This is a genomic window from Paenochrobactrum sp. BZR 201-1 (genome assembly GCF_044987585.2).
Classification (GTDB): domain Bacteria; phylum Pseudomonadota; class Alphaproteobacteria; order Rhizobiales; family Rhizobiaceae; genus Paenochrobactrum; species Paenochrobactrum pullorum.
The window spans coordinates 1-57671 of the sequence record NZ_JBJDRZ020000014.1; the positions used below are offsets into that span (position 1 = coordinate 1).

Sequence of the window (57671 nt, forward strand, 5' to 3'; positions counted from 1 at the left end):
TCAGAACACGAAAAAGAAATCGAAGCCATTAGATTTGAGTTAGATGACTTGGTAAATCGTATTAATTCAATTCTTCCGCATTAATGCATAATGCGAAAAGGCAGCCTTTAAGCTGCCTCTCTCATATCTTGCCTAAGGTCTTATTCTTTCATCATCACTCAGCCAGTGCAAGACCGTTATCATACAATCAAATTTTATAAACTGGCTTAAGCCCCATAAAAAGCTTCGTGATAAAAGACTGTGCCGTGTCTTGGTTCATTAGTGAAATCCAAGCACTGGAAGTATTCAACAGGTGCACCCCGGAAAACCAAAGCCGGGTCGCACTTAAAGTTAAATCTTGCGTAATACTGCGGATCACCCAGAACCACACATCCTGAAGCAGACAGTGCCTTCAACTTTGCCAGACCAGCTTCAATAAGCTTAGTGCCAATGCCTGTTTTCTGGTAATCAGGATGTACAGCAACTGGCCCAAGGCCATACCACCCTGCCCCAGCCCCTTCGATTGCCACCGGCGAGAACGCAACGTGTCCTACAATCCGATCAGCTTGAACAACTACAAGTGAAATTGTTAATGCGCCAGCTTCTCTCAGGCCGTCAACAATAAATGCTTCTGTCCTGTCGCTATGTGGGGCATCTTCAAAAGCCGAAGTGACTAAATCACGAATATTTTGTATATCTTCAGGGGTTTCTGGACATATAATCATAAAAACTACATAGCAATCCAATTCTTATGTCGTCAAATATATTTATAATTGAAATGTCACAGTACTAAACAAAAAGCAGCTGTTAAGCTGCCTTTCAAATCGGATTACCCAGTGTTATGTAGAGTGACATTAAATCATGTTCCCGTCAAGTTCTTTAATGAGTCACGCTATGTTCTTTTTTAAATTCCGTAAAGCTTTATTAGCGATGTCAGCCCGCACTTGAGATAAGCCACCATATGAGGCAGATGCATACCGTCTGCCTCATCCAATACACAGACCTTTTTCGTGGTTGATGTGATTGGTTTACCTGAATGATCAGCTTTGCAGATTGCACACACAGATTTAACGGGCGCACAAAGGGTTACTGCCACGGATGCAGCGCGGCCTGCAAAGCGCCCCCGTGATTACTCTACCCAGTCAAAAGCCATGAAAATGGCATGAGAAGGCATTCGTAAGTGGATGGCGTACTCAGGCAAGCCAATGACTGCCAACCATCGCGGTAAATTCATTTCAAGAGCCTTTGCACAAATTCTTATGGCTAAACGTGAGCAAAGCTCCGGCTACATCACGCCAGAAGAAGCACAATTCATTGGCTCTGACTGCCTTATGAAAATACGGGAGGTCGGTAATGGCTTGTATCGATTTTGACGCTATCGACTACATAGATGAAATATCCACGACGCAGCTTGTCCACGAGCTAGAAAGCCGCCGAAACGGTGGCGACAACGAAGCTTACACAGACCGCTCATGGCGTGAGTGGGTGCTTCTAGCGGATTTTATAGCAGAAGGCAGAAAGGGCGAAGCTCTTGATCTTCTCTCAAGAATTGCCCCGTCGAAATCAATCCGGCAACGACGATCAGTTGTGTGCAGATGAGAATGGCGGTTTGCGCAGTAACAAAAACTTCTGTTTCTGTTGTAGTGACGGTTTGTGCAGTTGCAAAAGACATCAGGGCGGCAGTTGCGAAAGTTGCAATAAGAATACGGCGCATGTTCATTCTCCATCTTGTCGATCATTGTTATGACGTACATAAAGTAAATGCTTCTGCACCTGGATCGTTTCATCAAGTCTTTGATATATTAGAATTATTTTGTGAATTGAATTTTGAATTTATTTTATCCGGAACCAATAAGCTTTGCCCGCCGTTACCTTTACAGAGCGTTTGTCATTCAACTTAGATATAGGAGAAGACAATGGAACGCAGTGACAAGTCCAAATATACGGACAAGCAAAAACGCAAAGCAGAACATATAGCCGAAGGATATGAAAAAGACGGCACTCCGGAAAAAGAAGCCGAAAGGATTGCATGGGCAACCGTCAACAAACAAGATGGCGGGGGTAAAAAACCAGGTGGCTCCGGACGTGCCAAACATAAAAAATCAGCGGAGAAAAAATAACTCATCCTGACCTTTAAGTTTTAAAAAGGAGGAGAAAATGACATCAGTCAGATTTCAGATTGCGGCCGCATTAAGCGTGATGGTTAGTGCCGTTCTTTTTGGTATCGGAGCAGTAATCGTCTTGTCGGTGCCGGAACTTTCAGAAGAAGCAAAATATTTGTTACCGGCAGTCATTATCTTAAGTTTTCTGATTACCCCGTTCATTTCGTGGATTATAGCACCACGCCTGCGCAACCGTTACTGGCAGAGACGCAAAATCATGCAAGAAAAATAAAAATCGCCCAAGCCTGTAGTCCGGCTTGGGTGATCACTGCAGTTCTTTGCTTAACATTTAGGATGAAAATCCATCATCCCTTGGGTAATTAATATTCAAGATGGTTATTAAGACAGACCTTGAATTTCATTCTCTGCATTCAAGCCGATATGTTCAGCAGCTGGCACACGCGGAAGCCCCGGCATCGTCATGATGCTTCCGCAAATGACCACAATAAATCCTGCACCAGCTGATAATTTTACTTCCCTGACAGGAATTATATGTCCGGAAGGTGCGCCTAATAAGGTGGGATCCGCTGAAAAACTATATTGCGTCTTGGCCATGCAAACCGGCAAGTTGCCAAAACCCGCATTCTGCCACAGCTCCAATTGCTTCAGCACAGAAGCATCCGCACTGACATCAGCTGCGCCATAAATTTCACGGGCCACTACTTGGATTTTTTCCCATAAAGGCAAATGATCTTCGTATAGTAAATTTAATGTGTCGTGATTATTATCGGCCAATTGGGCAACTTCATGCGCCAAAACTTCCGCACCTGCCCCACCTTCAGAAAAATGACGGCACAAGATAGCTTTGACACCCAAATCGTCACAAATTTCATTCAAAAGTGCAGTTTCTGCATCCGTGTCTGTTGCAAAATGGTTGATAGCCACCACAACCGGTAAACCGAATTTTTGCACATTTTGAACATGCCGGACAAGATTAACACTGCCGTTTTTCAATGCTTGCGTATCCTCGACACCAAGCTCACTCTTGGCCATGCCGCCATTCATTTTCAGGGCACGGATTGTAGCAACCACTACAACAACATCAGGACTCAAACCTGCTTTCCGGCATTTGATATTGAAGAATTTCTCTGCCCCAAGATCAGCGCCGAAGCCTGCTTCCGTAACGACATAATCGCCCAGCGCCAACGCAGCTTTGGTTGCAATCACACTATTGCAACCATGCGCAATATTGGCAAATGGTCCGCCGTGGATCAATACCGGATTATTCTCAATTGTCTGCACCAGATTTGGTTGCAAAGCATCTTTCAGCAATGACGTCATTGCACCATCTGCTTTAAGGTCGGCGGCGGTAATCGGCTGTTTATCCAAGTTGTAACCAACAATGATACGTGCCAAGCGCGCTTTTAAATCCGCCAAATCTTCGGCAAGACAAAGAATGGCCATCACTTCAGAGGCCACAGAAATATCAAAACCGGTTTCGCGCGGATATCCATTGGCAGGGCCGCCTAATGCAACCGTGATATCACGCAAAGCGCGATCGTTCATGTCAACCACACGACGCCATGTGACACGGCGCGTATCAAATTTTAGATCATTTCCCCAATGGATATGATTATCGATCATCGCTGCGAGCAAATTATTGGCGCTACTGATCGCATGAAAATCACCGGTGAAATGCAGGTTGATATCTTCCATCGGAATAACTTGCGAATAGCCGCCACCCGCAGCACCACCTTTCATGCCGAAGTTAGGCCCCAAGCTTGGTTCACGCAGACAAATGACAGCCTTTTTGCCCATTCTGTTTAGTGCATCGCCCAACCCGACAGATGTCGTCGTTTTGCCTTCACCCGCAGGTGTCGGGTTAATGGATGTTACCAAAACAAGTTTGCCGCGCGGCTTGCTTTTTAATCGGTTGACTACATCATGCGTCAGCTTTGCTTTATCATGACCATAAGGCAAAAAATCATCTGTCACGAGATCAAGCTTCGCAGCAATCTCGGTGATGGGTAATTTATGAGCAGCGCGAGCGATTTCGATATCAGACTTCATTGAACACTCCAGTAGCAAAACAGGGTTGACTACTCATAGCCAATCGCAATTGGTTTTCACAATGTCATTGTGAAACATTTGATGGTCATCCAATGTTTTCCAAATAAACAATACCGCTCTTCAAAATTAAAGTTTCTCGGCCAACAGAATAAAACGATTGTAAACACGTGTGCGCAAGTTATTACGCAAACCGCATGTGCGTCTCTGTGCACGGGCAATCGGCTCATGAGACAACTGACACTTGATATGAAATCCGGCAGCCTCAAGCAGCGGAATAAGACGTTCTGCGGTCAAGCCGTCACCAAAGGGCAACCGATCCATAATTGTAGCGTGTCGCTTACTGATGGCACCATCATAATAATCATCGGGTGACAAACGATCCCAGATTCCCAACAGCCACGCAGCCCAGCGACCAGACGGCTTCGGCTTTGCCCAATCACCATCATAAATCAATAATTTGCCACCTGAACGCAAAATCCGGAACCAGTCAGCAAAAGCAACTTCCGGTTCCACCAGTGTCCAGACCAGATGCCGGCATAAAATAACATCATAGCTATCTGCCGGTTCCATTGTTTGACCGGCATCGGCCAGAAGAAAGCGCAAGTTTTCTTTGCCTGCATGTTTGGCACGAGCAACGGCCAGCATATCTTCAGAAAAATCAATCGCCGTCACATCATGACCAAGGCCATGAACAAGCTTCGTCACCTCACCGGTTCCGCAGGCAAGTTCCAAAACCCGTAAAGGCGGTTCGCCTAAATGATCACGGATAGGCTGTGCCCAAGCACCAGCCTCCAAACCATCTGCAATCTTATGGCCAAATGCCAGATCGAATGTTTTTGAACGACGTGACCAGTAATCGCGAATATCTTCGATCAGGTCATAATTACTGCTCATTAGGAGCGGTTCCCGGCAATAATCTTTTCAAACCGCTCACGCGCACGCTTGGGCATATCGTCCGCCAAAACAGGAGCCGGCGCATTTTCACCCACTTCAATCAGCATCACCATGCCCATGCCGTAATGCGGTGAACATTTAATCGCATAGCTACCTTCGACAGGCAGGCTGATGGTAAAATTTTCTTCATTGATTTTTGACTTAAACGGCTCTGCACCTTCGGGAATCATACCGTCAATGGTTGCCGCATTATGGCCCGGGTGTGACTTGACGAATTTGACAGAGTCACCGGGTGCAATTTTCAAATATTCCGGCTCATAAATCATCGAACCATGCTCATTGCGGTTATACATTTTCACTTCCCATGTTTCGGCGAGTGCAGGTGTTACAACCAGTCCCATCAACAAAGCGGCAATGAATTTCATCAGTTCTGTTCCTCTAAATGGTGGAAACGAAAAATCATACTGTCATCGGTACAATCATGGAGCGGACGGGCACCAACACGAAAAATGCCTGAGATACGTTCAGGCGTCAGCACTTCTGCCGGCGCACCACATGCAATCATGCGGCCTTTATCCATGACCGCCAAACGGTCACATTGCATTGCCTGATTAAGGTCATGCAGCGCCATCACCACAGTGACCGGCAAAGAACTAACCAAGCGCAAGAGGGCTAATTGATGATGAATGTCCAGATGGTTTGTCGGCTCATCAAGAATGAGAAGACGCGGGCGCTGCGCCAGCGCACGCGCAATATGGACACGCTGTCTCTCCCCGCCGGAAAGTGTTGCCCAATCCTGGTCAACCATGTGGCACATATCAACCGCTGCAAGTGCCTCGTTAACGATTACGCGATCTTGCGTGCCGAAAGGGGCAAGTGCCGAAAGCCAAGGTGTGCGCCCAAGTTCAACGACATCACGCACCAGCAGTGCTTCCGTGGTTTCGGCAATTTGTTCAACGACGGCAATATGCTGTGCTATTTCACGCCTTGAAAGCCGCTGAATAGATTGCCCGTCTAGTATCACCTTGCCTTGCGCGCGTGGTACCAAGCCAGCCAGCAATCGCAACAGGGTCGATTTACCGGAGCCATTTGGCCCAATCAGACCAAAACTTTCTCCCGGTTGAATATCAATAGAGACATCCGCAACAATCGTTTTGCCCTTGGTCGTCCAACCGAGATTTTCAGCGCTTAATCTCATGTCCGCCTCCGGTTACTGATTAAAATCAGCGCAAAACCGGGTGCACCGACAAGCGCGGTCACAACCCCGATCGGTACCACCTGTCCTGATATCAGGGTGCGCGAGGCAATATCGGCTGCAATCAAGAAAACCGCACCCGCCAAAGCAGAAGCCGGAACCAGTCTTCCATGACGGGGGCCGACTACAAAACGCATGGCATGAGGAATAACCAGCCCGACAAAGCCAATGGAACCAACCAAGCTCACCATAGTTGCCGTCATAATCGTCGTCGCACCAATCAGCATGATCTGCACACGTCTCACGGCAATACCTAAAGAGGCAGCAGAGGATGCGCCGAAAGTGAAGGCGTCCATGGCACGTATAAACCACAGGCAAACCAAAAAACCGAAAAAAGCAGCGGGCACAGCCAAAGTTACATCCGGCCAACGCACTCCCGATAAGTTGCCAAGCAGCCAAAACATGATGCCGCGTGCTTGTTCAGCATTTGCCGATTTTGCAATAAAAAAAGACGTCAGTGCATTAAAAAGCTGCGATCCGGCAATCCCTGCCAAAACAAGCTGCACCGATCCGCCACCAGCCGCTTTCGCCAGTGCTACCACCAGTAAAAAAGCCAAAGCTGCACCACTGAAAGCACCAACGGAAATACCAATCATGCCGCCGCCGATACCAAGTACCGTTACGGCAACGGCACCGGTGGATGCGCCTGCCGAAACCCCTAAAAGATAGGGATCGGCCAAAGCATTACGTACCAAAGATTGCAGCACAACACCGGAAAGCGCCAAACCTGCACCGCAAGCCGCTGCCACCAGTGTGCGTGGCAAGCGATAAGACCAAATAATACCCTGATCGATCCGGTCAACCTCATGGGTGGCGCCCCACAGATTATTGGCAAACACCGCTGTCACTGTATCCAGCGGCAATGGCGTTTCACCAATGACCACACCGATGAGGATGGCCAGCATCAAAGCGCCAGCCCCCAGCACAGTCCAAAGAAAGATTTTCCACACCATTGCAGTGCGGCCAAAGGTGCCGGAGGCTGTCGTTACAATCATTTCAGGTCAAATCCGGCCAGTTTTTCTGCCAAAAATTCAACAGCTGCCACATTACGGATGGAAGGATCCATCGCATGACCGTTCAAAACAATAATATGACCATTCTTGACCGCATCCATCTGGCTGGCAACCGGATCATTCTTCAAGAATTCCAGTTTCTTTTCAACATCATCGGCCGGGAAACGACGGCGTGACATTTCAGCGATGACAATCACCGTCGGATTAGCACGGGCAATGGTCTCCCAGCTGACAGTCGGCCATTCTTCGTCACTTTCAATGACATTACGAAGATTAAGCTTTTCCATCATATAGGCAGGTGCACCTTTGCTACCAGCGACATATGGATCAACATCCATTTCTGCCGAAGAGAACCAGAACAATGCAGACGCATCGGCAAGGCCTAAGGATTTTGCTTTTTCTGCCGCTGCTGCTTCACGCGCTTTCAGGCTTGCAACCAGCTCTTCGCCTTTTTCCGGCACGTTGAAAATCTGCGAAAGCTCGTTAATGCTCGCATAGACATTGTCAATTTTGAACATATCGGAACGGGTACCATCCGAACCAACACTATTGTCTTTATTCATACAATCGGTTGCCAGAATATAGGTTGGAATACCGATATCATTGAAATGTTCGCGGGTGGCAATAATACCCTGCGGGCCGATATGCCACTCATATTGAACCGTTACCATTTCAGGTTTTTTGGCAACAATTGCTTCAAAACTCGGATCATTGTCGGCAAGGCGCTCAATGCCGTCATTGAGCGATTTATATTCAGGCAAAACATCGGTGAACCAGACGCCGGTTCCAAGAACCTTATCACCAAGACCCAGAGAATAAAGAATTTCTGTTGCTGCCTGACCGATACTGACGGTGCTTTTCGGCGCTGCTTCAAAGCGCAGGTCAACGCCGCAATTGTTGAGGCTCAGCGGATAGCTGGTTTCGGCCTTGGCCGGCAATGTAAAACAGACAGCTGTCAGTGCTGCTGCAATCAGTCTCTTGTGAAACATGTACGTCTCCGGTTGGTGAGGCGACCGGAAAACAGGGAGGGAATGCCGGTGCAATAGCATAGGTAAAAAGCAGCCTTGTCGACTGTTATCTCTAAGCTGGCTATGGCGGACGCACTATTGCGTCTTGTGGCAAAAATCATACGACACCCCCCCGGACACCCCGTCCGGGCCGCGTTACAGTTTTTTGCCGGCAGGTCTCCTGACTGGCGGATCGTCACGTGCAACGTCTTCCCATGATTTTCATCACAGTGACTTGTTGCTGCACGCTCATCGCCTACAGTTGCGGGGGCAGTTCCGTTTCATCATTTTGCGATGTCGGATTCCCTTTTGATTCCCAATGGAAACCGGCAAACAAGGTCTAATCGAACCCATTTAATCCTGCAAGTCACCAATGATCAATCAAGGCTTTGTATCTCCAACAAAAAGCCTCGATAAGATTGATCAAAGACAAGAGTTAAATCAGCGCGGCTATTATTATTCATTTCAACAACCGGTTTAGTTTTTTCGATCAGCATCGAATAAACACAAACCGACATGTTTTTTTACTTGCGACTAAAGCAGCGACTGCTTAATCAATTTAGCAAATTATGATAAATGCAGATTTTAGAGGTTTCAATGTCAGATCAGTCTCAACCCGCTCGCGGAAAAGGGCGCAAAGCGCTTCTGTGGACCACTGTAGCAATCATCGTTGTGGCTGGTGCCGGTGTAACCGGTTACAAATATAATTTACAAAATAATATTCGTCAGCAGATTGAAAAACGTGGTGGTAAAGCGGAAACGGTTTCCGCTGATTTTTTCGGCAATATTCATCTTAAAAATGTAACCTTGCCGCTCAAAAACGACCAGACCATTAATATTGCGACATTCGACGGCCGCCCGCAATTTTTATTCTTGACCGGAAAAGCAGATGCCACCGGCATTACGACTGAAACCGCTCAGTTCAAAATCACTATTCCCCAGCTTCAAATTGATGATGCCAATTTCAACAAACAAGTCTTATCCGAACTTTTTGGTGGCAGCAGCAAACTGACACCGGCAGAAAGAGTAGAGCGCTTTTCAGCTAAAAAAATTCATGTCTCCGAAATACAGTTCGAGCAAAATTTCCTCGATACAAAGCAAAAGACTTTATATAAAAATCTCACATTGAATGATGTGAAAAACGGCCAGATAGCCTCCATGCAACTTGAAGCGGCTCAAGTGGATATGACCGTTTCAGTGCCTAAAGATGACGGCTCCGTCAACAAAGAGCCAATGTCTGTTCTTATTGGTACAACGGATGGCAAAGATATTGATGCCGCCTTCATGACCCGTTTTTATACTGAAAAGGCTGGCCCAGCCAACAATGAGCTCAAGCCTATTCAAGGGACCTATTCAACCAAAAATATTTCGTTCAAACTGCCGGAAGCAACAGCGACAATCAACGAAATTAAAAGTGCCGGTTTCTCCATGCGTCTGCCGGAAGTTCCGTTCTGGCAAATTATGCAAGACATGGGCTCGGTTGAAAATATCGACGATCTAAGTGATGATGAGCGCCGCGAACTATTCCGTAATATTATTAAAATTTACGAGATTATGGGCAAAGGTGATGTCGAACTCATTGATATCAACATCACACCAATTGATGAAACCAAGCCTTCCGCTACCATTGCCAATGTCACGATGAATTTCGACAAACAGGCCTTTGATATGGCGCTCAAAGGTTTGAAAATCGGCACCGAAACCGATTATTTCCGCATGGACGGATTCACATGGGATGGTTTCGACTATGCTGCCACACTTGAAGCCGGTAAAAAGCTTATTGATGTCCCAACCGACGAAATCGATAAATTTCCATTTACGACGCTGATGCCGACCATTGGCACCTTCCGTTTAAGTGGCTTGGATATTGATCTGCCAAATACAGAATCCGACCAGATGGATGAAGGCGAAACGATCGATGAGGAAGATTTAGAAGGTATCGAGGATACACCTGATACTGCCATCACACCTGATGAGGGCAATGATCAAGATGATGCGGATGAAATAATCAAGCCTAACTCCGAAGATCAAGCCGGAAATGAAGAAGTCACGCAACAGGATGATGAAGACGATGGCGAAAATGTCATTGAAGAAATGACTGATGAGCCGGAAGTCGATACAGCCTTATCTGCCGCACCGACACGCGTTAAATTTAAAATGAAAAACGCGATCTTTTCCTTCCTCAAACCAGTCAATGGCATACCGACAGATATTCAAATCGGCTATGACGGTGTGAATATTCCGTTACAGGAGATTCAGGATAACTTCGCACTCAAACTGCGCGAACTCGGTCTGGACAATGTGAACATTTCATCCAACACCCATATTGTCTGGGATGAGCCAAGTGAATCGCTACTCATCAAAGACATTTCCTACAAGGGTGAAAATCTTGGATCATTTGCGCTGTCAGGTGTGATGGGCAACATGTCACGCGAGTTTTTCTCCGGTGACAAGGTTATGATGCAAGTTGCAGCTCTTGGATTGAAGGCTAAAGAAATCAACCTTCGTATCCATGATGAGGGCATGATTAACAAAGCGTTTAAATTAGCCGCACTTGAAAATGGTTCAACCGAAGAAGAAGCACGCCAGCTGACGACTCTGATGATTGCCATGTTTGCAGCTGAATTTGCTGGTAAAAATCAGCAAATTCAAGAGGTTGTAGAAACATTGAACCGTTTCATCGCCAATCCGAATATTTTCACACTCTCGATCAAGTCGAAAAATGAAAAAGGTATTGGCGCATTTGAAGCGTTCGCAGCAACACAAAACCCGCTGAGCTTGCTGGAAAAGGTGACAATCAAAGCAACAACTGAGTGAAAACGATCATTCATTTCCAGTGATAGAAACCTGTTGAAATAAGCAAAAGCCCCCGTTTAATAACGGGGGCTTTTCATTTTAGCCTATTAAAGCGTGATATTGCCAACCACTTTAACGCGGACGCGACGGGCATCACCCGGCAAATAAGCAATAGGAATATCTTCGGTATCCAGCAGATCAATGCTGTCTGGTGCGGCACCTGCTTCAATCGCACGCTCACGCGCCAGTTTTTCAGCGGCTGCCAGTGCTTCTTCACGGCTAAGTCCTGAGAAAACCTGATCCACTTCGCCAGAAACCTGCGCCATAGCAGCACCAAGTGCATTGGCAATGCCGGCATGTTCAACACTTAACACTTCGCTCACGCCCTTGATCTTTTCAGGGATCAGGAAGGCACCGCCACCAACGGCAATCACATTGACGTTTTCAGCCGAGGTTTTCATGCGGTCGACATTGTCTTCAACCATCGTGTTGATACGCTTCAAGATCGTCTGCACAAAGGTCTGATCGAGATGCTTGACACGATCACGGTCGCCAATTTCCACGAGACCCGCAGCCACAGCAATATCAGTGGCCGTCAGCACATCACCACCAAAAACCAGTGCTTTTTCGGTAATACGATAGCCGACACTGCGCGGGCCAACCTGACCGGTTTCCGTATTGATGATCGTGCCGCCGCCCAAAGCAAATGGCAGCAAATCCGGCATACGGAAAAGTGTGCGGACGCCGCCAACTTCCACCACATTATTGGCCTCACGCGGGAAGCCGTTAATCAGACAGCCAACGTCAGAAGTGGTGCCGCCAACGTCAATCACCATGGCTTCTTTCAAGCCGGTGAGGAAAGCCGCACCGCGCATGGAATTGGTCGGGCCGGAGGCAAAACTATAAACCGGATTGGCGGCTGCCACCTCTGCCAATACAACAGTACCGTCATTTTGGGTCAGATAGAAAGGAGCGCTAATCCCAGCTTCCACCAGTGCTTTACCGAATGAGTCGATGGTGCGTTGACCAAGACCTTGCAGGGCAGCATTCAGCAATGTGACGTTTTCACGTTCCAGCAGACCAATGCGGCCAAGCGTGTTGGAGCAGGTAACGCGCACATCCGGAATGATCGAGTGCACGATTTCGGCAGCCTCATCTTCACATTCAGTAGTAAGCGGGGAGAAAAGTGCTGTAATTCCAACCGATGTAATACCGGCATCACGGATTTTTTTTGCAGCTTCACGGATGGCATTTTTATCCAGCGGTACGAGCGGACGACCATCATATTCATGACCGCCTTCCACCATAAAAGATAAAGGATTAACCTCGTCACGCAACTCTTCCGGCCAGTCGACCATCGGCGGCAAAGATGCCCCTGCCGGCATGGCAATACGAATGGCAGCCACGCGCTCCAAACGGCTACGTTCAACAACAGCATTGGTAAAATGCGTGGTGCCTATCATCACCGCATCAACCGGCGTTGCATCTGCCGGTTGGTCTGCCATCACTTTATTGATCGCATTGACCACGCCATGCATAACATCAGCGGTGGTTGGAAATTTGATGGTGGAGATAACTGTATCACCATCGATGAGTACGGCATCCGTATTGGTGCCGCCAACGTCAATACCTATGCGTTTCATGATCCAAATACCGATTTAAAGTCAATGTCATAACCAAATGCACGCGGGCCTACATGTTCCAAGCCTTTAGGCGTGCACAAAACATCCGGCGCAGGCAGTGCAATGGCTGTAACGCGCTGGCCGTAGCGAACGGTTTCTGTACCAATTGCTTCGCCTGAAACAGTGTCCAGCAAGCAAATTAGATCGGGTGTCATGGCAATCGGCTGATTGTCACGGAATGCAACCGCCCATTCGTTCTGAAAGCTCAGTTCAAATATGGAATCTTTATCATTGTCCAACCCTTCGATTTTGGCTGAACCACGTAAGAAACCGCCTGTTGTGGTGCGGTCCACGTCGCAGACCTTGCCTTTGAACAGCAGTTTGCCGCCTTCATGCGCCAAAACGGCAGCTACCGGATCTTCGTGTTTGCTACGCGCCTCAGCAACAACGCGTCCCAAAGCGACAGCCTTGGTAACCGTGTTGAGCACACCCCAGTCTTTCACTTCACGGCCGGTACGCGGAGCTTTACAGGTCGCGGATGTGGAACCCACTTCGGTACAAATTTTACGCGAAATACGTTCCATCCACTTCCAGGAAGCAGCCTTCGCAACAATGGCTTCATTGTCACGGCAATCGACCAATGTCAGCGGATACATCGACAAATCGCCGATCGCAAAACTAGTCATCTGCGCTTCCGGATAGGCGCGCCCCATCGCATCGGCATCCACCACCGGAATATCGAGATGGGCTGCCGCCAGGAAAGGTGACAAAGCATTACCGCCACCAATTTCAACGCTCATTACAGCGCGGAATTTACGGCCGGTATAATCTTCCATCAAACGCATGGCACGCGCCAGATGCGCCGGATCAACCAGACGCTCCTGACCAACCAAAGGTGCGCCCATTTTGGACACAACCGCCACGGCGTCATTATCATCAAGCGCTGCCGGATCGATAAGCTTGCAGCGCTTACCCTCTTTATACAGTTTTTTGAGGTTCAACTGTGCTAAATAAGGGCTGCCGCCGCCACCAGTTCCCAAGATCCACGCGCCGGTTGCCAGCGGATCAATTTCTGTTTCGTCAAAATCACGGATCATGCTTCCCTCCGAAAAATATATTTAACACTAGCCTTCGAAGTTAATGCGTGCCTATAGGGAACCACCCCTATAAGAGTGTAGAATTGCGCGAGAATCAGAGAATATCCGTGATACAATCGGGAGTTTGAGGAGAATATCTGGTGCCATCCGTTAAAAACGGCTCCAAAGAACAGTCGGAAAAAATGCTTCGTCGCATCATGTTTGTCACTGTCGGCCAATCGCCGCGCCACGACCTGATCGAAGAAATGATGCAAAACCTTGATGTACCATTGGAAACACTGGAAATCGGGGCGCTCGACAATCTGTCAGCGGCAGAAATTGAAGCATTTGCTGTTAAAGGCGATGAAGCGAGCATAGTCACCCGACTTGCCGATGGCTCTAATATTGTGCTCTCTAAATCTGCTATCAGCGAAAGAATGGCCAAAATCGTCGCTGAATTCCGCCCCGGAGAATATGATCTGGTCGCCATTTTATCGACCGGCCTTTTCCGCGATTTTGAAAGTAATTGCCCGACCGTCAACTCCCAACGCGCCATTGAATCGGCGATTATTTCGCTGGCTGCACAAGGTTCGACCGTCGGCATCATCATGCCATTGGAGCGCCAATTGCAGGAGTTCGATATTCCGGCTCTTGTCGATTATAAAATCGTGGCAAGCCATGCGCGCGACAATGATCGCGGCCAATTGGCTGCAGCTCTGATTGATCTGGCAGACACAGATATTATTGTTTTAAATTCAGTGGCTTACACTGAGGCTGATCGTGCAGTCGTTGCTCGTGCCAGCGGCAAACCAGTGATTTTGGCACGCCGTATTGTATCAAGCGCAATCAGACTGCTACTTTATCAAACACAAACGATTGTTTTACCGGGGGTCACACAAGAATTTTCAGAAAAACTTGCCCGTCTTACCCCGCGTGAACGACAGGTAATGTCTTTGGTTGCCGAAGGTCTTTCCAACAAAGCGATTGCCCGACAGCTGGATATCAGCCCGAAGACCGTGGAAATTCACCGTTCTAATGTTTTAAGCAAGATGGAAGTCTCCTCTTCCAATGCGCTTATCCGCTTGGTGATCACATCCGGCCACGCTTAAAAATGTGATATTTCCTATGATTTTCAATCAGTGTGCCATCACACTGATTCTTTTTCACCGAGCGCGTAGCGCAATTTCCTGCATAAAAAACTCCATATAGGGGAATAACCCTATAGAGAAACAGCCTTCACGCGCATTACTCTTGCTTATTCAGGGATGGGTAGTGAATGGTGAGGAAATCATGGTGAAGTCTTTTCGCATTGCTTTTGTAACAATCGGGCAGACGCCGCGTATTGATATTGTGCCGGAAATGATGGCCGACATTACCGCCGGATTAAATGGCGTTGAGGTAACATGCCAGGAATTCGGCGTATTGGATGGTTTAAATGACGCGGAACTCAACGCACTTCATGCGCAAGAGGGTGAGCATTCTTTTGCAACACGTCTCAAAAGCGGCGTCGAGATTGTCACATCCAAAAAACTGACCGAAGAACGGCTTAATCTGATCCTGCAAACAATCGACAATCAGGGTTTCAATCTGATTGTACTGCTTTGCACCGGTACGCATATAGTACCTTTGAAAAAAACCCTCGTTGTCGAGGCACAGCGCATTGTTGATGCAACTGTTGCGGCACTCACCGATGACGGCACTTTGGGTGTCATCCTGCCGCTTGAGCGTCAGATCAATGATTTCCACGAGCGCCATGTTTTTTCAGGCAAAACCAAATTGGTTGCCGCGTCACCCTATGCCGGTGGCGACATCGAAAAGAAGGCTGCCGAGCTTAGTGATTGCAGCCTCATTATCATGCATTGCATGGGCTATTCGGGTGCAATGCTTGAGCGCGCCCGCTCGTCTTGCAAAGCGCCAGTGCTTTTGTCCCGCCGCATTGTCTCCAGCACTATCCGCCAGATGATCTAAGCGCTGCCTGTTCCGTTATTTTTTAAAACCATGGATAAAAGGGGAATTCTGATGTTAGAAAAACTGATCCGATACACGGTTTTTGCGGGGCTTTTGGCCTCTACCGCCATGCTGACACCAGCAAATGCTTTTGAGCGCACCGAAGATGGCAACATCATCGTCTTTGCCGGTCGTCAGGCTATTCCGGTGCTTGATCCGCATGTGCGCTATGACTGGTCAACACGTATGGTGCAGCAAGGTTTCTATGATGCATTGCTGAAATATGAAGGCGATCCGGCAGAAATCAAGCCGTGGCTGGCCAAAAGCTGGGATGTGAGCGAAGACGGCAAAACATGGACATTCCATCTTGCAGACAATGCAAAATTCCACAATGGCGATCCGGTTGATGCGGAAGCCGTGCGTTATTCATTCGAGCGCGGGTTAAAGCTCAACAAAGGCATCGCATGGATGCTGAAAGATTTCCTCAAGCCGGAGGGCATCACTGTTGTTGACGCGCATACGGTCAAATTTGAACTCGATGCACCTTATGCGCCGTTCATCTCCTTCCTGCCTTGGTGGTATATTGTCAATCCAAATCAGGTGAAAGCCAATGAAGTGGATGGCGATTACGGCCAGAAATGGCTGACTGATAATGAAGCAGGCTCCGGCCCCTTCACGATGGATCGCTGGGAGCCGAATGTTCTTTATTCCATGAAGGCGAATGCGGATTATTGGCGTGGCTGGCCGCAAGGTGAAAATCGCCCTGCCGGTGTGATCTACAAAATCATCCGTGAACCTGCCGCACAAAAAGCCGCCTTGCAGCGTGGTGAAGTGGATATTGCCGAAGGTCTGACCTCCGACGATTATGTGCAGGTGGCACGTATTCCGAATATCACTATTCAGAATCACAAAGGCATGACCACTTTTGGCATCAAACTCAACACGCAGAAAGGCCCGACTGCCGACATCAACTTACGTAAAGCCATTGCCTATGCTATGGATTATGATGCGCTGGTGCAGATTTATAATGGTGATGCATCGCTTGAAACCAGCCCGTTGCCGGATGCTATGAAAGGCCATATTGCAGTGGAAGGCATGCCGCGACGTGATATGGTAAAGGCCAAAGAATATCTGGCCAAATCTGCCTATCCGGATGGTGGTATCACCCTGCCCTATGTGCATGTGGCCGGCCTTGAAGAAGCCCGCCGTATTGGCCTTGTATTGATGGAGAACCTTAAAGAGCTCAACATCAATGTCGAAATCCAGCCAGAGCAATGGCCGAACATGGTGGCCAATGGGGCAAAGGTAGAAACAGCGCCCGCAATGACCTCTGTTTACACAACACCAATTTCAACCGACCCGGATGCTGTTGCCTATCAGTATCATCCAAACAGCTGGGGTCAGTATTACGCGATGTCATTCTATGACAATCCGGAAGTGGCCAAGAAAATTGATCAGGCCCGCGCCAGCACCAGCTGGGATGAACGCGCCAAGCTTTATGCAGACATACAAACCCAGATCGTTGCCGATCAGCCGGAAGTATTCGGCATGCTGCAAAATCGACGCTGGGCACATCAGGACTATTTGCAGGATTTCAAGTTTAGCCCTGTGCATTTCACCGGTGAAGTTGACCTTTATCCTTTATGGATCAAAGAACAATAACACTGGTCAAAGCTGATGCATCAAGATTGTGACCGTCCCCATCGGTTATAGTTGCATCGGATTATTTCATGGTGAAGCAAACTGAAGGCTTCACCATGAAAATAATAAAAACAATGTGTTAAGTAAAAGGTCGTGTGTAAAATTTCTGCATACGCTCAACGGTACCGACAGTTTGCTGTTTGTTGCCGGTCAACCGGGAAATGCCATGTTATCATTTACCTTACGAAAAATAATGACGCTGATATTCACGATGATAGGGGTAGCGGCGCTCACTTTTGTCATTACGAATATTGCCCCCGGTGATCCTGCACGTCTGGTTGCCGGCCCTAATGCCACGGAAGATATGGTTGAAACCATCCGAGTGGAATACGGGCTCGACAAACCGGTGACCGAACAATTTGTCGTCTATATGGGCGGTTTGATTAAGGGCGATCTTGGTCAGTCCATCGTCACTACCCGTCCGGTTATGGATGAATTGCTGCGCTATGCGCCCGCGACACTGGAACTGGTGCTTGTCGCCATGATGTTTGGTGTGCTGATCGGTGTGCCATTTGGTATTCTATCAGCCGTCTATAAGGACGGACCGCTTGATCATACCACCCGTATTTTTTCCATTTCCGGTGTGGCGCTGCCTGCCTTTTGGTTTGGTATTTTATTGCAGCTTTTCTTTGCGGTCGATCTTGGCTGGTTGCCGGTTTCCGGTCAATTACCGCTTGTTACCCGCCCGCCTGAAACAGTCACTGGTATGCTGCTGGTCGATAGTTTGATCGCCGGACAATTTTCAACATTTGTTGTGGCACTCAAACATATTTTGCTGCCTGCCTTTGTTCTCTCCTTTCCGTGTCTTGCCTCGATCCTGCGCGTCAACCGCGCGGAAATGGTGGAAGTGCTGCAATCCGATTATATTGTTGCCGCCCGTGCGCATGGCATTTCGTCAAAACGTATCATTGCCATTTACGCGCTTAAAAACGCGCTGCTGCCAACGCTTGCCATGATTGGTTTACGCTTTGGCTGGATGCTGGGTTCAACTGTTCTGGTTGAAACCGTTTTCGACTGGCCGGGCATTGGTCTTTATGCGGTTTCTTCCGCTCTCGCATCCGATTTCAAGCCGGTTGTCGGTGTCACCCTGATTATCGCTTTCTTCTTCGTAGTAGCGAACACTTTAGTTGATCTGGCATATGCATGGATTGATCCACGTTTGAGGAAAGCATGATGAATACGCCTTCTGTAAACACCTCACCTCAGGCGCAAAACAAATTGAGTTTTCGCGAGAAACACGCAAGCCAGATCCGCCAATGGCGTCTCTATGCGCATATGTTCCGCTCCAGCTTTTCCTCCATGCTTGGCTTGGCTTTAGTACTGCTATTTTTGTTTTTAGCAGCATTTGGCCAATGGCTGGTGCCTTATCCGGAAGATGCAGCCGGTGCAGTGCATATGAGCCAACGCCTGCTGCCGCCAAGTGCTGAACACTGGTTCGGCACAGATGAAATGGGGGCAGATATTTTCTCCCGCGTCATCATCGGCGCGCGAACGAGTCTCTGGATCGGTATTGTCATCACCGGTCTTGGCGCGCTGATCGGCATTCCGCTCGGCATTATCGCCGGCTATAAAGGTGGCTGGGTGCGCGCTGTCATCATGCGTGTGACAGAGCTTTTCCTTGCTGTTCCGGGTCTCGCACTCGCATTGGCCATTGTGGCCGCCCTTGGCGCAAGCCTTACCAATTGCCTCATCGCTTTGGCGATTGTCTGGTGGCCTGGTTATGTGCGTTTGGTGGAAGCAAAAACGCTTTCCGTGAAAGAAGAATTGTTTGTGGAATCCGCTCGTTCCATCGGTGCGAAAACACCGTGGATTTTATGGCACCATATTCTGCCCAATTGCCTTTCACCGATCATTGTCAAAATGAGCATGGATATGGGCATGGCAATTTTGTCTGCGGCCGGTTTGGGTTTTATCGGCCTTGGCGCACGCCCGCCTTCACCGGAATGGGGCGCGATGATTTCAATTGCCCGCAGCTATATGCCGGATTGGTGGTGGTATTCCTTCTTCCCTGGCGCCGCTATTTTCCTGACCGTACTAGGCTTTAATCTGCTGGGCGATGGCCTGCGTGATATTCTCGACCCGCGGAGCCGCGAAAGATGAGTGAATTATTATTGAAAATTCAGGATTTCAGCCTGAATATCGGAACATTTGACGGCTCGTTGCCAATCCTCAAAAACATCAATCTGGATGTTTATCGCGGCGATACGCTTGGTATTGTCGGCGAAAGCGGCTCGGGCAAAACCGTGCTGATGCGGACAGTTTTAGGTATCGGGCCGAAACGCTCTGAAGTCAAAAATGGTTCAATGCGTTTCGATAATATCGACCTCATCGGTCTGGATAATAGAGGCTGGCGCAAAATTCGCGGCACTCGTATTTCCATGATCTTCCAAGATCCAATGACCTATCTCAATCCGCTTTTCACCGTTGGTCAACAAATCGGCGATGTGATGCGAGCGCATGAAAAAGCGGCAGGCGGCACACAGTCCAGCAAGCAGCAACGCAAAGACACAACGCTTGAATTGCTCGCGCAAGTCGGCATTCCGGAACCGGAACGCGTCTTTAACAGCTATCCGCATCAATTGTCCGGCGGCATGCGTCAACGGATTCTGATTGCGATGGCACTATGCGGCAAGCCGGATCTGCTCATTGCCGATGAGCCGACCACAGCGCTCGATGTGACCGTTCAGGCTCAAGTGCTTGATCTGGTTAATGAACTGGTTAAAAAGCTCAATCTTACTGTCATCATGATCAGCCATGATATGGGGGCTATCGCCACCGTCGCCAAGCGCTGTGCGGTGATGTATAAGGGTGAAATTGTTGAGCAGGGTTTGACGAATGACATCCTGACCAATCCGCAAGATGATTATACCAAGCGCTTGCTGGCAGCGATGCCGGATATCAATAATCCGATTACGACAACTGTAACCACTGCGGAAACGGATGCAAAACCGCTTTTGCAGGTAAGCAATCTTAAGAAGATCTATAAGCTGAAAGATGGCGGTGAATTTGCTGCTGTTGGTGGTGTGAGCATTCACGCCAATAAAGGCGAAATCGTCGGCATTGTCGGTGAATCCGGTTCTGGCAAATCGACCCTTGCCCGTCTCATCCTGCGCCTTGTTGAACCCACATCGGGCGATGTGTTTTTTGACGACAAAAACATCTGTCAATTAGGCCAAGAAGATATGCGTCTGATGCGTCGTCATATGCAGCTTGTGTTCCAGAATCCGCATTCAGCACTCAATGGCCGTCACAATATTGCCGATGCGATTGGTGAGCCATTGCGCCTGCAATCGAAATTGAAGCGGCATGAGATTGAAACTCAAGTCGACAGGCTTTTGGATATTGTGCAATTGCCACGCAATTTCAAATATCGCTATCCGCATGAATTATCGGGCGGACAGAAGCAGCGAATTTGTATTGCCCGTGCTGTTGCCCTTAATCCGAAACTCTTGATCCTCGATGAGCCGACATCGGCACTTGACGTTTCAGTACAGGCACAGGTGCTGGAGTTTTTACAGGAACTGCGCCGCGAGCTTGACCTGACTTATCTCTTTATTTCGCATGATCTGGCGGTGATTAAAGAGATCTGCAACCGCGTCATCGTCATGCGCCGCGGCAAAATCGTCGAACAGGGAACAGTTGAAAATATTTTCAGCAATCCGCAGCAGCAATATACCCGTGATCTGATTGAAAGCGGACGCAAAACATCCCGTGCAGCATTGGGAATGTGAAATTTAAGGGCACTTTCAAAGTACCCTTAAAACTATCAACCAATCAGTGCGCGACAAATACCCGCCGAAATAATGCCGATTATCACTGTCGGCAGCATCGAAAAACGGGTTGCTGCAAAAATAGTGATAGCCAATGCCAGTAAATCCGCCGGATTATTAGAAACAAAATCCGGCGCAATAACTGAAATCAGCACACAACCCGGTGCGGCTTCCATCACCGCCATTGCGCGTTTGCTTAAAACACGATTGCGAAGCAACACATAGCCACCAATACGGGTGAGATAAGTAACACCTGCCATCAGAAAAATGGTAACGGCAACAATCGGATCAATCATTCTTTTTCTGCCAAAAAATAAGCGGCCAACAAGCCGGAGACGGCACCTGCTGCGACATACCAAGCGCCGGGTAATGTCAAATAAACACCTGCCGCCACGACAAGGCTCACAAGCCAAGGCCGTGCTGCGGCAAAACCTTTCCACATACCGGCAAGAAGCACCAGAAACACCGCCGGAAATGCCATATCAAGGCCATAAACACGTAGGTCACCCATCATTGGGCCAAAACCTGCCCCAAGCAAAGTAAACAGCACCCACATAATATAAAGCGGCAGTGCCACACCTAAATAAAACGGCATACTGAAAGGCGTCATAAAACCTTGTGACTTGCGCTTTCGTGCGTCGTCAAGACCCAGTGCCCAGCTTTCATCACACATCAAAAACAACGCAGCCAGTGCTTTTCGCTTCGGCAAGTGCTTGATAAATGGAGCCAAAGCTGCGCCCATCAACAAGTGACGGCTATTGACCAAAAAAGTAATGGCGACAATCAGCAAAATATGTGGTGGCGATGTCCAGAGCTGAATAGCCGCAAACTCCGAACCGCCGGCAAAGTTAAGCCCTGTCATCAAGGGCACTTCTGCAACGGTCAGACCTTTTTGAGCAGCTTGCGCACCCAGCACCAAAGCATAAGGCACAACGCCCAGCAACACCGGTATGCCGGTTGTCATACCGCGCCAGAATTCCGATCGCCAAACTGCTTTACTGTCCGGCGCTACAAAGCTATGCGAAATATCCATAATATTCTGACTGAATGAGTGATCTTTAATAGCAAGATAATCCATTATCAAAGCAATTTCATAGCTATTATGGACTTGTAAAAGATATTTATAGCAGTAAATATCAATTATCATTTTAAAATTGGAACTTTACGCCAATGCGACTAGATGAGACCGACAAGAAGATTCTGCGTGTATTGCAAAGAGACGGACGCATCGCCAATAATGATTTAGCGCGCGAGGTTGGCTTGTCACCTTCGCCTTGTTTACGCCGCGTCAAATTATTGGAAGAGGCCGGTGTGATTGACCGCTATGTAGCCGTGCTCAATCCGGCTAAGGTCAATAAAGGATTGACCTTTTTTACCCGCATCAAACTCGATAAACAAGATGAGAAAAGCCTGAAGCACTTCGCAGACGAGATTAAAAAATTGCCACAAGTGCTTGAATGCTATTTCATGCTTGGCGATTATGACGTCATTATTCGGGTCGTTGCCGCTGATCTTGAAGATTACCGACGTTTCCAGTCAGAATCTTTAAGCCAGATTGAAGGCGTGCAAAATCTAAAAACCGACGTCTTGAGCCAAACGGTTAAACAAAGCTTCGTTGTGCCTGTATAATAAATAATAACGGATAGACATGACCGCACCGGCTGGGCTATTTCAAATGCTTGATTTCCCATGTTATAGCTACAGCCATCAGTCGTAACTGGCAGCCTTTGGTCTGCATTGCATTTTAATAAATTTCAGGTGAATTTACGTGAATATTCTCAATGACCTGACTGTGCATCAGTTTGTCACCCGTCTTCTCATGATGCTCGTCGTCACTGCCTTTTATGGCGCTTGGATATCCGTACTTGCCAAATGGCTAGATGATAAACGTCCACAAAACGAAGGTCATTTATCACTTAATCCGGCCGTCAATATTTCCTATGGCGGTTTGGCCATGGCGGTTTTATTCAGCCATGGCTGGATCCGACCGATCCGTCTGTCAACAGCCAAAAAAGCTTCTCAAATGCTGCGCATTTTGCTCATTATCCTGATCGGAAGTGCGGTAGCGATTATTACTATTCCGCTGCTTGATATTCTGCGTCCTTACATTCACCAAGCATTGTCACGGACCAGCGGTTATTATGTGCTTTACAGTGTGCAGGTAATTCAAGAGCAAATGCTGGGGCTGGTATTATTAAGCCTCATTCCGCTTCCAGGCTTTTTAGCCGGCAATCTATGGCGCATAATCCTGCCAAAAAGTGAAACAAAACTCATTAAATTTGAGCCGTTTTGTTTAAGCTTTATGATCATTATTCTCATCCTTGGCTGGTTTCCGGATACCAGTAATTTACTCAAAACGCTGCGGCTTATATAAGAAAAAACAGCCCCGATAAGGGCTGTTTTTTATTGTCATAAAAGAAAGTTTAGTGGTTAGTGGCTGTCTCCAGCCACGCCTTCATAGCCATATTTTTCCATGATTTTTGCAATCGTACCATCGGCAGCCAAAGCATCGATCGCCTGATCAATTTCTGTTCTTAAGAAACTGTCACGCGCATCCACCAGAGCGCCAACCTTGGTGTGAGTGATTGGTAATGGTTTTAAATCAACCGGATGCAATTCTTTGGCTTCCGGATTGTTTTTTTTCAATTGCGCATAGGTAGGCTGCCAAAGCAAAATACCGGCCAAACGTTCATCATTCAAACGCTTTACCATCAAATCCATGTCGGCATAAGGCAAGCGCACCCAGCGTTTTGCTTCCGGTTGTTGTTGCGCCCATGTGATATAGACCATCTCGCCCATGCTCTGCATGGCAGTGCCTAGCATCCGATCAAAAGGAATGTCCGAAAGACTCTTCCACTCTTTATTATTAACTGCCATCACATAAGGCAGTGAAACATAGGGACGGGTCATTGCTGCCCAATCAGGAAAAGCGGATTCTTCCTGCACTGACAATCCCATCATCACATCGCAATCATTGGTCATTGCAATTTGTAATTCTTGCAAAAATCCGTCACCGCTAAGCGGAAAACCGCCAAAGCCTTCTTTAAAATCAGCTTTCAAAAACAATGCATCAGCAATCGCCTGTGCAACATCGCGATCAAAATCGCGTAGCCGACTATTGGCATCATTGCAAAAAACAAGACTGTCGCCTTTCTGGCGGCGGCTGTTATTCAGCAGCTCTTCAGGAATGCCAGAGGTTTGAGCTAAAACCGGTATCGTCATCGTAGTTACGAGCATAAGACTACAAATGCTGCTGCGTAATGATTTGATCAACTGGCGCATAATTTTTATCCTGATTTGACGTCAAAACAAGAAAAGGGCCGAAGCCCTTTTCTCTTTTTTAAGATCGTTTTCGATTACTTGGCTGCTGGCAGCTTGTAAACGAAGATCGAGTTACCGGCACCGGATGGCAGCGGAGTTTCTGGGAATGCTGAAGAAATCGAGCTTGCAGCATTCGAGTAACCGGTTGGAACAACCAGATACTGCTCACCATCGATTTCATAAGTGACTGGTGAACCACCGATTGGTGCGTTCAGGCGCTGTTCCCAAACAACATCACCGGTTACCTGATCCCATGCCTTGACGAAGCGAGCTGCGTCACCACCAAATACCAGACCACCGCCGGTTGCCAGAACCGAAGAAGTCATTGATGGACGGCTGCGGAACTGCCACTTGGATTCACCCTGTGTAGGGTTGATATCCAGAGCCTGCATCAAACCAGCTTCCTTGATACCTTCCGGCAGAACACGTGGGCCGAATTTAACCGAACCAACAGCGTTACCAGCTGTAAACTCGGATTGGGTCGGAGTTACCGTGTTACATGCTTCGGTCAATGGAACGAAGAATGACTTGGTCAGCGGGCTGTAAGCACCTGCCTGCCACAATTTACCACCGGAAACGGAAGAGCAAATCATTGCACCTTCGCCAACAGCACTTGGGATCAGGCTTTCGTCCAGATGAACTGTACCGTCTTTGTCGATTGACTTGACGACGTTCTGAACGATGGTTTCTTTCGACCAGAGGTATTTACCGGTGTCGCGATCAAGAGCGAAAGCAATACCGTTCTTGCCTGGTACGGAAACCAGCATATGATGCATTTTGCCGTCGATTTCCTGATCAACCAGAACGCGTTCAAACGGGCTGTCCAAATCCCAGTTGTCGCGTGGCAGATGCTGGAAGTACCACTTCAGCTCACCAGTATCAACATCAAGAGCAACGGTGGAGTTGGTGTAAAGCACAGAGCCATCACCAGAACCACGGATCAACTCGGCATATGGGCCAGGCATACCAACGCCCCAGAATGTCATATTGGTACGTGGGTCATAAGAACCGGTTGCCCAAGGTGTACCACCCCAGCGGTTTTCTGGTGGAACAACGCCCCAGCTCTTCTGCTGTTCTGGGTTGTTCGGATCATCAATGGTGTTGAAACGCCACAGTTCTTCACCGGTGTTCAGGTCGTGAGCCATGATGTAGCAACCACCTGCAGTACCGGCAATCGAGCAACCGGAAATCGCGCTGATGATCTTGTCTTTAACGATCAAAGGTCCGACGGTGTAGGAATAACCCTTCATCACGTCCAGAACTTCTTTTTCCCATACAACTTTACCATCTGCTGCGTTCAGCACAACGATTTTTGCATCAGGAGTGGTCAAAACGACCTTGTCACCGGTCAGTGCAATCGAGTTTTTCTGACGGCGAGCCTGGTTAGCCTGATAGCTCCATGCCTGCGGCAGTTCTGTTGCAACATGGCGGTACTGCCAGATCAGATCACCGGTTTTAGCATCCAATGCTTCAACAACAGCATTGCTGGTCTGCAAAAACATGATGCCGTCATGAATGAGCGGAACAGTTTCCTGAATACCGGCTTCAGCCATTGGCCATGCCCAAGCAAGCTGCAGGTCTTTGACAGTGTCTTTATTGATTTTATCAAGCGGGCTGTAACCGTGATTGTCATAGGTACCGCGCCACTGCAGCCATTCAGCAGCTGGCGGGTTGAGCAACATTTCATCGGTAACCGGCTTATAAGGACGTGCGTCCTGTGCAATTGCTGCGCCAGTGATTGCCATCAAAATGGTACCGGCAGCAAGAAGCGAGGTTCTCAGATTGATTTTCAAAGGAATTCTCCTATCAGGATAAATTACGGTAGAGGAAGCTTACGACCAAAATATCAATTAGCGGGTCGGAAGCTCCTTGCCCCATGTAAATGCTTGCGGCACTGATGAACCGGCAGGTTCTTTTTTAGCAACCGGCTCAGGACCACCTGGAAGCTGTGTGCCCCAAGTAAATGCCTGCGGAACATTTGTATCAGCAGCCGGACCGGCATCTGCAACAGAACCACCGCCGATGGAACCAGCAGCAGTTTCAGCAACAAGGCTGATCGCTTCAAGCTTCTCTTCATCATTTACCATTGGCTCGTCGCCTGGTTCTGCGCCATTATAGGACATGATGTAAGCAATGATGTTCAGGTAAGCTTCATCGCCAAGCTTGCCCGGTGCCACCGGTGGCATCGCAACAGAGATGAAGTCAAAAAGGCCGCCAGCGGTATCCCAGTTAGCCATAATGTCCTGTCCAGCCAGACCAGGAGCATCAGGGCCTTCCAGTTTAAAACCATGGCACTGCGCACAGTTTGCGTCATAAGCCTTTTTGCCAGCGATTGCTTGCTCTTCCGTAAAACCGGCTGCGGCAGCCGGTGCTATGGCGGCAAGGCCAAAACCAACAGCTAATGCTGCGGTCATGCCGACTATTTTTTGTCTTATCAAAATACCCTCCCGCACCTAGGTGCATTCAGTGATATATCTCTTGAACAACAGGTGTTATCCGCCACTCAACTTTAATATCCGGCATTCAGGCAAATTGCCTTCACACCTGATAGATCTCTTCCATTTGAGAAAACTTTCAAACATCAGGGCATTCGCGCCCGCTGTCTGACAGCTTTCTTAAATCTCGATAAAGTCAAAAATTTCCCTTAAAGAAATTCCTGCTTTTACCGAGCATGCTTATTTTATAACGATCACAATATTTTGACAAATATTGCTCACATCCAATCACAGCATTTCGCGGCTTTTACAGAGCCTGAAACTATAAGTTCAGCGCCCGCGCCTCCGTTCGATTATTGAAGTCCCCCGACTTATTTTTATCAAACTAAAGTACTATACAATACACCTAATTGTCGCAAATAATACTGTTACCCATATAAAATTCACGTAATTTTGTTGTCTGCCCGTTCTTATCCAAATCTTTTATGGCTTTTTCGACCGCCCTTTTCAAAGTCACATCGCCTTTCCACAGACCGAGCGCCATTGAATAAGTTTGACCAGCCATCGTCCTTCCTTGCTCCACATCACCGTTCTCATCTTTTGTCGAGAAAACCCATGATGCCTTTACGTCTTTTGCTTCAGAGCCTTTAGCTTTCAACAATGAACAAGCGGTAAAGTTTTCTGCCACAAGTCCTTTTACATCTCCATTAGCAATAGCTGTAAAAACTTGTTGCGCAACCTGTTTTTCACCTACCCTCATTGATATTGACCGAGCGTTCAAGCCTTGATTACGCAACCATCCAGACAATTCAAGTCGATTCAGCCCTGTATTCCCAGGAATAACAAAAATTTGATCACCTTTTTGTGGGATCACGCCATCCAGAGACAGAAGCATCCAGCCGAGCTGAATATCTGTTGGAATCGTCTGCATGAAATTACGCGTCCTGAGCGTATCTGCCACACCACCTGCAAGAATGTCGCATTGGCCACGAGAAATCATCCAGTTACGCGGATTGAAATCACGCCCGATGGATTCCATTTTATTAATCGCTAACCGAACACCGAGTTTATCGGCAATGGCTTGCACCAATTCAATATCATAGCCCGGATGCTCCGGATTGCCGGTCACAAAGGGCGGATAGCTGGCAGGTACGCACAACTTCAATGTACCACGCGCTTTGATTTGCGATAGTGAGGTGTCAGCCGGTAAAAAGCTGACCGCCAGTAGCAATACGAAAATGGTGCCTAGGTTGATGACTGTGCTACGCCAGTGTTTCCAGCGGCTTGGTTTCTTTGTCATATTTATGCCCGCCGGAAATCGAGAAGGGCAAGGGTAAAGAACACAATTGCCATGCCTGCAATAATTGCAGGCCCAAGCCACGGGGTAAACTGGTTGAAATCAATCAACACACCGCGCAGCGCATCAACCACATAAGTAATCGGATTGGCCCGCACCACCATCACCAACCACTCCGGATACATGCTGACCGCCTGCGTACGGCTCAAGGAAGGATCAAGCGGAAAAATCGATGACGACGTGAAATAAAGCGGCAAAATGATTGTATTGGAAAAGACACCAAAGCCTTCAAAGCTGCGCACACGTGCAGCCAGCAACACACCGAAACATGTCAGGCTAAAAGATGTAAAGAACATCAAAACGATAGCGAGAAACACCTGATCATAAGAAAGGTTCACGTCGGCAAAGCGCGCCAAAATTAACACCAGAATACCATGCCCTGTGGCGACAGTACTGCCGCCCAGCACTTTACCAAGCAAGATCAGCCAGCGCGGCATAGGAGACACCAACACCTCGCGCAAGAAACCAAATTCACGATCCCAGATAACGGAAACCGCAAACTGGATAGAAGTATACATAATGTTCAGCACGATCACGGCCGGAAACAGGAATTGCAGATAGGTGTAAGGCACCACATAGCGCACCTCACCATAAATTTCACCGCGAAAATAAGGGTTTAGGCCAATACCCAATACCAGAAGCCATATGATCGGGCGTGAAACACCACCCACCATCTGGCCGCGATCGCGTGTTGCACGCATCACTTCACGCAGCCAAATGCCGTAAACGCCGCGCATTAAAGGCAGTATTTGTTTCATCTTAAACCCGTTCCATGCCTGACAAAATGCTGCTCATCAGTAACAGCACCGTCTGATATTTTAAAACTCTACCATGATGCAATGCCTTCATTGCCACGGCCATAAAAATCTGATTGTGGATCAGCGAGTACCATTTCGCGTAGTGCCGCCCATAAATGCTGACGCAATTGGATGAAATCCGGTGCATCACGCGGATCATTCATAAAGCGCGGACGGGCAAAAGGAACTTCGATCACTTCATGAATACGCCCTGGGCGTGGCGCCATCAGCACAATTCTGTCACCCATAATCAGCGCTTCATCAACGCTATGCGTGACAAAAAGCAAGGTCGCCTTCGCCGGATTGGATGCATCAAAGCCAGTTGCCACCTGCTTTTCAGTCAACCGCAACGTTTCTGCCTGCATCAGCTCGCGTGATTGCGCATCAAGGCTCGCAAATGGCTCATCCATCAGCAACAAATCAGGCTCGACGACAAGCGCGCGCGCCAATGCCACACGCTGGCACATACCGCCCGATAATTGTGCCGGATAATAATCGGCAAACCGCGTTAAGCCGACTTGAGCAAGCGCTTTATCAACCGGTGCGATACGTTCACCCGCCTTTAAATGCGGCAAAGCAAAAGCAATGTTTTTGCGCACAGTCTTCCACGGCAGCAACCGGAAAGACTGAAACATCATCGCACTGCCGACACCTGCTTGCGGTGCCGCACCATTGACCAATATTGAGCCTTGGTCGGGCTTAATCAAACCTGCGATAAGCCGCAAAAGTGTTGTTTTTCCACAGCCAGAAGGCCCCAGAAAAACAATTGTCTCGCCCCGCCGCACGCTCAGATTGATATCTTGCAATACCGGCATGGCATTGCCCGCACGCGTCTTCTTGTCAGAAAACGCATGGGACAAAGCTTCAATGACGATATGTGGCGGGGGTAACAACATGCTTTTTATCTATCCTGAACAGCTTAACGGGAAACCGTATCAAGACCTTCATAAGCGCCGATTTTTTTCAGCACAGTATCAGCAGGCGAAAAATCAACCCATTCGCGCAAGTCCACCTGACGCAAATCTTCAAATTCTTTAGTCTGATAAAGCCAGTTTTGGGTAAATTCCAGTTCATCTTTCTGAATGCCGCCATTGACTGTCCAGCTTTTGGCAAAAACCTTGGCAAGCTCGTCAAAGCTCTCAGGCTTCACATCAGGGCGGGCTTCTTTCATCACAGTTGCCCAGCTTTCAGGATTTTTAGCGAAATCTCGCGCTGCAAGGGTCAAAGCTTCAATCACTTTTTCGACGTCATCCTTGCGCTTTTCCAAAGTCTCAACCGTCACTGCATTAACCTTGCTGGTGACAGGTGCGGCTGCAAAATAGTCATCTACATTGACAAGAACCGGCAAAGTTTCATGTCCCGGCAAAGCCAAAAGCGCGCCAATCGACATGGTCGTTGCATCAATCTGACCGGCTTTTAGTGCCTGAGCACGGATATTTGGCTGACCGAGCGCAACCCAGCTTAGTTTTTCGGTATCAATGCCTTTTCCGCTCAAAACTTTGGTGCTGAGTGAATGATCAAGACTGCCGATGCGGCCAATACCAAAGCTTTTGCCATTGATATCCTCAATGGATTTTACACCTTCTTTACCAGCAATCAAATAAGGAAGCGCTTTATTCGGCGATGTTACAGCACGCAAATTCGTCGTGCCGCGGGCGGCCAATTGCACCAATGCTTCCGTTGCAATATTGGCCATCTCACCTTCATTGGATTGCAGTGCTGCCAATGCCATCGGTGTCTGCTGCACGCGGATTAGTTCTACATCCACACCAGCGCGTTCGAAATAACCACCTTTAAGCGCCAGATCGACGACTGAATTGGGTACCAGCGGCGTTTCCATATCGGTGATAATCATACGAAATGGCTCGGCCAATGCCTGCATATGCGAGCCTGCCATAGCAATCGCTGCCAAAGCCGTCATACCAACAAATTTACCAAAGCGCATGAAAATGCTCCATTTATCTGATTGAATTGCCTATCTGTTTTCAAATGAAAACTAAGGCTGTATTGTCAAAATTATTGATCATCGTGACACCTGCCAGCGCGTCATACGCTGCTCTAGCAGGCGCAAACCTTCATTGACCACCACCCCCATAAGCGCAAGAATGATCACCACCACAAAATATTCTGCCATGCGGAAACTGCTGCCATAAATATTAAGCAAGCCGCCAAGGCCGGAAACGGCAGTATAAAGTTCAGCAACAATCGTATTGATCAGCCCCAAAGTAGCGCTTAGACGAAGCCCTGCCAGAATGAACGGCATTGCACCTGGAATGATGATATGGCGCACGATCCGTGCCTGCCCTGCGCCAGTGGAGCGCGCCATTTCAATCAGATTTTCATCAGCCTGCTGCACGCCCTTATAAGTGTTGATGATGACCGGCATCACCGCACCCAAAAAGACGATAAACACTTTGGCAAAAACACCCAAACCCAACAGCACGATAATCATAGGCACAAAGGCCACGCGCGGCGTTGCCGCCAATGCATAGATATAGACATCAATGGCACGGCCAAAGGTGCGGAAACTACCCATCAGGCCGCCGATAAAAATACCAACCAGTGCTGCAATTAATGTGCCGCTGAAATAAACCCGCATGCTTTCTAGAAGCGCTGTCCATAAGCGCTTTTCAACAAGCATTTTCTGCCCAGCCAGTAATGTTTCATACGGCGAGGCAAACAAGCCCTGCGGCACTTTGAGGGATATCATCCACCAAACTGCTAAAAACAAAATAAAAAAGGCAAGGCGTAGACTTAAAATCATCGGCGCCCTGCTCGTCTGCCGGCCTGTTGCTCGGAAATGCGAACACCTGATGCCTTATCGCGCAATTCACGTCCTGTGAGTGACAGGAAAACACTTTCCAGTGACGGCGCATCGAGGCGCGCCTCTTCAATCTGGTCGCTGCATTCTTCCAAGAACTTGTTCAGTTCTGCCGTATCGGGAATTTCAATAGCATAGCGATTATGGGTCAAAGCCTGCACATTGGTAAAACGGGATTTAATTTCAGAAACCACATCATTATTCAGTGGCGTTACATGTAACCAGCTTTTACCATATTGCTGTTTCAAGCTTTCGGGTGTGCCTTCAGCCAGAATACGACCATGATCGATAATGCAGATCTGATCAGCACTTTCGACTTCTTCAATATAATGCGTGGTGGTCAAAACAGTGAGACCTTCATTGATCTGCATGTCCTGCAAATAACGCCAGATGCGCTGGCGTGTCTGCGCATCCAAACCAACAGTGGGCTCATCCAGCAGCAAAATGGCAGGCTTGTGCATCAAGGCGCGGGCAATTTCCAGACGACGGCGCATACCGCCGGAAAATTCGCGCACAATCTTCCCACGAAATTCGCTCAGTTCCACCAGTTCCAGCACCGCATCCATCGCTTCGCAGCGCTCTTTCTTGCTCATACCATAAACAAGGCCATGAAATTCGAGATTTTCATCAGCACTCAATCGATCATCAAGGCTGGAGGTTTGAAACACCACCCCGATGGAGCGACGCGCTTTAACCGATTGTTTTACAACATCTGCGCCATCCAATAAGGCGCGCCCATGATCAAAGTTCATCAAGGTACAAAGAATATTCAAAAGTGTGGTTTTGCCAGCACCATTAGGCCCTAAAAGCGCAAAGCTTGAACCTTTTTTCACTTGTAAATTGATGTTGTCGAGAACTTTCTTTTCGCCATAACTGTGAGAGAGATTGCTGATCTCAATCGCCAGTTCAACTGCCTGTTGTGATGCATTCATATCAATTGTCATTGAAGCCACAACAGCTCTCCTTATTCTCGTATGCAGATACTATGCTGATAAACCAGCCAGTCCGGGTTTGCTACGCTTTCTGCCAGCGCTTATCAAGAGGATGATAAAAACGTGACCACTATCAATACTTAAAACCGCATAAAAATCCGTGGCGTATAACCGGTCATCTTCTTAAAGAATGCAATAAAGGCGCTATCACTGGCAAATTCCAACTCGAAGGCCACAGACGTGATTGTCTCACCCGATGCCAATAATTCAATCGCTTTGAGCAAGCGCCATTGCTGGCGCCATTGCTGATAAGTCATACCTGTTTCTTTACGAAAAATCCGCAAAATTGTTTTTTCGCTGGCTCCGGCTTGCTGGGCCAGTTTTTGCAAAGGTGGTGGTAGTTGCTCTATATCAAGCCCGCTCAAGCGCCGGTCAGATGGCAATGGCAGCAACATCGGCTCGCGTTGTGCCGCGTCCACTTCATCAAGACATACCGCCAAAATATTGGCTTTGGCGCCCTTGCTCCAATCCGTATTAAAATCTGCAACAGCGATCCGCTCCAAAACAGCACGCAACAGCGGCGTTACCGTCATCACTTCCACTTGGGCCGGCAAGTTCGAATAAAGTGAAACATCAATATAGACCGAGCGATAATCAACCGCTTCCGTCATAATTGCACGATGGGGAATATCAGGCGGAAGCCATGCCAGACGTGTTGGCGGCAAAAGACACAAACGATCAGGCAAATGAATGGTAATACAGCCGCCTTGGGTAAATAAAAACTGACCCATTTTGTGATGATGCCAGCCGGAATCATGGCTGCCCATATCGGCTGCAATACCGATAACACTATTGCCGATACTGTCAGCATCAAAAGCATCTTCCTGCTTCAACCACGCCATGATTGTCTCATTTTTGATGTTATCAGTCTTTATATATGTAACACGACTTATTCATTTCAGCCATAGCCATGTCAGTTTAAAAATCACGACAGGCATCACTGATATGAAACGTAATCTTACCATTCCGCTTGCGACAGGTTTGATGATGTTCCCGCAAATTGCAGAAACCATCTACAGCCCTGCGCTGCCACAAATAGCACAAAATTTTTCTGTCTCACCCGAACAGGCCGGACAAACGCTTTCGTTTTACTTTCTGGCTTTTGCAATCGGCGTAGTCGTCTGGGGGCGCTTATGCGACAGTTTAGGCCGCAGACCAACAATGCTGCTCGGCCTTTTCATCTACACTATCGCATCACTGCTCACACTCGTCAGCCTCAATTTTGAAATACTGATGGCTGCCCGTATGTTGGCAGCTTTTGGTGCCGCCGTTGGTTCTGTGGCCACACAAACCATGATGCGCGATATGTTTGATGGTGCAAAACTGGCACAGGTATTTTCCATCATGGGCATCGCGTTGGCGGTCAGTCCGGCAATCGGCATGATGGCAGGCTCAGTTCTCACCAGCAATTTTGGCTATCAAGGCATGTTCACAGGACTTGCTGCTTTAGCTTTGCTTTTATTGCTGTGGTCGGCTGTCCAATTACCGGAAACGCAAACAACACGCAGCGAACCCGCACCATTCTTTGAAACGCTCGCTATGATGATGCGTGACCGCTCTATCTGGCGTACCGCTTGCCTTGTTGCGCTCTTTAATCTGGCTTTGTTTGGTTATTACCAACTAGCGCCATTTAACTTTGAGCGCCTGCATCTTAGCCCTGAAATGTTTGGTTATAGCGGCCTTTTGCTAGCCTTTGGCGTATTACTTGGCTCATTACTCAATCAGCGCCTGTTAAAGCGCAATTGGTCTTGCGAAAATCTGGTGATCTTGGCTGCGAGCCTCATGCTGGTCGGCGGAGCACTCACCACACTCCTGCAAGCAAGCTGGCTGTTTGTATTGCCGGTGATGCTGGTGGTTTTAGCCTATGGATTGGCTATTCCAAACATTCTGGCCAAAGCCCTTGTGGCCTATGGAGATCGCCGGGGCACTGCCGGTGCCGTTTTAGGGCTCTTCTACTATGTGCTGCTTGGGTTTGGTCTGGTTTTTGCCGGTTGGTGGCAACAATTGGGAGCACTGCTTTTGATCTGCGGAATATTTGCGATGCCGATCGCTGTTGCCGTGCAAAAGGTGCGACCACAAGATTGATGAAATCAATAGAACCTATTATTTTTTAAAGCCTCGCCTCCAAAGCGGGGCTTTTTCTATTAAAATCAAGGCAATAGATATTATAAGAATAAATGTGCACATCCCCGCACTATTGTTTTGAAACCCTTGCAATTCAGCAGCTTTAGTAATATTGACTATTTCACTCATCTTTTAGCCAGCAAGCCTGAAAGCCAGCCAGCGATATCAAAAACTCATACCGAGGGTATCATGCTGGCAAAAATCTTGTCTGAAGCTTCCGTCAATCGTCGCTGGTTGAGAGCACTTTCCGCTTCTGTCGCTTTCTTGGCTTGTACGGCTGTACAAGCACAATCTGTTCCGAACCAGACAGCTGCCAAAACAGAACAGACAAAACCTGACAAAGATCCCGAAGCCATCAATCTCAAGATGATCACGGTCTCCTCTGAGCGCACGATTAAAAAATTGCTGGATATCCCTATGTCGATCAGCATCATTGATCGGGATACACTTGAGCGCCATCAGGTACGCGACATTCAAGATCTGGTGCGTTATGAGCCAGGTGTCAACGTTAGTCGCACGACATCTCTCACCAATCCATTCGCACAATTAAATAGTTTCAACATCCGTGGTGTTGGCGGCAACCGCGTTCAGATGCTGGTGGATGGTGGTCGCGTTCAGGAATTTATCACCGATGGTAGTCGCGACTTGGTAGACCCTTTCAATATGAAATCGGTAGAAATCACCCGCGGCCCCAATTCTGTGCTTTGGGGCGCAGATGCTTTGGGCGGTGTGGTGTATTTCCGCACTCTTGACCCCGATGATTTGCTTGACGGCACCAAACCATGGGCGGTTGAAAGCAAGCTTGCCTATGACAGTTTCGACAAATCCTTTCGTCAGCAGATTACTGGCGCTGCTGAGGCAGGTGATTTTAAAATACTCGGGAGTTTCGGACATATGAGTGCCGATGAACCGCATTTGCGAAAAGCGCGTGCGGATGGCGGCATCTGGGGTTGTCCGCGTGAAGCCATTTGGCCTTGTAACAAAACCCAACCAATGGATGTCAGTGCTTATAATGGCTTAATGAAGCTGCAGTGGAATCCAACTGAAGATCACGTAGTGAAACTGACGGCAGAATGGTTCCGTCGCACAACCGATGTTGACCAGAAATATGATTCCGGCGCTGCCAATCCTATGTATGCAAGTAATCCAGCATATCACAGTTTGTATTACGAGAATGAGCGATATGATCGTTCTGTTGAAATGCAAAGATCGCGTTTTGCTATTGAGCACCGCTGGTCAACGCCAGCCGAGTGGCTTGACGAAGTTAAGTGGAGCGTTTCCTACTCTCCGCAAAAACGTGACATGACCAGCGAGCAAATTCGTAATTACACATTGCTCAATCCTGCCAAACGTGAACGCAGGGAACAAATCCGTAATTACAGCGAAGATTTTCTTCAAGCCGATATTCAGCTCACTTCATCCTTTGATTTGGGGCAAACCGAGCATAAACTGATTTATGGTTTTGCCGGCGACATTACCAAAACAAATTATGACGGCACCAATATCACAACCAACCTGAATACAGGCGCGGTTACCATCGCTAACCGGCAAGGTTTCAACTTCCCTAAAGTTGATACAGTTCGTGCCGATTTTTACGTTCAGGATGAAATCAAGCTTCTGGATGATCGTCTGACGATCACGCCGGGTTTACGTCTGGCCACCTATTCCATCGATCCGACCAAAGATGATGATTACAACCCGATTGACGGTTTTGAACCTGAAAAAATAGATAAAACCCGCCTCGTCAAACGTTTAGGCGCTCTTTATAAGCTCGACAATACCTATTCTCTCTTTGGCTCTTATGGTGAAGGCTTCAAGATGCCGACATCACAACAGCTTTTTGTTTCGTCGCAATCAATCGGCACCACCGGTATGGTAGAGGTTGTACCAAACCCGAACCTGAAACCGGAATTCGTACGTAGCTACGAACTTGGCGTGCGCGGTGAATATGATCGAGGCTACTTTAGCTTCTCCGGTTTTTATGCGGATTATAAAGACTTCATTCGTGGTTTGCAGCCGGTGCCAAACGAAGCAGATAAATACACCTCCGACAACGTTTCCAGCGTTCAGATTTGGGGTGTCGAGTTTGGCGGCGAATACGAGATTTATAACAATCTCATGCTTAACGCCGCGATCTCTTATATGCGCGGCGATCAACGCCTGGAAGCTGGTGCAGATAAAACACCATTTGACGGCGCTGTACCGCTCACAGCTGTTTTCGGATTGCGTTATCTTATTCCAGATTGGAATTTGGAAACCGAATTTGTCGGAACCTTTGCCAAAGGTGTAAGCCGTCGAGCTGATCCTGATGCCTATAAACCATCCGGTTATGCCGTTTTTGACGCCTATGCGCGCTGGAAGCCGACAAAGAATATCGACCTCAATTTCGGCGTCGAAAATATTTTTGACAAACGTTACTTCCCGAATACGCTGACCAATTATGCCAATTCGGCTTCGTCAGCTGTTGCCAATGCAAATCCACTGGAAATGCAGGTTGCACCCGGACGTACTTTCAAGCTTGGCGCGACAATGCGTTTTTAAACCGACCTGAAATTCCATACCGGAGCAGCGTCTCATGAGCTGCTTCGGCTTATTTTATTTGGCAACGGCAATGCGATTAATAAAACAATTTTGGACATTACTGACTTATTGCAATCATGGTTCCGGCAAAGTGCTCAACTGGTCATTACTGGCTATTATCTTTGCGCTGGAAATGCTGGGCATTTATCTTGGTGTTCAATTGATCAAGTGGGTCGCCGGATTTTATAATGCGGTTCAAGAACGCGATTTAGAAGAAACATTAAATCAACTGACTATATTCGGCATGATCGTTGCAGGTAATGTCGGCATTTACCTTTTCGAGTTTTATGCAAAAGGCTGGCTCGAAATCCGATGGCGTGAGCGACTGACCAACAGAACCCTTTCTATCTGGCTAAACAACAAAGCCTATTGGTTCTTATCGCTCAAATCCGAAAGTGAAAAACCCGATAATCCCGATCAACGCATTGCTGAAGATTGCAAAATATTTGTCAACCACACTTTATCCGAAGGAATTGACCTGATCACCCGCATCATCGGGTTATTCTCTTATGCGATTGTGCTTTGGGGACTGGCAACATTTGCGTTGGAATTTACACTCTTGGGTTTTGAAATCAGCATTCCACGCTATATGGTTTGGGCGCCGTTTGTTTATGTTTTTCTCTCTTCGCTCATTACCCATTTATTTGGGTGCCGTTTGAAAGAAACCTTTGTCGAACAGCAGAAAAAAGAAGCCAACTTTCGTTATGGCATGGCGCATATGCGCCAGAATGCAGCCGAAATTGCTATTATGAATGGTGAGCGAAGCGAACGCGAATTGCTTGATCAAAAATTCTCCGGTATCCGCAATAACTGGTTTTTATTGCTTCGCAGACAAGTACAGTTAGGGCTTTTCGCGCGCCCATATTTTACAACAATTTTGCGTATTCCGATGTTTTTGGCGCTGCCTGGATATTTTGCCGGAGCAGTCAACTTTGGTGGGTTGATGCAATTGGGAACAGCTTCCCAGCAAGTTGCAACGACGCTTTCATGGTTCATTTTCAGCTATAAAAGACTTGCCGAACTGGTTTCTGCCGTATCCCGTCTTTCTAATTTCATTGAAAAAGCTGAGGCGACAGGCAGAGAGAAAAATGTCAGCAGACAATATGCTCAAAACAGAACCTTGTCATTAAATGATGTAACTTTGCATACACCCGATCAGCAGCAACTGCTCCATATTCCGGAACTGACTATACACAGCGGAACGATTGTTTGGCTTCGCGGTCACTCCGGATTAGGCAAAACAACATTACTTCGGCTCATTGCTGGTGCATGGCAATGTGCAACGGGGCATATTTTTCATCCCGATGCATCGTCTTTTTTCCTCTCACAGAAACCCTATCTGCCAAATAGCGGTTTGAAAGCCTCTATTTGCTATCCAGATTCACCGGAAAAATTTACAGACGCTGAAATTGCTCAAACTTTACATAAAACCGGTTTGTCTAAGCTTTTGCCTGAAAATGGTCAACCATTTGGAAAAATCCCCATGCCAACCGGTCTTTCCGGCGGCGAGTTGCAGCGTTTTGCATTAGCACGTGTCCTGCTCAATAAACCGGAATGGCTGTTTATGGATGAGGCCACCAGTGCATTGGATCATAGTGCCGAAATCGAATTACTCACAATGCTGCGCCATGAATTGCCGCACACCACACTAGTGATACTTGCCCACCGTGAACCCGGCAATCTCAAACCCGATGCCATCATCAATCTTGAAATTTTTCGCAGTCGCAACGAACAAAGCGCTGCACCGACCCTTCAACTTGCGTGAGGATAAAATGACTGAGCAACCAATTCGTGCCAAATTGCTGGCCAACCCAGCTGATGTACTCAAAACATTGCCGCAGATCGGCAAACTGATGATCAATTCCAAAAATGGCGGCGCAACGCATGAGCGGATCGGTGTTGTCCAAAATGTCATAATTGATGGTAATTGGATCTTCTTTACCGGTGATGAGCACAATTCGAAAATTGCTTTAAATGCCATTCATACGATGATTGCCGACCGCAGTTCCATCATGCAGGAAAAAGTTTATCCGCGCATTGATCTGTTGGCTGAAGATGATGAAGTTATTGGCAGCGTCATCGGTTTTGGCGGTGCCGAACCCTTTGATGCAGCACTTGCATCCTTTGCTCTTGAGGAATTAGCACCAAAAACCGATAGCCGTTCTATGGGCGATCAAGTTGAAGTTGGGGATAGTGATCCGGCTTTGAAGCCTTTCGCTGCCGCCCAACGCAATAAAGGAACTGTGCGTATTGCTTTGGAACGCCCTACCTTTCAACAAGAATGGACAGGTGAAATGCCGGATATCCGTAATTCACGCGGTTTTATCAATGTAATGAAACCGGATTTTCATCTACATTTGAAAGTAGGCCATGTGATGGATTGGCGGATTGAAGAGAAAGATGGGCAATTGCATTATTATGCACTTGACGCGGATGGCCAATCAACTGGTCTTGTTGTTTCCGGAACAAAAGAAGCATTTGCATGACTGAGATCAGCAATTTCACCGCGCAATGGCGTCGCCCTGACGGACAAATCCGCAGCCACCATCAGGTCATGCAGGATATGGCAAAAAAGCAGGTGGTACTCTTAGGCGAGCGGCATGACCGTTATGATATTCATCGCTGGCAATTACATGTCTGCGCCTCACTTCTCGGCTTGCGGGATAATCTGGCAGTTGGCTATGAAATGTTCCCGCGGCGTCTGCAACCGGTTCTTGATGAATGGGTAACAGGTAAACTTGATAAAGAAACATTCCTGCAAAAGGCGGAATGGGGCACGGTTTGGGGCTTTGCCTCTGATCTCTATATGCCGATTTTTGATTTCTGCCGTGAATTTAAGGTCAAAATGCTGGCGCTTAATTGCCGTCGTGATCTCATCACCCGCGTTGGAAAAGAAGGCTGGGATGCGATTGCCGAAGAAGAGCGCGACGGCCTGACACCAGCCCGATCTGCCAGTCTGGCACATCGTGAGCATCTTTTGCGTCTCACCAATGGCGGTCCGCCATTCATGCAAGGAAAGTCAGCGGACTCTCCTGAGTTTGACCGATTTGTACGCGCGCAACAAACATGGGATCGTGCATTTGCGTGTAATATCGCCAATTATTGCGCTGAGAACCCGCAAGCGCTTGTGATCGGCATTATCGGACGTGGTCATATGGAATATGGTCATGGTACACCTGACCAACTTGATGATCTTGGCATCAATAATTGTGGCGTGCTTTTAACCGAAGATATGGGTGATAAACACGCCTGCCCGTTGAGTGTTGAAGGCAAAGCTCTTGCCGATGCGGTTTTTGGCTTGCAAACACAGGCATAAATTTTACATCTGTTAAGTGGCGGCAAAGCTGACACTTAACAGATGTTAATCTCCTTCCAGCACGGCCAGATAACGGGTAGGCGTCTGCCCTAAAGCTTTCTTGAACATAGTAATAAAGGCGGTGGGCGATTCATAACCCAGCATTTCAGCAATTGCCTGAACTGATGTTCCGCCGGAAATCTCTCGCAGCGCAATGATGAGATGCAATTGCTGACGCCAGCGCCCGAAAGTTAATCCTGTTTCCTGCACCATCAAACGGGCAAGCGAACGCTCGCTCATAGCCACCCGTTTTGCCCACTGCCCCAAAGTGGCACGATCAGCCGGATTTTCACGTAACTGATCCGCAATCAAGCGAATTTTCGGATGATCAGAAACGGGCAGATAGAAATCTTCTTGCGGCATTTCTACCAGCTCATCCAACAATACCCGTACCAATCTTGCCGTATGGCTGTCATCTGAATAATCGGGCGAAACAGTCGATAAATGCCGGATCATCTCGCGCACCATCGGTGAGATCGACAAAGTACAACAATGTTGCGGCATCGCCGCCGCCTTAGGCTCGACAAATAAAAAAGACAACCGCGCATTGGCAGTCGCATGATTACAATGCGCCACACCACCTGGTATCCAGACACCGCAATTTGGCGGCACCATCAACATGCCATTGTGATCGTGCTCACTATACACCTGACACGTCACCGCGCCATGCAATGCCAATACCAACTGACCTTTGCGATGCCGGTGTACAGGAATTTCGGTCGAATAATCTTTAAAATCCAACTGCCAAGCCAAGACCGGACGATCATTCATATCCGGATCAAATTCCACTGCTTGTCGTTTTGAAACCATAACATCCGACCATATTTGGCATGATTTAAATATTAATAGGCAATATATCTAAATTCATTATATAAGCAATTTGTTAGAGAGGGACAACGAAAACGGAAATTAAAAAAATGAATACAAACAAAACTTATGTGTCACAATCCCTCATCCTGCTGATTGGTATCTTGCTGATCGCCACCACTTTGCGCGCTCCAATCACTGGTATTGCACCCGTTCTGGAAATGATCCGCGATGATTTTTCCTTCAGCACTTCCACAGCAGGCGCTCTCACGACATTGCCGCTACTGGCATTTGCCGTTGTCTCGCCGTTTGCCGTTGTTTTAGCGCGTAAACTCGGCTTAGAATTCAGCCTTCTCATTGCTCTCCTGCTCATTACCGGCGGCATTGCGCTTCGGATGATTGAAACAGTCTGGTATTTGTTTTTAGGAACCGCTATTATCGGCACCGGTATTGCCATTGCCAATGTGCTGTTGCCAAGCCTGTTAAAGCGTGATTTTCCAACCAAGATTGCTTCAATCACCGGTGCTTATTCCGTTACGGCTGGTGTTGCAGCTGCCCTTGCTTCGGCTGCGGCCATTCCTATTGCCAATCATTTCAATGGCGGCTGGAACTGGGCTTTGGGCGCCTTCATTATTTTTCCTGTTGCAGCAATTGCCGTTTGGTTGACCCAACTTTCCGGCAATAGTGATAAAACACAAAAAACAACAAGCCTACACACAGACAAACCCATTTGGAAATCAGCACTCGCTTGGCAAGTGACATTTTTCTTTGGTCTTAATTCGCTGGTTTATTATGTCATTGTCACATGGCTTCCGGCCATGTTGATCGAGGCAGGTTTTTCACCAGCTGTTGCCGGCTCATTCCACGGCATTTCGCAACTTGCAACGGCCATTCCAGGATTGGTTTTTGGTCTCGTATTGGCACGCTTCCGTGATCAAAAAGCAATTGCCATTATGCTGCCTCTTATGACCGCTGTATCACTCATCGGCATTTTGATTTTGCCACAATGGGCTTCTCTTTGGTCGGCTCTTTTCGGCTTTGGTTGCGGCGCAACGTTCATTCTGGCACTCGCCTTTATCAGCCTGCGCTCCAGCAATCCTGCACAAGCCGCAGCACTTTCCGGCATGGCACAATGCATCGGCTACACGGTTGCAGCAGGCGCACCACCGGCTGCAGGTTTCATCTTCGAATATGCAGGTGGCTGGTCGGTTCCGCTCATCATCTGCACCATTTTATGCGTTGTGATGGCTATACTTGGTTACCGTGCCGGTCGACCTGTCCACATTGAATGAATTTCGCCCGTTCTATCGGACAAAAGAAAAAGCCTTGAGGCAGCTGAAACGGCCTCAAGGCTTTTTTATCATTATTGTTCAGGCGTACGTAAGGTTTCTTTTTGTGTGATCAAACGTGCACTTTGCAAGCCGCTCAAATAAATCCACAACCAGCTCCATGCAACAGCCAAACGTGAGCGGGTGCCGATCAGGAAGTAAATATGGGCAAGCCCCCATATCCACCATGCCAACAAACCTTTTAGGCGGAAATTGCCAAATTCAATTACGGCAACCTTTTTACCAACAGTCGCAAGATTGCCCTGATGGCGGTATTTAAAGGTCTCGTTAAAAGGCTTTCCATCCAGATCGGCACGAATGGCTTTAGCTACGAAACTGCCTTGTTGTTTCGCGGCTGGCGCAACCCCCGGCACCAGCTTATCATCGCCCCATCGCACTGACGCCGTATCGCCAACCACGAATATCGACGGCTCACCTTCAAGGCGCAAATCTTTGGTCACAATGACACGTCCGGCACGATCACCTTCAACACCGAGCCATTTAGAAGCAGGTGATGCCTGCACACCTGCTGCCCAAATAATGGTGCGGCATGCAATAAACTCCTCGCCGATTTTAATACCGTCTTCATCACAAGCAGTCACCGGTATGCCGGTACGCACTGTAACGCCCAGCTTCAGCAAGGCAGAGCGTGCATATTCCGACAGTGCTTCACTAAATGTAGGCAAAACGCGGGCGCCCGCTTCAACCAAAAGAACAACCGCTTTTTTGGTATCAATCCGGCGAAATTCACGCGGCAAAGTACTATGCGCCAATTCAGCAATAATACCTGCCATTTCAACGCCTGTCGGCCCTGCACCAATAATAGTAAACGTTAAAAGTGCGGCCTGTTTTTCCGGATCGGTCTCCAATTCCGCTTGCTCAAAAGCCAACAACACACGACGGCGAATAGTGGTCGCATCCTCCAATGTTTTCAGCCCCGGCGCGAAGGTTTCCCACTCGTCTTTGCCAAAATAAGCATGACGGGCACCAGTTGCTAAAACCAGCTTGTCATAGGGCACACTGACACTATTACGCAGAATAACGTGTTTATTTTCACGGTCGATGCCGACAACTTCATCCAGAAGTGTTGTCACTTCCGGTCGGTCCCGAAAAAGATGGCGGATTGGCCACGCAATTTCTGATGTCGCCAACACAGTGGTCGCAACTTGATAAAGTAATGGCTGAAACAAATGATGATTGCGACGGTCAATCAAAGTGATTTCCACATTTGCACCTTTGAGACCATGAACAGCCTGCAAACCGGCAAAACCCGCGCCAACAACAACAACCTTCTGTTTCTCAGCCATAACGCATTCCATTCCTGAGGATGAGCTCATTATATAAACATGATACTAATCGATTAGAACATGCGCATAAGAAAATATATAGCAACGCTATCACGATAAGATAAATTATCGAAATATAATTGAGCGTTTAACGCAATTGCCGCATTTAAGTGAGGCACAACGCCCGATCATGTAATTTCAATGATCGGGCGTTGATATTTTATAAGATTGTCCTCTTAATCGGCAGTGCTTCTGACTTTATAAGTTGAATAAGCCAATATCAACGCTGCCATGAAGCCCAAAATACCGGCAACAATTGCTGCAAGCGTAAACCCTTGAGCTAACGCCTCTGTCAGCAACTGATTAAAGATACCTGTATCAACATCAAGATTTGCAGGTTTTTCATGCATGCGAATAGCAAAAGCTGCACTTTCACGCATATCGCCAACATCCAGATAACTTAGTGATTTTTCGAGCACGTTGACTGCTCGGACGCTCATAAGCGTTCCAAGCAAGGCAATTCCGATTGTCATGCCGCCCTGACGCAAAGCATTCATCGTAGCTGATGCAGTTCCTGTGCGTTCACGCGGCGCACTTGCCATTGCGGCAGCTCCAGTTGACGGTACGGCCAAACCAAGCCCCACCCCAAGCAAAGCAAATAATAAGGCAATCGTCATATAAGAGGTCATGGATGAAAAGCTTAACATTGCGGTCATCGAGACACCGATCAGCACATAACCGCCAACCATCAATTGATTGACGCCAAAACGCTTGGCCAATGTGCCGAAACATGAGGCAACCACCAGCATAGCCGCAAAAACCGGTGCCATACGCCAACCCGCTTCGGTCGCACTCCAACCCTGCCCGCGCTGTAAAAACAACGAGAACAAAAACAGGCTGGTATAACCTGAAAATCCAAGGACAAAAGAAGCAAAATTTGCAGATGCGAATGGCCGTTGTTTAAATAAATCAACCGGCAAAACCGGACGCTTTACATTCATTTCGACCAAAATAAATGCACATAAAGCAATAACAGCCACAGCAAGCGGCACAACAGCTTCAAATGCTGCCCAGCCGGACTGACCTGCATTGATAAGTCCCAAGGTCAAACTACCTAAAAACACAATGCTTAATACCTGACCTGCCGGATCAAGTGCCGCATGATCAGGGTTTGAACTTTCTTCAATGCTGATAAACCCCAAAGCGAAGGTAACCGCCCCGATAGGCAGATTGAGTAAAAAAATACTCGGCCATCCCGCCTGATCTACCATGAAACCACCCAGCATCGGCCCTAAAATCAACGATACAGCGCTAAACGACGACCAGCCACCAATAATATGTGCCCGCTCTGCAGGATCGGGATAAGCTTGCGTTAAAATTGAAAGAGCGCCCGGTATGACCAGAGCACCTGCAATACCTTGCAGCGAACAGCCTATAATGAGCACCGTTAAAGAGCCAGCAAAGGCACAAACGGCAGAACCAAGAGTGAAAAGCGATACACCACCAAGCCAGACACGCTTGCGGCCATAGCGGTCAGCAAGTGGACCTGCCGATAACATAAAAGCCGACAGACATAATGTATAAGCACCAACAACCCATTGCAAACCAGCCATACTGGTTTGCAATCCGGCCTGAATGGCAGGTAATGCAACGCTTACAATGCTGATAGCAAGCGTTGCCATGAATGTCCCCAGATAGACGGCAGCAACTGCAACCGGGCGTCCTTTAAGTGACATAATCGAATAAACCTCCTGAATATAAGCTTGCCAAATGTAAATCGACCGACCGTCGGTCAATTAAATTTGAAAGCTTGTTTCTCACCAATATCAAAGAAAGTGACATATCATTTCAGACGTGTGGCGAGGGGATTAAAATAGTTTGAAACGGAGAAACGGAGAAACGGAGAAACAAATTTATCACATAATTAAAATATGACAATAAAAATCATAATTAAGATAATAATCATTTTGCGTCATCATTTCATTGATAGCATTTTAAGACATGCATCAGCCAAATTCCGAGCAAATAATTTATAGTCGTTAGGTGGCGTGGCAATTATATCATCGGTCGCGCCATGGACACCGGCATAAATCAGCAACGTCACCACACGCGGCTCTGGCGGATTCCAGATACCAGCTGCAATGCCACCACCAATGATCATAGATAATTGGTCTAAAATATCTTTTTTCGCCTGATTGGAACGATCATGATGGTGATGCTGATTATAAACGATATCATGGATGCGATATGTTCTGACATAAGTCTCCACATTCGAATGGATCCATGCACATAATTTACAGCACCAGTCGTCCGGCTCACAGGCATCTATTGCCTGTTGTACACTTTCAACAAAACGCTCCGTGTAGCGCTTGGCCAAAGCCGCAAGCATATCGTTTTTCGAGCTAAAATAATGATAGAAAGTTCCTTTGCCGACACCTGCTGCATCGGTAATATCGGTTATTGTCGTTGCATCAATACCCTTGGCTAAAAACAATGTTTCAGCCGCTGTCATCAACTCATCAAGCCTGACTTCTGCAGGCTTGGTTCTGGATATTTTGGTCATTTTTGATATTGAGCCGCAAGCTGGTTTTCCATTTTTCCCAGATTAGCGCCAAGAAACCAATAAAGAAATCATATAATTTAATTCCCCCTCTGCTTTTTCTGCCAGCGGCGCTGTGATGAAGAAGCAATTTTCATCAGTTCCCGGTACTTTGCAACCGTTCGACGGGCAATCTCAATACCATCCGCCTTTAGTCTTTCAGTAATTGCATCATCAGACAAAATGGTCTTGATAGTTTCACCATCAATCAGCTGTTTTATTTTTTGCTGAATGGTTTTAGCAGATAAATCATCTTCACCAGCACCTGCCGCGATGGCCTTCGAGAAGAAATATTTCATCTCAAACAGCCCCCTGTCCGTCATAATATATTTATGCGCAACAGTACGGGAAATCGTAGATTCATGCATATCAATAGCTTCTGCCACCTCCCGCATGGTCAAAGGTCGTAAAAGCCCATTACCTGACATAAAAAAATCACGCTGGTAACGTGCGATGAACGTCATCACTTTCAAAATTGTTCGAGCCCGCTGGTCAAGGCTGCGCGTCAACCAACCCGCCGACTGCATGCAGTCCCTGATAAATTGCTTTTCATCCTCATCAAGTCCAACATCTTTGATCCGGCTGGCATAAACACGATCAACCAACACACGCGGTAAGGCTTGCGTGTTTAATTCAACTACAATTTCCTTGTTGTTGCTCACCCGAATAAAAACATCCGGCACAATATTGATGGCAGGCGTTGCATCAAAACATAGGCCGGGCTTCGGATTAAGTGCTCTTATTTTATGCATCATGCCCAATATTTCATCTTGGGATACGCCACACAATTTTGCCAATCGCGGCATATGACGATTTGCCAGCAGGGTTAAGTTATCCAGTAAAATCTGCATCGACTTGGTAAGCTGCTCTTTATCCTGCAACTGAATATACAGACATTCGGCTAAATTACGTGCCCCGACGCCGACAGGTTCAAAACCTTGTATGCACTTCAGAATACGTTGAAATTCATGTTGTGACGTTTGAAACTGCTCGATGATTTCCTCACAAGGGCGACGTAAATAACCATCAGGCTCAATGGAATAGACAATTTCAGAGGCTATGAGCTGATCACTCGGCTCATCAAAGCTCGCCATCACTTGCTGCTGTAAATAGTCATATAAAGAAACACTTACACTATGTGTTTCTTCGATAGAACGCAGACTACCGGAACCGGATAATGTCCCTTTCCGTATGAAAGGTGCATTATTCATCTTTGGCATTGCAGACTTTGATGGAGCCAATTCCAGCAGTGGATTACGTTCGACCTGATCGATTATATAAGATTGAAGCTCGTCGTAGCCGTATTGCAACACCTGCACCGACTGGATCATCTGCGGTGCAAGGGTCTGTGTCTGCTGCTGGCTCGTATAAAGCTTCACTCCGGCTTTCATACAATCACAATCGAACCTCCGGCTTTCCTGAAAAATATTTTCACTCAAAAGCATATTTGGCACGAAAATTGCTTATTTAAAAGTAGCACACAAGATATTTTTAAATTTGGATCGGAAATTCTTTACCGTTTTCCGAAATACTTGCCCAGAACCTGTTCACCACAGTGCGACTGCGACCAAGGCGCTTGTAAATGCGAACTTCAATCGGGACGGTCCAACTTGCACCACCTGCAAGAACGAGTTTCTTATCACTCAGTAAATTTTTAATCCGGTCATAAGGCATCCATGTAATGCCGTTGCCTTCCAACACCAGCCCGAGCAGATTTTCGCCATTGGTACCTTGACAAGTTTTCAAGACCTGCAAATGATTTTCAGCAATGCGGCTTTCAACAATATTACCAATATAAGAACCCGGCAACCGCGCCACATAAGGCACCACACCATTCAAATCATCCAAATTGATGCTTGGTGTTATGCCGTCTTTATCAGGCACACAAACCGGCACCACTTGTTCAGGTCCTAAAATCTTATATTCAAACTGCTCCAAATCAAACGAAGAAACCTGTCCCGACGAATGATAGGTGAGGAAAAAGTCATATTCACCGCTATCAAGTGCCTGCACATCTTCCGGTGTAGTGCGCGATGATAAAACATTGGGCACAATCTCCGGCATCAGCGCTTTTTTGCGGGTTATCCATGACGGATAAAAAGATTGCACCAGCGTGGTAGCGCCAGAAAATTTCAGCAAATAGCGATCATGACCAAGCAATTGACGCGCGTTTTCCTCGGCGCGACGCACGCTGATGATGATAGGCTTGCAATCATTGAGGAATTGCTCACCTAATTCAGTGAGTTCCAAAGGCTGGCGATTACGGGCAATCAACTCGCCGCCCAGATGATTTTCAAGGGATCGAATGCGTTTGGAAAAAGCTGACTGGGTAATATTGCGTTGACGTGCAGCACGCGCAAAACCTTTGCATTCAACCACGGCCAGAAAATCTTCAATCCAACTTAAATCCACACCCTTACTTTCTTCCCACCATGCCTGCCCTGACATCCGGCTGCGGCCAGATGTCCAAACCGGACTATAACTATTCCAAAAATCCGTTTGCTCCGCTTCTGCCTACGAACTTAAACTCAAGCCAACCCAAGTGAAGCATAACAGGTATAGTATGAAGCCGGAATTAATGACACACAGTGATAAAAATCGCGAGCATTTTTATATCAAGCGCATGAGTGCCTATGCCTCCAATGCTTTGAGCGATACGCTCCCTGACGAAGTGGCAGAAAAAGCCAAATATCATATCTTGGATACATTCTGTGCCATGATCACCGGCGCCCGTTTGACGGTGGGTGAAATGGCTTTGTCTTATTCCAAAACCCTGTCACAGGCAGCAGATAAAGCTGCCTGCATTGTCGCTTCCGACGGCTTTTTGCATCCGGCTGATGCAGCACTTGTCAACGGCATCATGGCTCATGCCAATGAAACCGACGACAGTCATCCGGCCGCGATCGGTCATCCGGGCTGTGCCATTGTACCAGCAGCACTAGCGGCAGCAGAGGCCAATGCATCAAGTGGCAGCGACTTTTTGAAAGCTGTGGTGCTTGGCTATGATTATTATGCCCGCATGAATATCGCACTTGGCTCAAACCATATTTATGCGCGCGGACATGGCCCTTATAGTATTGGAGGCGCATGGGGAGCCGCAGCCGCAGCCGGCGCTCTTTATAAAATTGATGCAAAGCGCATGGCTTATGTTTTCTCCAATGTTGCGCATCAAACCGGCGGTATTGCCGTATGGATGCGCGATAAAGACCATATGGAAAAAGCTTTCCATTTTGCAGGCCTTCCAGCCCGCAATGGCGTGAGTGCAGCCGCAATGATCGCTCATGGTTTTTCCGGCACCGACGATGTGATTGAAGGCCGCGGCAATTTCATGGATGCCTATTCGGACAATCCGGATCGCGATTTTCTAATTGGTGAATTGGGCACCCGTTTTGAGGTGATGCTCACCAATATCAAAAAATGGTGCGTGGGTTCACCTATTCAATCTGCACTCGATTCTCTTGAATATTTGATGGAACATGAAGGTGTTCATTTAAACAATATCGAGAGCCTAACCATCGAATTACCGTCTCATGTGGTTGATGTCGTGGAAGACCGTGGCGTGCCGGATATCAACTGCAAACATTGTCTTGCATTAATGCTGGTGGATGGCCGTTTTGGCTTCCATACGTCGCATGATTATGCTCGCTTGCTGGATCCGGCTATTCTGGCCATGAAGAGCAAAATGTCGTTACTGCCGAGCGATGAACTGGCAACTGCGATGCCTATCCGGCAAGCTATTGTCACTGCGGTTTTGTCAGATGGACGTACCGTCAGCCGCCGCACTTATGCAGTAAAGGGCGTAGTTGAAAATCCAATGGATCGTAATGACGTTATCCGCAAGGCGCAGGATTTATTGTCGCTGCTTCTTAAACAAGAGACTGATAAATTTATCGAAACCGTGCTCAATATCGAAACATTATCCGATATTCGCGCATTACGTCCTGTGCTGCAAAAACACGACTAAACTGGTTGAAATCTAGCGAACGAAAGAAAAATCATGATAGAAAATCACGAAATTCGCCTTCAAACCACAAAGGCAACACGCTTTATGCGCGCTGTCTCATTGGCGGGAGTAGCTTGCTGTGTGTTGACAGCATCAGCGTGGGCTGCGGATTTGCGGATGGGGATGAGCTCCGCACCAACCTCGATTGATCCGCATTTTCATGCCAATAGCTCCAACATCTCGATGACAGGTCAGGTTTTTGAGGGGCTGACCTGGAAAGACGAGAATATGCGCCCTATTCCGGCTCTGGCCGAAAGTTGGGAGTATATGGGAGACAATATCTGGCATTTCAATTTGCGTAAAAACGTCAAATTTCATGACGGCACACCATTTACTGTCGATGATGTGATCTTCACCTTTGAGCGTATTCCAACCATCGTCGACAGCCCTAGCCCTTTTACTGCACGTCTGGCCGATGTGGTTTCTTATAAAGCGCTTGATGATCACACCCTTGAAATCGTCACCAAAGGTGCAGCACCAAACCTGCCGATCAATCTGGCCGATGTGCAGATTATTTCGCGTAAAAACGGCGAAAACCAAACCACACAGGACTATGTAACCGGTAAAGCCATGATCGGCACCGGCCCATATAAATTCAAAAATGCCCGTATCGGCGAGATTTACGAGTTTGAAGGCTATGACGATTATTGGGGCGGCAAGCCTGCTTGGGACAAGGTAACACAGCGCATTATCAGCTCTGATCCGGCACGCATTGCCGCACTTCTTGCCGGTGACGTTGATCTTATCACCAGTGTTCCGACCAGCGACATTGCGAATTTGGAAAAAGCACCCAATATCGCGCTTTGGTCAACCGCTACCAACCGTATTGTTTTTGTGGCACTTGATGTTGAACACGAAAAGCCGATTGCAGGTCAGGTAAGCGATAATAACGGCAAACCTTTAGACAAAAATCCGATGCTTGACGTGCGGGTACGTAAGGCGCTTTCCATGGCGCTTGACCGCAAAAGCTTGGTAGAGCGTGGCCTTTCCGGCGATGCATTACCAGCAAGCCAGCTCGTGCCTGAAGGTCTCTTTGGCTATAATCCGGAAATTCCGATTGAGCCTTATGATCCGGCTGCCGCCAAGGAGCTTTTGAAAGAAGCGGGCTATCCGGAAGGTTTCCGTGTGGTACTCACCACCTCCAACGACGACACATCACGTGTGCGCGCCTCACAGGCTATCGGCCAGATGTGGACACGTATTGGTGTGCGCACCGAAATTGAAACCATGCCACATGCCGTTTTCATTCCGAAAACCAATGACTTCCAGTTTGCACAGATGATCCATTCATGGGGTACTTCAACCGGTGAAGCCGCTTATACATTGCGCGGTATTGCAGGCACCCGTGATCATGAAAAAGGCATCGGCACGTCAAACCGTGGTCGTTATTCCAATCCGGAAATGGATGCGCTGGTCAACAAAGCCTCCGAAACCATGGATGACGCAGAGCGTGAAGCTATGCTGCAAAAAGCAATGGCGATGACCATCAGCGATTACGGTATTCTGCCGCTCTACAGCCCGAAAGCGACATGGGCTTCGTCCAAGAATGTGAAATATATTCCGTCGAAGGCCAATGTGACGTCGGCAATTTTCGCAACACCTGCTGAATAATCCGACTTCAATACTGATCCCTTATACGGTTACAAAGCCGTATAAGGGAATAATACCTGCGACAGTCAGGGGGGAAATATGGCCGAGATGATCGCGCGGCGACTGATACAGTCGCTCATCACGCTTTTGGCTTTGAGCTTTATCACATTTGCCGGACTTTACATGATCGGGAACCCGATGGAAGTTCTGGCTGATGAATCCGCCACAGCGCTGGAAATCCAGCAAATCAGTGAGCGGCTGGGGCTGGATCAGCCACTTTACATTCAATATATGCGCTATATGGGGCGTCTGCTCAGTGGCGATTTCGGTACATCTTTTGTCACCGCTTTGCCGGTTTCCACTATGCTGCTGCAACGTCTGCCGGCAACGCTTGAAATGGCACTGATTTCGATCATCATTTCCGTTGGCATCGGTTTGCCGCTCGGTATTCTGGCAGGAACATTTCCGGATAGCCGCTTTAGTAAATTTGCGTCCATCAGCTCGATTTTCGGCTTCAGCCTGCCAAATTTCTGGCTTGGCCTGATGTTGCTGTTGGTTTTTGCCGTGCAATTGGCGGTCTTTCCGGCCATCGGACGCGGCCAAACGGTAGAGATCAACGGTGTTGCATGGAGCTTTCTCACATGGGACGGGCTCACCCACCTCATTTTGCCAGCCGTCACACTGGCAACAGGTAATCTGGCGCTAATGCTACGCTTAGGGCGCGCCGGAATGCAGGAAGTGATGCTGCTTGATTATGTCAAACTTGCCCGCATCAAAGGTCTGTCGCCTTGGCGCGTCGTTACTGTGCATGCTCTGCGCAATGTGATGATACCGATTGTCACCATTATCGGCCTTGAAATCGGCGGTCTGGTTTCCGGTGCGATTATTACAGAAACTGTTTTTGCATGGCCTGGCATCGGCAAGCTGTTGATTGACTCGATCAATATGCTCGATCGTCCTGTGGTCATTGCCTATATGATGATTTTCACCTTCATGTTCGTCACCATCAATCTCATCGTTGATATACTTTACATCGTGCTTGATCCGCGCGCGGGAACAGGGCGTGCATCATGACGAGTTCCGCTTTGTCACGTTTTCAGCAATGGCGCAAAAGCACACGCTTTTATAATTTCTTCCGCGAATTCAGCACCAGCAATACGGCGCTCCTGGGCTTGGCCGTCACTATTATTTTGCTGTTTATCGCCATTTTCGCCCCACTGATTTCGCCGCAAAATCCTTATGATTTAATGCAGGTCGATTTTATGGATTCCGAATTGCCCCCCGGTTCAGTTGGTGGCATGGGGCAATATTATCTGCTTGGCACCGATGCCAATGGTCGTGATATGCTGAGCGCCATGTTCTATGGCTTGCGCTCCAGTTTCATGGTGGCATGGAGCAGCCTTGCCATGGCGCTTGTTATTGGGGTGTTGCTCGGCCTTATTTCGGCCTATGCCGGCGGTAAAGTTGATGCGGTTATCATGCGCATTGTTGATGTGCAAATGAGCTTCCCGACCATTTTGATCGCGCTCCTGTTATTGGCTGTTTTTGGGCGCGGGCTGGATAAAACCATACTGGCGCTCACTCTTGTGCAATGGGCTTATTTTGCCCGTAATGTGCGTGGCACCGCATTATCGGAACGCAACCGCGAATATGTGCTGGCGGCACGTCTGGCTCATATCCCGACCTTCCGCATTCTCTGGCGTCATATCCTGCCCAATTGTCTGCCGCCATTGCTGGTTATTGCCTCGGTGCAGCTTGCATCTGCTATTTCCATTGAAGCCTCATTGTCCTTCCTTGGGCTTGGTATGCCGGTTACGCAGCCTTCATTAGGCCTGCTGATTTCCAATGGATTTGGCTATCTGATGGGTGGCAAATACTGGATCAGTGTTTTTCCGGGTGTGCTGCTTCTCATTACGGTTTTTGCAATCAACCTGATTGCCGACCAGTTGCGCGATATGTTCAATCCGAGGCTTAAAAAATGACGACAGCAGTTTCAGCATCCCCTGCTGCATCACCCTTTGTGCTTCAGGTGAAAAATCTTAAAACCCAGTTTGATACCAGCGCCGGAGTAGTGCGCGCTGTCGACGGCATCAGCTTTTCGCTCAAGCGTGGTGAAGTGATGGGATTGGTCGGTGAATCCGGCTCTGGCAAATCCATCACCGGCTATTCAATCATGCGCGCTATCGACAAACCTGGACGCATTACTGATGGCAGCATCAAGTATTGCGGCCGTGACAACAAAATCGTTGATCTGGTCAGCCTGTCGGAACGACAAATGCGGAACTTACGCGGTAACCGTGTAGCAATGATTTTGCAGGATCCGATGATGTCGCTCAATCCGAGCCTGCGCATCGGAACGCAGCTTACCGAAACCTATCTGGCGCATAAAAAAGTCAGCAAACAGGAAGCTCGTGAACGTGCCATCAATGTGATGCAACGTGTTGGCATTCCTGATGCCGAGCGTCGTTTAAGCGCTTATCCGCATGAGTTTTCCGGTGGTATGCGTCAGCGCATTGCTATCGCCATTGCGCTTATCAATGAGCCTGATGTGATCATCGCCGATGAACCGACCACCGCTTTGGATGTCACCACACAGGCGCAAATTCTTTTTGAAGTGCAAAAACTATCGCGTGAATTTGGCACCGCATGGATATGGATTACGCACGACCTGACCGTTGTTGCTGCACTCGCACAAAATGTTGCCGTGATGTATGCAGGAAAAATTGTCGAATACGGCTCAGTCTCATCCATTCTTGATCGCCCCCTGCATCCTTACACCAAGGGTCTGATTGCTTCAATACCGGGTCACAGCAGCACTTTGGCCAATAAACGTCTTTATCAAATACCAGGCAATGCCCCTTCTATGCTGGCTTTGCCCCGTGGTTGTCCATTCCGTCCGCGCTGCGAATATGCCGATAACACATGCCTTGAAACACCAGCAGATACCAGGCTTTCTGAAAGCCGTTTTTATCGTTGCTGGCACCCTGTGGAAACAGGAGCTGCATTATGAATTTTATAAAATCCGCACCTGAAAGCGAAACGATTTTGGAAGTACAATCCCTGTGCCATCAATTTGGCCGCAAGGAAGACTGGATTGACAAGATCGGTGCCAAATTACGTAAAAGCGGCCCTCGTCCAGTGGTACGCGCCATCAATGGCGTTGATATCCACGTCAGGAAAGGCGAAATTTTCGGCATTGCCGGTGAATCCGGCTGTGGTAAAAGCACCCTTGGCCGCATCATGGCTGGCTTGATCAAGCCAACAGAAGGGCAAATTGCCTATCACGGCAAACCAGTAATGCGCGGCGACAAGCCTGCCAATCTGAAACTGCAAATGATTTTTCAGGATTCAGGTGCAGCCCTTAATCCACGTATGCAGGTCAAAGACCTGATCGGCGAAGGCCCGCTCTTGCATGGCTTGGTGAAAAAGCGTGAGTTGAAAGACTTCATCGTCAACCAACTCGAAATTGTCGGCCTTAATGCCGATGCAATGACCCGCTATCCGCACCAGTTTTCCGGTGGTCAGCGTCAGCGCATCAACATTGCCCGCGCACTTGCCCTGCAACCGGACATGATAATATGCGATGAATCCATTGCCGCGCTCGATGTTTCCATTCAGGCACAGATCATCAATCTGTTTCTTGATCTGAAAGACAAGCTGGATCTCACTTACGTTTTCATCAGCCATGATTTGGGTGTTTTGAAACATATAGCCGATCGTCTGGCTGTGATGTATCTCGGTCGTGTCGTCGAACAAGGGAATGCCGCAGAAATATTCGCCAATCCGCGTCATCCTTACACACAAGTGCTGCTTGATAATGTGCTGACACTCGACCGCCGCGATCAGCAGTTTGAGCCGGTTGAAGGTGAAGTACCCTCGCCGCTTAATCTGCCGTCGGGATGCACATTCCACACTCGCTGCACCCATGCAGTTCCGGCTTGCGCTCAGACAATTCCGCCACTGACAGGGCAAGAAGAACATCAATTTGCCTGTCCGGTGATGGCATGAAAATGGAGGCGATTTCCATGACCCGTTGGAACGATACCCATGCCGAAGATCTCATCGGCACCATTAAAGACCGCGCTGATCTTTATGATTATCTGGTGGAAAAAACACTGCACCGTCAGGCTATCTCACCGGCAAAAAACAAGCTGTTTGACATCAATGTGGCGCGTGATATGGCGCATCATCGCAATGATATTCTCAACGCTTCCACACCGGCGGAGCTTTGGTATGCCTTGGCCAAACTGTCCAATACCCGCCATGACCGCCATCTGTCAGTAGAACCGGTTGAGGGCGGTCTGCCACTGCCAGCCGAATTGCAAGCAAGAATACGCTTCAACCATACCGACAAACGTGCCGACCATGCACCGCGTGTTGGCATCGAGTTAAAAACAGATTTTTCCTCAAATCAGCCATTTGTGTTCTTAAGCGGCTATGCCTTGAATTTTGAAGCCGACAAAAGTGCAGAACTCGGTGCGCGTCTCATCAGTATTAATGGTCGCTCTTTTGATGAGTATGTAGCGCTAACAGAGCCTTATTTTTGTTACTCAACACCGCATTTCTACTGGTACCATATGCCAAATGAAATCATCCGGCGCACAGGATTGATCCCTGAATGGCTGCAACCAGCAACACTTGCGTTAGAATTCGAAGACAAAATCGGTACGGTTCAAAACCTCACACTTGATTATCAGCCCGCCAATCATTGGCAATGGGCAGAAACGCTATCTCCTTATAACGGTTTCGAGCAAGTGCTCGATACACCATCCTTCACGCTTCATACAGATAAAGCCAAAGATACAATCATCATCCAATGGCATGGTTTCGGCAAAAGTCTGACCACAGATGTTGATGCGTTGATGGCTTATGCTCAGACGCATCAACATCTGGGACATAATATCATTTACGATGCGACCCGTTCGCGTGGCGGTGATTTCGGCGGCTATTTATTGCAGCATTTATCCTCGCAACCCATTCGCATCAACTTTGGCGATTTACGCCTTTCCGATGCGATAGAAGCCGTCATTGCAACGGTTTTGGG

General features: G+C 48.0%; 52 protein-coding genes, 1 pseudogene and 1 riboswitch (1 of these 54 running past the window's edge). Of the genes and pseudogenes, 25 read left to right on the forward strand and 28 right to left on the reverse strand.

Annotation, left to right across the window (positions count from 1 at the left end; translation table 11 throughout):
• Positions 1–206: 206 nt before the first annotated feature.
• Positions 207–725, reverse strand: coding sequence for a GNAT family N-acetyltransferase (locus ACI0FR_RS09815; protein ID WP_374831966.1), 519 nt, complete (start codon positions 723–725; stop codon positions 207–209).
• Positions 726–1184: 459 nt separating this feature from the next.
• Between ACI0FR_RS09815 and ACI0FR_RS09820 the strand changes: the two genes are divergently transcribed.
• On the forward strand, positions 1185–1352 hold the full coding sequence (locus tag ACI0FR_RS09820) for a hypothetical protein (RefSeq protein WP_374831968.1): 168 nt from the start codon (positions 1185–1187) through the stop codon (positions 1350–1352).
• 128 nt (positions 1353–1480) lie between these two features.
• Here ACI0FR_RS09820 and ACI0FR_RS09825 read toward each other — a convergent pair whose 3' ends face one another.
• On the reverse strand, positions 1481–1693 hold the full coding sequence (locus tag ACI0FR_RS09825) for a hypothetical protein (protein WP_374831970.1): 213 nt from the start codon (positions 1691–1693) through the stop codon (positions 1481–1483).
• 202 nt (positions 1694–1895) lie between these two features.
• Here ACI0FR_RS09825 and ACI0FR_RS09830 point away from each other — a divergent pair.
• Positions 1896–2072 (forward strand): annotated as a pseudogene (locus tag ACI0FR_RS09830) (plasmid stabilization protein); the annotation flags it as partial.
• Positions 2073–2136: 64 nt separating this feature from the next.
• Positions 2137–2373, forward strand: coding sequence for a hypothetical protein (locus tag ACI0FR_RS09835; RefSeq protein WP_374831972.1), 237 nt, complete (start codon positions 2137–2139; stop codon positions 2371–2373).
• Between the two features lie 107 nt (positions 2374–2480).
• Here ACI0FR_RS09835 and ACI0FR_RS09840 read toward each other — a convergent pair whose 3' ends face one another.
• From ACI0FR_RS09840 to ACI0FR_RS09865, 6 genes are all read right to left on the reverse strand, one after another.
• Complete coding sequence (locus tag ACI0FR_RS09840) at positions 2481–4151, reverse strand: formate--tetrahydrofolate ligase (protein WP_404908314.1); 1671 nt, start codon at positions 4149–4151, stop codon at positions 2481–2483.
• A gap of 126 nt (positions 4152–4277) precedes the next feature.
• Positions 4278–5045 carry a class I SAM-dependent methyltransferase gene (locus ACI0FR_RS09845; RefSeq protein WP_404908316.1) on the reverse strand — a complete coding sequence of 256 codons (768 nt, stop codon included), beginning with the start codon at positions 5043–5045 and terminating at the stop codon, positions 4278–4280.
• Entirely contained in the window at positions 5045–5470 is a 426-nt protein-coding gene (locus ACI0FR_RS09850) for a pseudoazurin (protein WP_374831978.1), read from the reverse strand. The genes ACI0FR_RS09845 and ACI0FR_RS09850 overlap by 1 nt, the downstream gene beginning before the upstream one ends.
• The gene (locus tag ACI0FR_RS09855) at positions 5470–6243 is read right to left on the reverse strand and encodes an ABC transporter ATP-binding protein (RefSeq protein WP_374831980.1); all 774 of its coding nucleotides are present in this window, start codon (positions 6241–6243) and stop codon (positions 5470–5472) included. The genes ACI0FR_RS09850 and ACI0FR_RS09855 overlap by 1 nt, the downstream gene beginning before the upstream one ends.
• The gene (locus ACI0FR_RS09860) at positions 6240–7253 is read right to left on the reverse strand and encodes a FecCD family ABC transporter permease (RefSeq protein WP_461667940.1); all 1014 of its coding nucleotides are present in this window, start codon (positions 7251–7253) and stop codon (positions 6240–6242) included. The genes ACI0FR_RS09855 and ACI0FR_RS09860 overlap by 4 nt, the downstream gene beginning before the upstream one ends.
• Positions 7254–7291: 38 nt before the next feature.
• Positions 7292–8302, reverse strand: a complete 1011-nt coding sequence (locus ACI0FR_RS09865) for an ABC transporter substrate-binding protein (RefSeq protein ID WP_374831982.1) — start codon at positions 8300–8302, stop codon at positions 7292–7294.
• A 172-nt stretch (positions 8303–8474) separates the two neighbouring features.
• Positions 8475–8666: riboswitch (cobalamin riboswitch) on the reverse strand.
• Positions 8667–8917: 251 nt separating this feature from the next.
• Here ACI0FR_RS09865 and ACI0FR_RS09870 point away from each other — a divergent pair.
• A complete protein-coding gene (locus tag ACI0FR_RS09870) occupies positions 8918–11137 on the forward strand; it encodes a hypothetical protein (protein ID WP_404909789.1) in 2220 nt (739 codons plus the stop codon).
• Positions 11138–11223: 86 nt separating this feature from the next.
• On the opposite strand, the gene ACI0FR_RS09875 is transcribed toward ACI0FR_RS09870, so the two are convergent.
• On the reverse strand, positions 11224–12759 hold the full coding sequence (locus tag ACI0FR_RS09875; protein WP_404908323.1) for a hydantoinase/oxoprolinase N-terminal domain-containing protein: 1536 nt from the start codon (positions 12757–12759) through the stop codon (positions 11224–11226).
• Positions 12756–13835 (reverse strand): DUF917 domain-containing protein, encoded by a 1080-nt coding sequence (locus tag ACI0FR_RS09880; RefSeq protein ID WP_374831988.1) that lies wholly within the window; start codon positions 13833–13835, stop codon positions 12756–12758. Before ACI0FR_RS09880 ends, ACI0FR_RS09875 begins: the two co-directional genes overlap by 4 nt.
• Positions 13836–13975: 140 nt before the next feature.
• Here ACI0FR_RS09880 and ACI0FR_RS09885 point away from each other — a divergent pair, with 140 nt between their 5' ends.
• From ACI0FR_RS09885 to ACI0FR_RS09910, 6 genes are all read left to right on the forward strand, one after another.
• Positions 13976–14923 carry an AroM family protein gene (locus ACI0FR_RS09885; RefSeq protein ID WP_374831990.1) on the forward strand — a complete coding sequence of 316 codons (948 nt, stop codon included), beginning with the start codon at positions 13976–13978 and terminating at the stop codon, positions 14921–14923.
• A 181-nt stretch (positions 14924–15104) separates the two neighbouring features.
• Positions 15105–15782 (forward strand): AroM family protein, encoded by a 678-nt coding sequence (locus ACI0FR_RS09890; protein WP_404908326.1) that lies wholly within the window; start codon positions 15105–15107, stop codon positions 15780–15782.
• Positions 15783–15833: 51 nt separating this feature from the next.
• Positions 15834–17423, forward strand: a complete 1590-nt coding sequence (locus ACI0FR_RS09895) for an ABC transporter substrate-binding protein (protein WP_404908328.1) — start codon at positions 15834–15836, stop codon at positions 17421–17423.
• A 205-nt stretch (positions 17424–17628) separates the two neighbouring features.
• On the forward strand, positions 17629–18636 hold the full coding sequence (locus ACI0FR_RS09900) for an ABC transporter permease (protein ID WP_404908330.1): 1008 nt from the start codon (positions 17629–17631) through the stop codon (positions 18634–18636).
• Entirely contained in the window at positions 18636–19562 is a 927-nt protein-coding gene (locus tag ACI0FR_RS09905; RefSeq protein ID WP_404908332.1) for an ABC transporter permease, read from the forward strand. Before ACI0FR_RS09900 ends, ACI0FR_RS09905 begins: the two co-directional genes overlap by 1 nt.
• Positions 19559–21193: a dipeptide ABC transporter ATP-binding protein gene (locus ACI0FR_RS09910; protein WP_404908335.1), complete on the forward strand. Its 1635-nt coding sequence runs from the start codon at positions 19559–19561 to the stop codon at positions 21191–21193. Before ACI0FR_RS09905 ends, ACI0FR_RS09910 begins: the two co-directional genes overlap by 4 nt.
• A gap of 35 nt (positions 21194–21228) precedes the next feature.
• Here ACI0FR_RS09910 and ACI0FR_RS09915 read toward each other — a convergent pair whose 3' ends face one another.
• Positions 21229–21528 (reverse strand): AzlD family protein, encoded by a 300-nt coding sequence (locus tag ACI0FR_RS09915; protein WP_374832001.1) that lies wholly within the window; start codon positions 21526–21528, stop codon positions 21229–21231.
• Positions 21525–22265 carry an AzlC family ABC transporter permease gene (locus tag ACI0FR_RS09920; protein WP_374832161.1) on the reverse strand — a complete coding sequence of 247 codons (741 nt, stop codon included), beginning with the start codon at positions 22263–22265 and terminating at the stop codon, positions 21525–21527. Before ACI0FR_RS09920 ends, ACI0FR_RS09915 begins: the two co-directional genes overlap by 4 nt.
• Before the next feature lie 137 nt (positions 22266–22402).
• Here ACI0FR_RS09920 and ACI0FR_RS09925 point away from each other — a divergent pair, with 137 nt between their 5' ends.
• Positions 22403–22861 (forward strand): Lrp/AsnC family transcriptional regulator, encoded by a 459-nt coding sequence (locus tag ACI0FR_RS09925; RefSeq protein WP_374832003.1) that lies wholly within the window; start codon positions 22403–22405, stop codon positions 22859–22861.
• A 139-nt stretch (positions 22862–23000) separates the two neighbouring features.
• The gene (locus tag ACI0FR_RS09930; protein ID WP_404908338.1) at positions 23001–23606 is read left to right on the forward strand and encodes a hypothetical protein; all 606 of its coding nucleotides are present in this window, start codon (positions 23001–23003) and stop codon (positions 23604–23606) included.
• A 56-nt stretch (positions 23607–23662) separates the two neighbouring features.
• Here the strand turns inward: ACI0FR_RS09930 and ACI0FR_RS09935 are convergent, their stop codons facing one another.
• From ACI0FR_RS09935 to ACI0FR_RS09980, 10 genes are all read right to left on the reverse strand, one after another.
• Positions 23663–24514, reverse strand: a complete 852-nt coding sequence (locus ACI0FR_RS09935) for a substrate-binding periplasmic protein (protein WP_374832007.1) — start codon at positions 24512–24514, stop codon at positions 23663–23665.
• A gap of 74 nt (positions 24515–24588) precedes the next feature.
• Entirely contained in the window at positions 24589–26346 is a 1758-nt protein-coding gene (locus ACI0FR_RS09940) for a pyrroloquinoline quinone-dependent dehydrogenase (RefSeq protein WP_374832009.1), read from the reverse strand.
• Between the two features lie 57 nt (positions 26347–26403).
• On the reverse strand, positions 26404–26991 hold the full coding sequence (locus tag ACI0FR_RS09945; protein ID WP_374832011.1) for a c-type cytochrome: 588 nt from the start codon (positions 26989–26991) through the stop codon (positions 26404–26406).
• 403 nt (positions 26992–27394) lie between these two features.
• Positions 27395–28288, reverse strand: coding sequence for a substrate-binding periplasmic protein (locus tag ACI0FR_RS09950; protein ID WP_404908340.1), 894 nt, complete (start codon positions 28286–28288; stop codon positions 27395–27397).
• 2 nt (positions 28289–28290) lie between these two features.
• Complete coding sequence (locus ACI0FR_RS09955; RefSeq protein WP_374832015.1) at positions 28291–29103, reverse strand: ABC transporter permease; 813 nt, start codon at positions 29101–29103, stop codon at positions 28291–28293.
• Between the two features lie 68 nt (positions 29104–29171).
• On the reverse strand, positions 29172–30038 hold the full coding sequence (locus ACI0FR_RS09960) for an ABC transporter ATP-binding protein (RefSeq protein WP_404908342.1): 867 nt from the start codon (positions 30036–30038) through the stop codon (positions 29172–29174).
• 23 nt (positions 30039–30061) lie between these two features.
• Positions 30062–31087, reverse strand: a complete 1026-nt coding sequence (locus ACI0FR_RS09965) for an ABC transporter substrate-binding protein (protein ID WP_404908344.1) — start codon at positions 31085–31087, stop codon at positions 30062–30064.
• 78 nt (positions 31088–31165) lie between these two features.
• Positions 31166–31852, reverse strand: a complete 687-nt coding sequence (locus ACI0FR_RS09970; RefSeq protein WP_374832021.1) for an ABC transporter permease — start codon at positions 31850–31852, stop codon at positions 31166–31168.
• Between the two features lie 50 nt (positions 31853–31902).
• Positions 31903–32907: an ABC transporter ATP-binding protein gene (locus tag ACI0FR_RS09975; protein ID WP_374832163.1), complete on the reverse strand. Its 1005-nt coding sequence runs from the start codon at positions 32905–32907 to the stop codon at positions 31903–31905.
• A 128-nt stretch (positions 32908–33035) separates the two neighbouring features.
• Entirely contained in the window at positions 33036–33797 is a 762-nt protein-coding gene (locus ACI0FR_RS09980; RefSeq protein WP_404908347.1) for an AraC family transcriptional regulator, read from the reverse strand.
• Between the two features lie 103 nt (positions 33798–33900).
• On the opposite strand from ACI0FR_RS09980, the gene ACI0FR_RS09985 reads away from it, so the two are divergent.
• The 5 genes from ACI0FR_RS09985 to ACI0FR_RS10005 all read left to right on the forward strand — a co-directional run bounded on the left by ACI0FR_RS09985 (position 33901) and on the right by ACI0FR_RS10005 (position 40975).
• Positions 33901–35040 (forward strand): multidrug effflux MFS transporter, encoded by a 1140-nt coding sequence (locus ACI0FR_RS09985; RefSeq protein WP_404908349.1) that lies wholly within the window; start codon positions 33901–33903, stop codon positions 35038–35040.
• Between the two features lie 228 nt (positions 35041–35268).
• A complete protein-coding gene (locus ACI0FR_RS09990; protein WP_404909791.1) occupies positions 35269–37620 on the forward strand; it encodes a TonB-dependent hemoglobin/transferrin/lactoferrin family receptor in 2352 nt (783 codons plus the stop codon).
• 70 nt (positions 37621–37690) lie between these two features.
• Positions 37691–39424 carry an ABC transporter ATP-binding protein/permease gene (locus tag ACI0FR_RS09995; RefSeq protein ID WP_404908355.1) on the forward strand — a complete coding sequence of 578 codons (1734 nt, stop codon included), beginning with the start codon at positions 37691–37693 and terminating at the stop codon, positions 39422–39424.
• 7 nt (positions 39425–39431) lie between these two features.
• Positions 39432–40145: a hypothetical protein gene (locus ACI0FR_RS10000; protein WP_404908357.1), complete on the forward strand. Its 714-nt coding sequence runs from the start codon at positions 39432–39434 to the stop codon at positions 40143–40145.
• Positions 40142–40975, forward strand: coding sequence for a ChaN family lipoprotein (locus ACI0FR_RS10005; RefSeq protein ID WP_404908359.1), 834 nt, complete (start codon positions 40142–40144; stop codon positions 40973–40975). Before ACI0FR_RS10000 ends, ACI0FR_RS10005 begins: the two co-directional genes overlap by 4 nt.
• A 45-nt stretch (positions 40976–41020) precedes the next feature.
• Here ACI0FR_RS10005 and ACI0FR_RS10010 read toward each other — a convergent pair whose 3' ends face one another.
• Positions 41021–41824 carry an AraC family transcriptional regulator gene (locus ACI0FR_RS10010; RefSeq protein WP_374832035.1) on the reverse strand — a complete coding sequence of 268 codons (804 nt, stop codon included), beginning with the start codon at positions 41822–41824 and terminating at the stop codon, positions 41021–41023.
• Positions 41825–41931: 107 nt separating this feature from the next.
• Between ACI0FR_RS10010 and ACI0FR_RS10015 the strand changes: the two genes are divergently transcribed.
• Entirely contained in the window at positions 41932–43113 is a 1182-nt protein-coding gene (locus ACI0FR_RS10015; protein ID WP_404908362.1) for an MFS transporter, read from the forward strand.
• A 71-nt stretch (positions 43114–43184) separates the two neighbouring features.
• On the opposite strand, the gene ACI0FR_RS10020 is transcribed toward ACI0FR_RS10015, so the two are convergent.
• The 5 genes from ACI0FR_RS10020 to ACI0FR_RS10040 all read right to left on the reverse strand — a co-directional run bounded on the left by ACI0FR_RS10020 (position 43185) and on the right by ACI0FR_RS10040 (position 49482).
• Positions 43185–44456, reverse strand: coding sequence for an NAD(P)/FAD-dependent oxidoreductase (locus ACI0FR_RS10020; RefSeq protein ID WP_374832039.1), 1272 nt, complete (start codon positions 44454–44456; stop codon positions 43185–43187).
• Positions 44457–44671: 215 nt separating this feature from the next.
• Positions 44672–46171: a DHA2 family efflux MFS transporter permease subunit gene (locus tag ACI0FR_RS10025; protein ID WP_404908365.1), complete on the reverse strand. Its 1500-nt coding sequence runs from the start codon at positions 46169–46171 to the stop codon at positions 44672–44674.
• A 239-nt stretch (positions 46172–46410) separates the two neighbouring features.
• Positions 46411–46998, reverse strand: coding sequence for a TetR/AcrR family transcriptional regulator (locus tag ACI0FR_RS10030; protein ID WP_404908367.1), 588 nt, complete (start codon positions 46996–46998; stop codon positions 46411–46413).
• A gap of 77 nt (positions 46999–47075) precedes the next feature.
• Entirely contained in the window at positions 47076–48479 is a 1404-nt protein-coding gene (rpoN, locus tag ACI0FR_RS10035) for an RNA polymerase factor sigma-54 (protein ID WP_404909793.1), read from the reverse strand.
• 46 nt (positions 48480–48525) lie between these two features.
• Complete coding sequence (locus ACI0FR_RS10040) at positions 48526–49482, reverse strand: LysR family transcriptional regulator (RefSeq protein ID WP_374832045.1); 957 nt, start codon at positions 49480–49482, stop codon at positions 48526–48528.
• A gap of 130 nt (positions 49483–49612) precedes the next feature.
• Between ACI0FR_RS10040 and ACI0FR_RS10045 the strand changes: the two genes are divergently transcribed.
• The 7 genes from ACI0FR_RS10045 to ACI0FR_RS10075 form a co-directional block, all read left to right on the forward strand.
• On the forward strand, positions 49613–50998 hold the full coding sequence (locus tag ACI0FR_RS10045) for an MmgE/PrpD family protein (RefSeq protein ID WP_404908372.1): 1386 nt from the start codon (positions 49613–49615) through the stop codon (positions 50996–50998).
• A 33-nt stretch (positions 50999–51031) separates the two neighbouring features.
• A complete protein-coding gene (locus tag ACI0FR_RS10050; RefSeq protein WP_404908374.1) occupies positions 51032–52648 on the forward strand; it encodes an ABC transporter substrate-binding protein in 1617 nt (538 codons plus the stop codon).
• Between the two features lie 78 nt (positions 52649–52726).
• Complete coding sequence (locus tag ACI0FR_RS10055; protein ID WP_404908377.1) at positions 52727–53701, forward strand: ABC transporter permease; 975 nt, start codon at positions 52727–52729, stop codon at positions 53699–53701.
• A complete protein-coding gene (locus ACI0FR_RS10060; RefSeq protein WP_404908380.1) occupies positions 53698–54609 on the forward strand; it encodes an ABC transporter permease in 912 nt (303 codons plus the stop codon). Before ACI0FR_RS10055 ends, ACI0FR_RS10060 begins: the two co-directional genes overlap by 4 nt.
• Positions 54606–55637, forward strand: a complete 1032-nt coding sequence (locus tag ACI0FR_RS10065; RefSeq protein ID WP_404908383.1) for an ABC transporter ATP-binding protein — start codon at positions 54606–54608, stop codon at positions 55635–55637. Before ACI0FR_RS10060 ends, ACI0FR_RS10065 begins: the two co-directional genes overlap by 4 nt.
• A complete protein-coding gene (locus ACI0FR_RS10070; RefSeq protein ID WP_404908386.1) occupies positions 55634–56635 on the forward strand; it encodes an ABC transporter ATP-binding protein in 1002 nt (333 codons plus the stop codon). The genes ACI0FR_RS10065 and ACI0FR_RS10070 overlap by 4 nt, the downstream gene beginning before the upstream one ends.
• Positions 56636–56652: 17 nt before the next feature.
• On the forward strand, positions 56653–57671 hold the 5' portion of the coding sequence (locus ACI0FR_RS10075; protein ID WP_404908389.1) for a hypothetical protein. It continues 538 nt past the right edge of the window; only the first 1019 of its 1557 coding nucleotides appear in the window; it begins with the start codon at positions 56653–56655; its stop codon lies beyond the right edge, outside the window.

What these genes read in the sequence shown, in the direction of transcription:
- ACI0FR_RS09820 (WP_374831968.1), top strand. Translation starts at nt 1,185, where the DNA reads ATGACTGCCAACCATCGCGGTAAATTCATTTCAAGAGCCTTTGCACAA.
- ACI0FR_RS09825 (WP_374831970.1), bottom strand. Translation starts at nt 1,693, where the DNA reads ATGCGCCGTATTCTTATTGCAACTTTCGCAACTGCCGCCCTGATGTCT.
- ACI0FR_RS09835 (WP_374831972.1), top strand. Translation starts at nt 2,137, where the DNA reads ATGACATCAGTCAGATTTCAGATTGCGGCCGCATTAAGCGTGATGGTT.
- ACI0FR_RS09840 (WP_404908314.1), bottom strand. Translation starts at nt 4,151, where the DNA reads ATGAAGTCTGATATCGAAATCGCTCGCGCTGCTCATAAATTACCCATC.
- ACI0FR_RS09845 (WP_404908316.1), bottom strand. Translation starts at nt 5,045, where the DNA reads ATGAGCAGTAATTATGACCTGATCGAAGATATTCGCGATTACTGGTCA.
- ACI0FR_RS09850 (WP_374831978.1), bottom strand. Translation starts at nt 5,470, where the DNA reads ATGAAATTCATTGCCGCTTTGTTGATGGGACTGGTTGTAACACCTGCA.
- ACI0FR_RS09855 (WP_374831980.1), bottom strand. Translation starts at nt 6,243, where the DNA reads ATGAGATTAAGCGCTGAAAATCTCGGTTGGACGACCAAGGGCAAAACG.
- ACI0FR_RS09860 (WP_461667940.1), bottom strand. Translation starts at nt 7,253, where the DNA reads ATGGTGTGGAAAATCTTTCTTTGGACTGTGCTGGGGGCTGGCGCTTTG.
- ACI0FR_RS09865 (WP_374831982.1), bottom strand. Translation starts at nt 8,302, where the DNA reads ATGTTTCACAAGAGACTGATTGCAGCAGCACTGACAGCTGTCTGTTTT.
- ACI0FR_RS09870 (WP_404909789.1), top strand. Translation starts at nt 8,918, where the DNA reads ATGTCAGATCAGTCTCAACCCGCTCGCGGAAAAGGGCGCAAAGCGCTT.
- ACI0FR_RS09875 (WP_404908323.1), bottom strand. Translation starts at nt 12,759, where the DNA reads ATGAAACGCATAGGTATTGACGTTGGCGGCACCAATACGGATGCCGTA.
- ACI0FR_RS09880 (WP_374831988.1), bottom strand. Translation starts at nt 13,835, where the DNA reads ATGATCCGTGATTTTGACGAAACAGAAATTGATCCGCTGGCAACCGGC.
- ACI0FR_RS09890 (WP_404908326.1), top strand. Translation starts at nt 15,105, where the DNA reads ATGGTGAAGTCTTTTCGCATTGCTTTTGTAACAATCGGGCAGACGCCG.
- ACI0FR_RS09895 (WP_404908328.1), top strand. Translation starts at nt 15,834, where the DNA reads ATGTTAGAAAAACTGATCCGATACACGGTTTTTGCGGGGCTTTTGGCC.
- ACI0FR_RS09900 (WP_404908330.1), top strand. Translation starts at nt 17,629, where the DNA reads ATGTTATCATTTACCTTACGAAAAATAATGACGCTGATATTCACGATG.
- ACI0FR_RS09905 (WP_404908332.1), top strand. Translation starts at nt 18,636, where the DNA reads ATGAATACGCCTTCTGTAAACACCTCACCTCAGGCGCAAAACAAATTG.
- ACI0FR_RS09910 (WP_404908335.1), top strand. Translation starts at nt 19,559, where the DNA reads ATGAGTGAATTATTATTGAAAATTCAGGATTTCAGCCTGAATATCGGA.
- ACI0FR_RS09915 (WP_374832001.1), bottom strand. Translation starts at nt 21,528, where the DNA reads ATGATTGATCCGATTGTTGCCGTTACCATTTTTCTGATGGCAGGTGTT.
- ACI0FR_RS09920 (WP_374832161.1), bottom strand. Translation starts at nt 22,265, where the DNA reads ATGGATATTTCGCATAGCTTTGTAGCGCCGGACAGTAAAGCAGTTTGG.
- ACI0FR_RS09925 (WP_374832003.1), top strand. Translation starts at nt 22,403, where the DNA reads ATGCGACTAGATGAGACCGACAAGAAGATTCTGCGTGTATTGCAAAGA.
- ACI0FR_RS09935 (WP_374832007.1), bottom strand. Translation starts at nt 24,514, where the DNA reads ATGCGCCAGTTGATCAAATCATTACGCAGCAGCATTTGTAGTCTTATG.
- ACI0FR_RS09950 (WP_404908340.1), bottom strand. Translation starts at nt 28,288, where the DNA reads ATGACAAAGAAACCAAGCCGCTGGAAACACTGGCGTAGCACAGTCATC.
- ACI0FR_RS09955 (WP_374832015.1), bottom strand. Translation starts at nt 29,103, where the DNA reads ATGAAACAAATACTGCCTTTAATGCGCGGCGTTTACGGCATTTGGCTG.
- ACI0FR_RS09960 (WP_404908342.1), bottom strand. Translation starts at nt 30,038, where the DNA reads ATGTTGTTACCCCCGCCACATATCGTCATTGAAGCTTTGTCCCATGCG.
- ACI0FR_RS09965 (WP_404908344.1), bottom strand. Translation starts at nt 31,087, where the DNA reads ATGCGCTTTGGTAAATTTGTTGGTATGACGGCTTTGGCAGCGATTGCT.
- ACI0FR_RS09970 (WP_374832021.1), bottom strand. Translation starts at nt 31,852, where the DNA reads ATGATATCCCTCAAAGTGCCGCAGGGCTTGTTTGCCTCGCCGTATGAA.
- ACI0FR_RS09975 (WP_374832163.1), bottom strand. Translation starts at nt 32,907, where the DNA reads ATGACAATTGATATGAATGCATCACAACAGGCAGTTGAACTGGCGATT.
- ACI0FR_RS09980 (WP_404908347.1), bottom strand. Translation starts at nt 33,797, where the DNA reads ATGGCGTGGTTGAAGCAGGAAGATGCTTTTGATGCTGACAGTATCGGC.
- ACI0FR_RS09985 (WP_404908349.1), top strand. Translation starts at nt 33,901, where the DNA reads ATGAAACGTAATCTTACCATTCCGCTTGCGACAGGTTTGATGATGTTC.
- ACI0FR_RS09990 (WP_404909791.1), top strand. Translation starts at nt 35,269, where the DNA reads ATGCTGGCAAAAATCTTGTCTGAAGCTTCCGTCAATCGTCGCTGGTTG.
- ACI0FR_RS09995 (WP_404908355.1), top strand. Translation starts at nt 37,691, where the DNA reads ATGCGATTAATAAAACAATTTTGGACATTACTGACTTATTGCAATCAT.
- ACI0FR_RS10000 (WP_404908357.1), top strand. Translation starts at nt 39,432, where the DNA reads ATGACTGAGCAACCAATTCGTGCCAAATTGCTGGCCAACCCAGCTGAT.
- ACI0FR_RS10005 (WP_404908359.1), top strand. Translation starts at nt 40,142, where the DNA reads ATGACTGAGATCAGCAATTTCACCGCGCAATGGCGTCGCCCTGACGGA.
- ACI0FR_RS10010 (WP_374832035.1), bottom strand. Translation starts at nt 41,824, where the DNA reads ATGGTTTCAAAACGACAAGCAGTGGAATTTGATCCGGATATGAATGAT.
- ACI0FR_RS10015 (WP_404908362.1), top strand. Translation starts at nt 41,932, where the DNA reads ATGAATACAAACAAAACTTATGTGTCACAATCCCTCATCCTGCTGATT.
- ACI0FR_RS10020 (WP_374832039.1), bottom strand. Translation starts at nt 44,456, where the DNA reads ATGGCTGAGAAACAGAAGGTTGTTGTTGTTGGCGCGGGTTTTGCCGGT.
- ACI0FR_RS10025 (WP_404908365.1), bottom strand. Translation starts at nt 46,171, where the DNA reads ATGTCACTTAAAGGACGCCCGGTTGCAGTTGCTGCCGTCTATCTGGGG.
- ACI0FR_RS10030 (WP_404908367.1), bottom strand. Translation starts at nt 46,998, where the DNA reads ATGACCAAAATATCCAGAACCAAGCCTGCAGAAGTCAGGCTTGATGAG.
- rpoN (WP_404909793.1), bottom strand. Translation starts at nt 48,479, where the DNA reads ATGCTTTTGAGTGAAAATATTTTTCAGGAAAGCCGGAGGTTCGATTGT.
- ACI0FR_RS10040 (WP_374832045.1), bottom strand. Translation starts at nt 49,482, where the DNA reads ATGTCAGGGCAGGCATGGTGGGAAGAAAGTAAGGGTGTGGATTTAAGT.
- ACI0FR_RS10045 (WP_404908372.1), top strand. Translation starts at nt 49,613, where the DNA reads ATGACACACAGTGATAAAAATCGCGAGCATTTTTATATCAAGCGCATG.
- ACI0FR_RS10050 (WP_404908374.1), top strand. Translation starts at nt 51,032, where the DNA reads ATGATAGAAAATCACGAAATTCGCCTTCAAACCACAAAGGCAACACGC.
- ACI0FR_RS10055 (WP_404908377.1), top strand. Translation starts at nt 52,727, where the DNA reads ATGGCCGAGATGATCGCGCGGCGACTGATACAGTCGCTCATCACGCTT.
- ACI0FR_RS10060 (WP_404908380.1), top strand. Translation starts at nt 53,698, where the DNA reads ATGACGAGTTCCGCTTTGTCACGTTTTCAGCAATGGCGCAAAAGCACA.
- ACI0FR_RS10065 (WP_404908383.1), top strand. Translation starts at nt 54,606, where the DNA reads ATGACGACAGCAGTTTCAGCATCCCCTGCTGCATCACCCTTTGTGCTT.
- ACI0FR_RS10070 (WP_404908386.1), top strand. Translation starts at nt 55,634, where the DNA reads ATGAATTTTATAAAATCCGCACCTGAAAGCGAAACGATTTTGGAAGTA.